38 protein-coding genes, 1 tRNA gene, 2 rRNA genes and 1 other annotated feature (1 of these 42 running past the window's edge) are annotated in these 40,532 nt (G+C 37.2%); of the genes, 38 read left to right on the top strand and 3 right to left on the bottom strand.

The window, feature by feature from the left end:
* Positions 1–107 precede the first annotated feature (107 nt).
* From rrf (BMY14_RS04870) to BMY14_RS04710, 33 genes are all read left to right on the top strand, one after another.
* Positions 108–224, top strand: a 5S ribosomal RNA gene (gene rrf / locus BMY14_RS04870).
* A gap of 3 nt (positions 225–227) precedes the next feature.
* Positions 228–344: ribosomal RNA gene (gene rrf, locus BMY14_RS04865) — 5S ribosomal RNA — on the top strand.
* 4 nt (positions 345–348) lie between these two features.
* Positions 349–424 (top strand) — tRNA-Asn (locus BMY14_RS04860).
* A gap of 110 nt (positions 425–534) precedes the next feature.
* Positions 535–751: a binding site (T-box leader), on the top strand.
* Positions 752–808: 57 nt separating this feature from the next.
* Positions 809–2,026 (top strand): tyrosine--tRNA ligase, encoded by a 1,218-nt coding sequence (gene tyrS / locus BMY14_RS04855; protein WP_091829712.1) that lies wholly within the window; start codon positions 809–811, stop codon positions 2,024–2,026.
* Between the two features lie 69 nt (positions 2,027–2,095).
* Entirely contained in the window at positions 2,096–2,830 is a 735-nt protein-coding gene (locus BMY14_RS04850; RefSeq protein ID WP_091829710.1) for a YebC/PmpR family DNA-binding transcriptional regulator, read from the top strand.
* 167 nt (positions 2,831–2,997) lie between these two features.
* Positions 2,998–3,492 (top strand): crossover junction endodeoxyribonuclease RuvC, encoded by a 495-nt coding sequence (gene ruvC, locus BMY14_RS04845; RefSeq protein WP_091829708.1) that lies wholly within the window; start codon positions 2,998–3,000, stop codon positions 3,490–3,492.
* A gap of 174 nt (positions 3,493–3,666) precedes the next feature.
* Positions 3,667–4,260 (top strand): Holliday junction branch migration protein RuvA, encoded by a 594-nt coding sequence (gene ruvA / locus BMY14_RS04840; RefSeq protein ID WP_091829706.1) that lies wholly within the window; start codon positions 3,667–3,669, stop codon positions 4,258–4,260.
* Positions 4,261–4,262: 2 nt separating this feature from the next.
* Positions 4,263–5,270, top strand: a complete 1,008-nt coding sequence (gene ruvB, locus BMY14_RS04835; protein WP_091829704.1) for a Holliday junction branch migration DNA helicase RuvB — start codon at positions 4,263–4,265, stop codon at positions 5,268–5,270.
* 27 nt (positions 5,271–5,297) lie between these two features.
* Positions 5,298–5,888 (top strand): epoxyqueuosine reductase QueH, encoded by a 591-nt coding sequence (locus BMY14_RS04830; protein ID WP_091829702.1) that lies wholly within the window; start codon positions 5,298–5,300, stop codon positions 5,886–5,888.
* A gap of 17 nt (positions 5,889–5,905) precedes the next feature.
* Positions 5,906–7,231 (top strand): SpoIID/LytB domain-containing protein, encoded by a 1,326-nt coding sequence (locus BMY14_RS04825; protein WP_091829700.1) that lies wholly within the window; start codon positions 5,906–5,908, stop codon positions 7,229–7,231.
* 27 nt (positions 7,232–7,258) lie between these two features.
* Complete coding sequence (gene queA, locus BMY14_RS04820) at positions 7,259–8,299, top strand: tRNA preQ1(34) S-adenosylmethionine ribosyltransferase-isomerase QueA (protein ID WP_091829698.1); 1,041 nt, start codon at positions 7,259–7,261, stop codon at positions 8,297–8,299.
* A gap of 221 nt (positions 8,300–8,520) precedes the next feature.
* Positions 8,521–9,849, top strand: a complete 1,329-nt coding sequence (locus BMY14_RS04815; protein WP_091829696.1) for a purple acid phosphatase family protein — start codon at positions 8,521–8,523, stop codon at positions 9,847–9,849.
* 42 nt (positions 9,850–9,891) lie between these two features.
* A complete protein-coding gene (locus BMY14_RS04810; protein ID WP_245741272.1) occupies positions 9,892–10,968 on the top strand; it encodes an aldo/keto reductase in 1,077 nt (358 codons plus the stop codon).
* Between the two features lie 394 nt (positions 10,969–11,362).
* Entirely contained in the window at positions 11,363–12,478 is a 1,116-nt protein-coding gene (tgt, locus tag BMY14_RS04805; protein WP_091829694.1) for a tRNA guanosine(34) transglycosylase Tgt, read from the top strand.
* Between the two features lie 80 nt (positions 12,479–12,558).
* The gene (gene yajC, locus BMY14_RS04800) at positions 12,559–12,843 is read left to right on the top strand and encodes a preprotein translocase subunit YajC (protein ID WP_019554204.1); all 285 of its coding nucleotides are present in this window, start codon (positions 12,559–12,561) and stop codon (positions 12,841–12,843) included.
* 28 nt (positions 12,844–12,871) lie between these two features.
* Positions 12,872–13,462, top strand: coding sequence for a 5-formyltetrahydrofolate cyclo-ligase (locus tag BMY14_RS04795; RefSeq protein WP_177177481.1), 591 nt, complete (start codon positions 12,872–12,874; stop codon positions 13,460–13,462).
* Positions 13,463–13,502: 40 nt separating this feature from the next.
* Entirely contained in the window at positions 13,503–14,210 is a 708-nt protein-coding gene (locus BMY14_RS04790) for a PP2C family protein-serine/threonine phosphatase (RefSeq protein WP_091829690.1), read from the top strand.
* Between the two features lie 18 nt (positions 14,211–14,228).
* Positions 14,229–14,579, top strand: a complete 351-nt coding sequence (locus BMY14_RS04785) for a hypothetical protein (protein WP_091829688.1) — start codon at positions 14,229–14,231, stop codon at positions 14,577–14,579.
* A gap of 93 nt (positions 14,580–14,672) precedes the next feature.
* The gene (gene secD / locus BMY14_RS04780) at positions 14,673–15,917 is read left to right on the top strand and encodes a protein translocase subunit SecD (protein WP_091829686.1); all 1,245 of its coding nucleotides are present in this window, start codon (positions 14,673–14,675) and stop codon (positions 15,915–15,917) included.
* Complete coding sequence (gene secF, locus BMY14_RS04775) at positions 15,904–16,821, top strand: protein translocase subunit SecF (protein WP_091829684.1); 918 nt, start codon at positions 15,904–15,906, stop codon at positions 16,819–16,821. The genes secD and secF overlap by 14 nt, the downstream gene beginning before the upstream one ends.
* Positions 16,822–17,003: 182 nt before the next feature.
* Entirely contained in the window at positions 17,004–20,483 is a 3,480-nt protein-coding gene (gene recJ, locus BMY14_RS04770; RefSeq protein WP_177177480.1) for a single-stranded-DNA-specific exonuclease RecJ, read from the top strand.
* Between the two features lie 51 nt (positions 20,484–20,534).
* Positions 20,535–22,754, top strand: coding sequence for a RelA/SpoT family protein (locus BMY14_RS04765; RefSeq protein ID WP_019554197.1), 2,220 nt, complete (start codon positions 20,535–20,537; stop codon positions 22,752–22,754).
* A gap of 5 nt (positions 22,755–22,759) precedes the next feature.
* The gene (locus BMY14_RS04760) at positions 22,760–23,395 is read left to right on the top strand and encodes an MBL fold metallo-hydrolase (RefSeq protein WP_342741758.1); all 636 of its coding nucleotides are present in this window, start codon (positions 22,760–22,762) and stop codon (positions 23,393–23,395) included.
* Between the two features lie 113 nt (positions 23,396–23,508).
* Positions 23,509–23,967: a Fur family transcriptional regulator gene (locus BMY14_RS04755; protein WP_019554195.1), complete on the top strand. Its 459-nt coding sequence runs from the start codon at positions 23,509–23,511 to the stop codon at positions 23,965–23,967.
* Positions 23,957–25,450, top strand: a complete 1,494-nt coding sequence (hemZ, locus tag BMY14_RS04750) for a coproporphyrinogen dehydrogenase HemZ (RefSeq protein WP_091829678.1) — start codon at positions 23,957–23,959, stop codon at positions 25,448–25,450. Before BMY14_RS04755 ends, hemZ begins: the two co-directional genes overlap by 11 nt.
* Positions 25,451–25,465: 15 nt before the next feature.
* Entirely contained in the window at positions 25,466–26,731 is a 1,266-nt protein-coding gene (hisS, locus tag BMY14_RS04745; protein ID WP_091829676.1) for a histidine--tRNA ligase, read from the top strand.
* Between the two features lie 2 nt (positions 26,732–26,733).
* Positions 26,734–28,527: an aspartate--tRNA ligase gene (gene aspS / locus BMY14_RS04740; RefSeq protein ID WP_091829674.1), complete on the top strand. Its 1,794-nt coding sequence runs from the start codon at positions 26,734–26,736 to the stop codon at positions 28,525–28,527.
* A 166-nt stretch (positions 28,528–28,693) separates the two neighbouring features.
* The gene (locus tag BMY14_RS04735) at positions 28,694–29,422 is read left to right on the top strand and encodes a WecB/TagA/CpsF family glycosyltransferase (protein ID WP_091829672.1); all 729 of its coding nucleotides are present in this window, start codon (positions 28,694–28,696) and stop codon (positions 29,420–29,422) included.
* Positions 29,423–29,554: 132 nt separating this feature from the next.
* A complete protein-coding gene (locus tag BMY14_RS04730; RefSeq protein ID WP_091829670.1) occupies positions 29,555–30,193 on the top strand; it encodes a phosphatidylserine decarboxylase family protein in 639 nt (212 codons plus the stop codon).
* Positions 30,193–30,912: a CDP-diacylglycerol--serine O-phosphatidyltransferase gene (gene pssA / locus BMY14_RS04725; RefSeq protein ID WP_091829668.1), complete on the top strand. Its 720-nt coding sequence runs from the start codon at positions 30,193–30,195 to the stop codon at positions 30,910–30,912. The genes BMY14_RS04730 and pssA overlap by 1 nt, the downstream gene beginning before the upstream one ends.
* A gap of 75 nt (positions 30,913–30,987) precedes the next feature.
* Positions 30,988–32,259: a glycosyltransferase family 2 protein gene (locus BMY14_RS04720; protein WP_091829667.1), complete on the top strand. Its 1,272-nt coding sequence runs from the start codon at positions 30,988–30,990 to the stop codon at positions 32,257–32,259.
* A gap of 89 nt (positions 32,260–32,348) precedes the next feature.
* A complete protein-coding gene (queD, locus tag BMY14_RS04715; protein WP_019554187.1) occupies positions 32,349–32,729 on the top strand; it encodes a 6-carboxytetrahydropterin synthase QueD in 381 nt (126 codons plus the stop codon).
* A gap of 2 nt (positions 32,730–32,731) precedes the next feature.
* Positions 32,732–33,460 (top strand): 7-carboxy-7-deazaguanine synthase QueE, encoded by a 729-nt coding sequence (locus BMY14_RS04710; RefSeq protein ID WP_091829665.1) that lies wholly within the window; start codon positions 32,732–32,734, stop codon positions 33,458–33,460.
* A 95-nt stretch (positions 33,461–33,555) separates the two neighbouring features.
* On the opposite strand, the gene BMY14_RS04705 is transcribed toward BMY14_RS04710, so the two are convergent.
* On the bottom strand, positions 33,556–34,224 hold the full coding sequence (locus BMY14_RS04705; protein ID WP_245741270.1) for an HIT family protein: 669 nt from the start codon (positions 34,222–34,224) through the stop codon (positions 33,556–33,558).
* A gap of 406 nt (positions 34,225–34,630) precedes the next feature.
* On the opposite strand from BMY14_RS04705, the gene BMY14_RS04700 reads away from it, so the two are divergent.
* Entirely contained in the window at positions 34,631–35,380 is a 750-nt protein-coding gene (locus tag BMY14_RS04700; protein ID WP_091829661.1) for a hypothetical protein, read from the top strand.
* Positions 35,381–35,595: 215 nt separating this feature from the next.
* Here the strand turns inward: BMY14_RS04700 and BMY14_RS04695 are convergent, their stop codons facing one another.
* Positions 35,596–36,102 (bottom strand): hypothetical protein, encoded by a 507-nt coding sequence (locus BMY14_RS04695; protein ID WP_091829659.1) that lies wholly within the window; start codon positions 36,100–36,102, stop codon positions 35,596–35,598.
* Between the two features lie 51 nt (positions 36,103–36,153).
* Positions 36,154–36,480 carry a GrlR family regulatory protein gene (locus tag BMY14_RS04690; RefSeq protein ID WP_091829657.1) on the bottom strand — a complete coding sequence of 109 codons (327 nt, stop codon included), beginning with the start codon at positions 36,478–36,480 and terminating at the stop codon, positions 36,154–36,156.
* Between the two features lie 381 nt (positions 36,481–36,861).
* On the opposite strand from BMY14_RS04690, the gene surE reads away from it, so the two are divergent.
* From surE to BMY14_RS04670, 4 genes are all read left to right on the top strand, one after another.
* Positions 36,862–37,611 (top strand): 5'/3'-nucleotidase SurE, encoded by a 750-nt coding sequence (gene surE, locus BMY14_RS04685; RefSeq protein WP_091829655.1) that lies wholly within the window; start codon positions 36,862–36,864, stop codon positions 37,609–37,611.
* Between the two features lie 153 nt (positions 37,612–37,764).
* The gene (gene mtnP / locus BMY14_RS04680) at positions 37,765–38,562 is read left to right on the top strand and encodes an S-methyl-5'-thioadenosine phosphorylase (protein ID WP_091829653.1); all 798 of its coding nucleotides are present in this window, start codon (positions 37,765–37,767) and stop codon (positions 38,560–38,562) included.
* A 30-nt stretch (positions 38,563–38,592) separates the two neighbouring features.
* Entirely contained in the window at positions 38,593–39,645 is a 1,053-nt protein-coding gene (gene mtnA / locus BMY14_RS04675) for an S-methyl-5-thioribose-1-phosphate isomerase (protein ID WP_177177478.1), read from the top strand.
* Positions 39,645–40,532: the 5' portion of an adenosylhomocysteinase gene (locus BMY14_RS04670; RefSeq protein WP_091829651.1), read on the top strand. Its footprint extends 354 nt past the window's final position; 888 of the gene's 1,242 nt are visible here — the first part of the coding sequence; its start codon is at positions 39,645–39,647; the stop codon falls past the right edge of the window. The genes mtnA and BMY14_RS04670 overlap by 1 nt, the downstream gene beginning before the upstream one ends.

Below are 40,532 nucleotides of genomic sequence, written 5' to 3'. Positions count from 1 at the left end.
CTAAAATGCGAACATTTCTTTCTTCTGTATAGTTTTGAGAGAACAAACTCTTAAGATAAAGCGAACGAAAGCGAAAGCTTAAGAACGCACTATCTAAAAAAAGAATATCTGGTAGTGATAGCCAAGTGGACCCACCTGTTCCCATACCGAACACAGTAGTTAAGCACTTGAACGTCGAAAGTACTTGGGTGGAAACGCCCTGGGAGGATAGAAAACTGCCAGTTAAATCCAGTAATGATAGCCAAGTGGATCCACCTGTTCCCATACCGAACACAGTAGTTAAGCACTTGAACGTCGAAAGTACTTGGGTGGAAACGCCCTGGGAGGATAGAAAACTGCCAGTTTTATTCCTTGATAGCTCAGTTGGTAGAGCAATCGGCTGTTAACCGATCGGTCGTAGGTTCGAGTCCTACTCAAGGAGCCATTTTCTTAAGCACTTAATGAATTCTTAATAGCGTTTATTAGGTGCTTTTTCTATGTCAATAAAAGAACTTGATTCTCTATAGTAGATTTGTTATAATAAACGTCATATATTAAAATGTGATGATGAGGAAGAGTAAATGTATTTAGTTTAGCAGAGAGCTATGGTGTGGTGTAACATAGCAGGCTGATACATTGAAATACACCTTTGAACTGTAAGCTGAACTTTAGTAGGCAGATCCGGCTGGTCGCGTTATAGGCTGCAAAGTTATATTTGCTTTGGCAAATTAAATTTGGGTGGTACCACGAGTGAATATTACTCGTCCCTTTTCGGAGGGACGAGTTTTTTTATTTTAAAATAAAAATAATACATAATGGAGGAAGAAATATGAGTGTTTTTGATACGCTAAAAGAACGTGGCTTTATTGCTCAGGTAACGCATGAAAATGAAATTCGTGAATTATTTGATAAAGAGAAAGTGAGTTTTTATATTGGCTTTGATCCAACGGCAGATAGTCTTCATGTTGGCCATTTTTTAGGTATGATGGTCATGGCCCATATGCAGCAAGCTGGACATCGTCCCATTTGTTTGATTGGGGGGGGCACAGCAACAGTAGGCGATCCTTCGGGGAAAACGGATATGCGCAAAATGATGACGGATGAGGTTATTGCACATAATTGTGAATGCTTTAAAAAACAAATGCAGCGTTTTATTGATTTTAGTGATGGAAAAGCACTTATGGTTAATAATGGCGACTGGCTTAAAAAATTAAATTATATTGAGATGCTTCGTGATATTGGACCACACTTTTCCGTTAACCGTATGCTTACGGCAGAATGCTATAAACAAAGAATGGAAAAGGGGTTAACCTTTTTAGAATTTAATTATATGATCATGCAAGCGTATGATTTTATGGAACTTAATCATCGTTATGATTGTAAATTAGAAATGGGTGGCGATGATCAGTGGTCTAATATTATCGCTGGGGTTGAGCTGATTCGTCGTAAAGAAGCGAAAGCAGCATTTGGTTTGACATTTACCTTACTTACAACCAGTGAAGGTAAAAAAATGGGTAAAACAGAAAAAGGTGCTTTATGGCTTGATCCAGCAAAAACATCGCCTTATGAGTTTTATCAGTATTGGAGAAATGTTACAGATGCGGATGTTGAAAAATGTTTAGCACTTTTGACATTTTTACCGATGAAAGAAGTGAAACGTTTGGGGTCACTTCAAGATCAAGCCATTAATGATGCAAAAAAGGTTTTGGCATTTGAAGTTACAAAACTCATTCATGGCGAAGCCGAAGCATTGTCGGCACAGCAGGCCGCAGAAGCACTTTTTAATGGAACTGGAAATTTAGATAATGTACCAACTATTGAACTTTCAGAAGCTGATTTTGGCTTGAAATTACTCGATCTTTTGGCGCGTGAAGGTGTTTTTGCTTCAAAAAGCGAAGGGCGTCGTTTAATTCAACAAAATGGTTTATCCCTGCAAGATGAAAAAATAACCGATGTTGATTTTGTTTTAAGCAAAGAATTATTTAGCGAAAAATCTTTACTTGTGAAAAAGGGAAAGAAAAAATATTATCGTTTGGTTATTGCTTAAATTTTGCGAAAATAAAACATATATGATAGAATAATTAAGTTAGTTTAAAAAAAAGGAGCGGTTACTTTTATGTCAGGACATTCTAAATGGGCAAACATTAAACGTAAAAAAGGGGCAAATGATGCGATTCGTGGTAAAGTTACAACGAAGATCGGCCGTGAAATTACTGTTGCAGTAAGAATGGGTGGTAGTGATGTTACTGGTAATATGCGATTGAAATTAGCTTTGTCAAAAGCGAAAGCAAATAATATTCCCAAAGAAAATATTCAAAGAGCAATTCAAAAAGGTATGGGTGCCGCTGATGGCAGCAGCTATGAAGAATTATTTTACGAAGGTTACGGACCTGCTGGTTCGGCTGTTATGATAGATATATTGACAGACAATCGCAATCGTACAGCAGCAGATATTCGGCATCTGTTTTCTAAAAATGGTGGTAATCTTGGTGAAACAGGCTGTGTGGGCTGGATGTTTAAGAAAAAAGCTGTGTTCATTGTGGATAGAGAAAGCTATGATAATGAAGAGGATCTTATGCTGTTGGTCTTAGATGCTGGTGCCGATGATTTTAAAGCAGAAGATGATTCGTTCGAAATCATTGCTGCTCCAGAGGATTTTGAAGCAATTGCGCAAGTTCTTGAAGACAATAAAATTGAAACGGTAGAAGCAGAAGTTACAATGGTTCCGGATACTACGGTGAAAATTGAAGGAAAAGATGCAATAAAAATGATGAATCTTATTGAAGCACTCGAAGAACATGATGATGTGCAAAATGTTTATTCGAATTATGACATTGATGAAGAAGAATAAATAACAATAAACCCTCACTTTGATTTATTCGAAAATTAAAGTGAGGGTTTATTGTTTTCGGTTGTTTGAATTCGCTGCATATGATATGATAGAACATATGGTCTTAAACTTTTGCGTAATGTTAGATTGAGGTAAAAGAATTTAGTTTGAGGAATAGGAATTTAAATATGTTGGTTTTAGGTATTGATCCAGGAACGGCGATTTGCGGCTATGGCTTAGTAGAAATGCAGGGTAATCATTTACGGGCAATTGATTATGGTGCCGTGCTTACAAGTCCTAAAAGTAAACCGGAAGAACGCTTATTGAAGATCTATAATGAAATAGATGCTCTTATCTTAAAATATAAACCGGATGTCATGGGCGTTGAACAACTGTTTTTCAATCGAAATGTAACCACGGCGATTCCTGTTGGACAGGCACGTGGTGTCGTACTCTTGACGGCAGCAAAACATGAAATTGAATTGGTTGAACGAACACCGCTCCAGGTAAAACAGGCCGTTGTTGGCTATGGACGGGCAACGAAAGATCAGGTTATTTTTATGGTACAAAAACTTTTAAATTTGCCTAAAGCACCTCATCCCGATGATGTTGCCGATGCATTGGCAGTCGCTATCTGTACAACCCATTGCATGAACAGTATTGTGTGGAGAAATAAACTTTAATTATGTAAAGTATATAACAGAAAATGCAAGGGTAGGACAAATGATATTTGTTTTATCGTTGCTATTTTTTTAGAAGAGCTAAAATGCAGAATTCGCAAAAAAACACATTATGATATATAATAATCACAGTGCTTTGTCGGATTGATGCAGCTAGGTAAGGAGGCGGTATGTTATATGATAGGATATTTAAACGGAAAAATCAGCCATTTATTGATTGATTATTGTTTAATAAACGTGAATGGAGTCGGGTATCGCGTTTTTATAGCCGGCTCAACAAGAGCCAAACTGTCCGTGGGTAGTACGGTTACTTTATTTACATATTTGAATGTACGTGAAGATGCAATGCTTTTATATGGATTTTATACACAGGCAGAATATGATTTGTTTCTTAAACTTTTATCGGTTTCTGGTATAGGTCCAAAAGTAGCATTGGGGATGATGTCGGCGATTACAGTAGAGAACCTCTCGAAAGCAATCCAACAGAAACAAATTGGTGTATTAACGAAACTTCCTGGAATCGGGAAAAAATCAGCTGAACGTTTAATTTTGGAATTGAAAGATAAAGTGCAAACTGCAGATGATGTTGTTATGTTTGATGTGATTGATACTGGGGATGGTGAAACAGATGTCATTTCTGAGGCAAGTCAGGCTTTAGTGGCACTAGGGTATACGCAGGCAGAAATAATGCCATTGCTGCGTAAAGCAATGGATCTTAAAACAGTAGAAGATGTCATTAAATTTGCATTAAAGGAATTTGCCAGGAGGTAGCAATGGAAGATAAAGACGAACGGATTGTTTTGGGCGATGAGCAGAATGTCGATCAATGGCAATATAGTTTAAGACCAAAAAAGTTTATGGAATATATTGGACAGGATAAAGTAAAAGAAAATCTGTCTATTTTTGTCCAGGCAGCCTTATCGAGAGGCGAAGCCTTAGATCATGTGCTTTTATATGGTCCACCAGGTCTTGGCAAAACTACCTTAGCCGCCATTATTGCGAATGAATTAGGCGTCAATTTCCGTGTAACCTCGGGGCCGGCTATTGAAAGAGCGGGAGATTTAGCCGCATTATTGACAAATCTGGGTGAAAAAGATGTTTTGTTTATTGATGAAATTCATCGTTTGTCACGCAATGTTGAGGAAGTATTATATTCAGCTATGGAAGATTTTGCGCTTGATATTATTATTGGTAAAGGACCGAGTGCAAGGTCTATACGACTTGATATAGCACCGTTTACTTTAATTGGTGCAACTACGAAGGCGGGTGCTTTGGCAGCGCCGCTGCGCGATCGTTTTGGCGTTATTTCTCGTCTCGAGTATTATGAACCAGATGCCCTTGTGCATATTATTAAACGGGCAGCAGAGATTTTAGAGATTGCAATTGAAGATCGCGGCGCTATTGAAATAGCAAGGCGTTCACGTGGTACACCACGTATTGCAAATCGATTATTGAAACGAGTGCGGGATTTTGCCCAAATTACTGCAGATGGAATTATAACGGATGATATAGCCGATAAGGCTTTGGTGATGTTGGAAGTTGACAAAATGGGGCTTGATCATACCGATCGTATGCTGCTCAATGCGATGATTCACAAATTTGCTGGCGGACCCGTTGGTTTGGATACAATCGCTGCCGCCATCAGTGAAGAAACCGATACAATTGAAGATGTGTATGAACCATATCTCTTGCAATTAGGGTTCATAAATCGGACCCCGCGTGGTCGTGTTGCCACTATAGCAGCATATGAACACTTGAATATTCCTTATCCGAAAGATTAATTATGGCGTAAAAGAGGTTTGATTAAAATGAAAATATTACTGCATATGTGTTGTGGTCCATGTTCGTGTTTTCCAGTACAGAGGTTGCGTGAATTGGGACATGAATTAACGGGCTATTTTTTTAATCCGAATATACATCCTTATAAAGAATTCAGGCATCGCTTGGAAACGGCAAAAGAATTTGCTGAAAAAGTTAACCTGGACCTTATTGTGGATGATACCTATCAATTGCGGGAATTTTTAACGAAAGCATTGACCGCAGAAACTGTGCCGAATGGTCGTTGTCAAATGTGTTATACCTGGAGGCTTCGCCAAGCCGCCAACTTTGCCAAAGCGAACGGCTATGATGCATTCACGGCATCTTTGTTTGTAAGCCCCTATCAACAGCATGAGGTGATGAAAAAAACAGCGGAGACCATTGCCATAGAAGAAGACATTCCTTTTTTTTATGAAGATTTTCGTCCTGGCTGGCAAACGGGTGTTGATTTAAGTTTGCAAATGGAACTTTATCGTCAACCTTATTGTGGCTGTATTTTTAGTGAAGAAGAACGTTATAGCAAGGCTTGGCGGAAAAAGAAAAAACAAGAACAAAAACAATTAGAAAGTTTAACATCGTAAAAGTGGGGGATTCTATCATGAAAATAGGGAAACTTATTATATGTTTGCTTTTTATATTGGTATGGATGCCTTTAACCTCAGAAGCTAGTGTTCAGGGTGCGAGGCAAAGTCCAGACGTGAAAATTGGTTTATGGGAGAAACAATCGAGCATATTTGTATCAGCGGATGCACCCTTTGTTCTTTTAGATTCGGATACTCACAAAATTATCAAAAAATATGATGCGAATGTAAAACTGTTCATTGTATTTAAAAATAAACAACTATTTTTAAATGATCAGCCCATTAAAAGTAAAAATATAGGGATTGAATTAGAAAATCCTGATGCAGATAAGGGAATTGAAATCAATAAGAAGAGCTATCGCGGAAGCATGGAAATCAGGGCTGCTGTAAGTGGTATGACGGTAATTAATAAAATTTTACTGGATCAATACCTATATAGTGTAGTTCCTGGTGAGATGCCCGATTCATGGTCTGCGGAAGCTTTGAAAGCACAGGCTGTAGCAGCGCGGACATTTGCTTTATATAGTTTACATAAACATGAAGAGGATGGTTTTGATCTGTGCGCCACGACACACTGCCAAGTATATACTGGTAAAAAAGCTGAAAAAACAAATGCGATCCAAGCAGTCGATGACACGGCTGGTATTGTTATGTTATATAATAATAAACCGATTTATGCACCATTTCATACAACTTCAGGTGGTTACACCGAAAATAGTGAGGATGTTTGGGGTACTTATCTGCCATATTTACGCTCCGTTTTAGATGATGATGCCCAGGCACCAAATCATCATTGGCAACTAGATATAACACCATTGGAGATTCAGAGAAAACTAGCTGCCGTTGGACATCCAATTGGAAATTTGCAGGCAATTGAGCTTTCACCATTGCAAAAACCAGGACAAAATGCAGCGGATCGAACAACAACGGGTCGTATCAAAACAATGTCTTTTATTGGTGATAAGGATATTGTACGTCTTACCGGAAATCAGGTACGCAATATATTCTCTTTAAAAAGTACACGGTTTGATATCAGTATGATTGTACCTGTTGATAAAAAAATTGATGTTCCCTTGGGGGACTACTATAAAAAAGAAATTAAAGTAGATCTACCGCCTTATCAAGAAAAAAACTTCATTACGGATACCGAAAATATTCGTCGTATCCATGGACGAACCGGCGAAATTATTTCATTTTCAGGCTTTGGCTGGGGACATGGACTTGGCATGTCACAATGGGGCGCCAAAGCTATGGCTGAAAAATTTGCTGTTAACAAAAATGGTGATTTTAAAGATATACTAAATCATTATTATAAAAATATAGAAATAAAAAAAATCTATTAAAAGTTCATTAAGGGAGTAAATATTACTATGTTATTGTCAGATTTTGATTACAATTTACCAGAAGAATTAATTGCGCAAACACCATGCGAACCGCGAAATCATTCTCGCTTGATGGTACTTGATAAAACAGCTAAAACGATTGAACATCATCACTTTTATGATTTAAAAGATCAACTCGTTCCCGGCGATACTTTAATCTTTAATGATACCAGAGTAATGCCAGCACGGCTCATTGGTCATCGTGAAAGTACCGGAGGGAAGGTTGAAGTTTTCCTATTGCGGCGTATTAATGGCGACGAATGGGAGACTTTGGTTAAACCGGGGAAAAAAGCATTGGCTGGCAATATTATTTCCTTTGGGACAGAGCTTTCTTGTGAAATTATGAGTCATACTGATTTTGGCGGGCGAATTGTAAAGTTTCACTATAAAGGTATTTTTGAAGAAATTCTGGATCGATTGGGTGAAACACCGCTGCCGCCCTATATCCATGAGGAATTAGCCGATAAAGAGCGGTATCAAACGGTTTATTCTAAAGAAAAAGGTTCTGCGGCGGCACCGACAGCTGGATTGCATTTTACGACCGAAATGCTAGAAGAATTAAAAGCTATGGGCGTGAACCTTGGTTTTGTTACCTTACATGTTGGTCTTGGGACATTTCGTCCGGTTAATGTTGAAAAAATAGAAGATCATGTTATGCATAAAGAATATTATTGTGTACCAGAGGCAACTGCAAAATTAATATGCGATACGAAGGCACGCGGGGACCGAGTCATTGCCGTAGGGACTACTTCGATACGTACCTTGGAATCGGCGAGTGAACGCAAAGGTTTTATCGAAGCAAAAAGCGGCTGGACCGAAATCTTTATTTATCCAGGCTATGAATTTAAAATTGTCGATGCTATTATTACAAATTTCCATTTACCAAAATCAACCTTATTGATGCTGATTAGTGCATTTTCTGATAAGGAATTTATCTTACAAGCCTATGAAGAAGCCATTAAAGAAAAATATAGATTTTTCAGTTTTGGTGATGCGATGATAATACTAAACCAAAAAATTAAAAAATAGTTAAACCCCCTGTTCTTATTGAGGTTCAGGGGGTTTTATTTTTTAGCGACCAAATAATAAAAATATTCTTGACTTAGACTGAACTCTAAGTGGTAGGATAGAGATATAAAAAATATACGACATCTTTTGTTTCGCAATTCTTATGTACACATTTTTATAAAAATTCATTATAAATTACCACGACGTAGTTTGGAAGTGAAATTAAGGTGGAATAGTCAGCTATGAATATAGAAAACAACAAATTATCCCGGCGTAAATTTGTTAAGCTTATGAGTGGAATTCTTGTAGGAGCTGCTGGGGTGTATACATTTTTATCAGAGGTTCGATCCTGGTCACAGCAGACGATTCAATCAGCAAAAACAATGGCAGGTCATTATTTGCCGATGGGGGAGATGGATGCGGTCGCGGTTCGACAGATTATTACAAAGGATAGTGCGGTTTCACGGACAATTATGTGGCAGTCTGAGTTTCCTGAAAAGGCGGCTGTTGTAGAATATCGTACAAAAGGAGAAGCTGCGCTAAAATCAAGTACCGCAACGGATGAGGAATTTTCTGATGATAAAACAACGACTTATATACACGTGGCAGAATTAGATAATTTAAACCCGGGTGAAGAATACGAATATCGCGTTGGTGATGACAACAAGCGTAGTGATTGGCATGCTTTAAAAACCGATGCTGGGCGCGCCTTTAAAGCTTTGATTTTTCCAGATTCACAGTCGAGTGATTATAGTGATTGGAAAAATCTTGCACAATTTGCTCAAAAAGCGAATCCTGATGCGGCATTTTTTGTTAATATGGGCGATTTGGTCGATAATGGTGAAGACCATACCCAATGGCGGGCTTGGTTTGACGGGGTTGCTGGTATTATAGATAGAATTCCGCTCGTACCGCTTTTGGGAAATCATGAAACATATAATCTGGATTGGAAAGTTCGGATGCCGGAGGCGTATCTCCATCTTTTTTCTTTGCCGCAAAATGGCTTTCCTGAAAGACAGAACCAGTTTTATTCTTTTGACTATGGATCGGTACATTTTATTGTTTTAAATACGCAGTTTGATGAAATGGAGCAGTTTCAGCCGGGACTATTTGAAATTCAAAAAGAATGGTTTGTGAACGATCTTACGCAGACCACGAAAAAATGGAAGGTCGTTTTAATGCATAAAGATGTATTGATTTATAAATTTAAAACACGGCAAAGTGATAGACAATCCGGTATATCAGATATTGGAAAAGATTGGATGCCATTATTTGATGAATATAACATTGATGTGGTACTTACGGGACATCTTCATACGTATCGTCGTCGTGAGCGCTTATATAATTTCCAGCCGGATGAGCGTGGACCACTTTATATTCTTACCGGGGTCGCGGGGAATGTCCGTTATCCGAATCTATGGGGAGATCATCCTTTTGACAAGGTAGTTGCTCCACAGCCAGAAACGGATAATTATATGACATTAGAGGTTGATGAAAAAGTTTTGCGATTACAGTCATTTTTACCATCGGGTGAAGAAATTGATCATGTGGAGATAACAAAAAATGTGTAATGCACTCCGCTAAAACAACAGAATTTTGAAGGGGATGTTTGTATGCAAACAAAAAAATTAGGCTTTGGTTTCATGCGCCTGCCAGTACAAAGTAAGGAAGATCCAACTAACGTTGATCTGGATGTATTAAATAAAATGGTCGATACTTTTTTGAGCAGAGGATTCACCTATTTTGATACAGCTTATATGTATCATGGCGGAAAAAGTGAGATCGCTATTCGGGATGCTTTGGTTAAACGTCATCCAAGAGACAGCTTTACCTTAGCTGATAAGCTGCCAACTATGTTTTTGAAAAAGCAGGAGGATCAAGAACGGATTTTTGCTGAACAGTTAGAAAAATGTGGTGTAGAATATTTTGATTACTATCTGCTGCATAACTTAGGTGTGACAAATTATGCAACAGCGCAAAAATTTAATAGTTTTGCTTTCATTTTAGCGAAGAAGAATGAAGGGAAAATTAGACAGATTGGCTTCTCTTTTCATGATAATTCCGATTTATTAGATGAAATATTGACGACACATCCTGAAGTGGATTTTGTCCAATTGCAGATTAATTATCTTGATTGGGAGAATGAAAGCATTCAGTCAAGAAGATGCTATGAAGTCGCCAGAAAACATAATAAACCGATTGTTGTTATGGAACCAGTAAAGGGCGGGATGCTGGCAAATGTACCGGCAAAAGCAGCAAAATTATTTAAAGACTATCAGCCAGATCTTTCAATACCTTCATGGGCTATTCGCTATGTGGCCAGTCATGAGGGAATTATGATGGTGTTAAGCGGCATGTCTGATCAGGATCAATTGTTGGACAACACGGGTTATATGCAAGAATTTAAACCGTTTACACAAGTGGAATACGATATTTTAAATAGGGCTGTTGCAATTATTAATGAATCAATTGTTATTCCCTGTACAGCCTGTCAGTATTGTGTAGATGGTTGTCCAAAACATATAGCTATTCCAAAATATTTTGCCTTATACAATACGGAAAAACAGTCTGCGAGCAATGCTTTTTCTATACAAAGAGTATATTATGATAATTATACAAAAGTAAACGGAAAGGCCTCAGATTGCATTGGTTGCAAAAAGTGCGAAAAAAAGTTGTCCGCAGCATATTGAGATTATAAAATATTTAAAGGATGTGGCGGCTACATTTGAAGTGGAAATTCCTTCGCGTAGTTGAAAAATAAAAGGCAGGAAAGTTAAGCACATTGATCGGATTGCTTCCATTATGCGCAGAAAAAAATAGTTTGTGCAGGTTTTGAAAACTGTGCAAACTATTTTTTGTTTATGGAAAAATAACTGAATTATAGCTTGCTTTCGCGGAAAGATTGAAAAAAACGCAACTTACTGTTATACTTTTCTATTATGTATAGAAAAAGTTTTTCGTTTTAGTAAAGAGCGGAATGGTTTACACTATATTTTAGTAAATACAGAGAATTGCGTTTAAACATAACATTGTGGGTGCACGTTTTTATGATCGAGTAAACCGCAAAATTGAGTTGGGGGGCTTATTTTGACAGCAATAAAATATGAATTGATTAAAGAGTGTTCAAAAACAGGAGCGCGGGCGGGGAAAATTCATACACCGCATGGTTCATTTGATACACCAATGTTTATGCCGGTTGGTACACAGGCATCGGTTAAGAGCGTATCGCCGGAAGAGTTAAAGGATATGGGCGCAGGGGTTATTTTAAGCAATACGTATCATTTATTTTTACGCCCCGGTGAAGATCTTGTCAAGGAAGCGGGCGGATTGCACAAATTTATGAACTGGGATCAAGCTATTTTAACAGATAGTGGTGGATTTCAAGTTTTTAGTTTGGGTGATCTTCGTAAGATTACCGAAGATGGCGTTACATTTCGTTCGCATATTGATGGTTCTAAGAAATTTTTATCACCGGAAGTAGCGACTAAAATACAGATGGATCTTGGTGCAGATATTATCATGGCTTTTGATGAATGTGTTCCGTATCCAGCTGACCACGACTACACAAAACAATCTACGCAGCGTACGACAAGATGGGCGAAACGTTGTAAGGACACGCTGACCCGTACCGATCAAGGACTCTTTGGAATTGTGCAAGGCGGCATGTATAAAGATCTTCGTACGATGAGCGTCAATGATTTAAAAGAGATGGATTTTCCTGGCTATGCAATTGGCGGTTTAAGCGTTGGTGAACCAAAAGATCTTATGTATGAGATACTGGAACATACGGTTTGCCAGCTGCCAAAAGATAAACCACGCTATCTTATGGGCGTCGGGACGCCAGACTGCTTAGTTGAAGGTGTCCAGCGGGGCATTGATATGTTTGACTGCGTATTCCCAACTCGTGTAGCCAGAAATGGTACTGCAATGACCTGGATGGGGCGCCTTGTTATAAAGAATGCGGAATATACTCGTGATTTTAGACCAATCGATGAGCATTGCGGCTGTTATGCCTGCCGTAATTATTCGCGGGCATATATTCGTCACCTGGTTCGTGTCAACGAGATTTTTGGACTGCGCTTGATGACAATTCATAATTTGTATTTTTTATTGGATTTTATGCGAAAGATGCGTGAATCCATTATGGAAGATCATTTTGTTGAGTTCCAAAATAAATTTTTAGCAAATTACAGTCATTAAACAGGAACTATATGAAATTTGTCGAATTTAATTTTTATAGCTATATTTAATTAAACCAATTTGGAAGGAGTTTTGTAGATATGGATCCTGAAATGATGGGAATGCTTGCATCCTATGGTCCAATTGTGATCATGGTCATTATTTTTTACTTTCTTTTATACAAGCCACAAAAGAAAGAGCAAAAACGTCGTAAAGAGATGCTCGACAATATCAATAAAGGTAATCGCATCATGACAGTTGGTGGTATTTATGGTGAGATTACGAGCATTAAAGATAATATTGTCACTGTGAAAATTGCTGACAAAGTTGAAATTGAAGTTGCAAGATCATCGATTAATGCCAATGTTTCACAAGAAAAAAAATAAAAACGATACCATAGAAAACTGTGATTCAATGAAAATAGCTTTAGAAAAGAAAAATTTGCGGAAATTGATTTTACAAAAACGCCGTAAGTTAAGTCAAACAATTGTACATAGACAAAGTGATCTTGTATTTGAGCAATTAATAAGTTTACCGGTTTATAAAAAAGCACAATGTATCATGCTTTATGCAGCACTGCCGGATGAAGTACAAACCGATCAAATGATGCGTTATGCTCTGCAGGATGGTAAACAAATATGCATTCCTTATATTCATGATAAAAACGGCTTAATGGACGCGGTATTTGTTTTTGATGTCGATCAATTAAGTAAAGGTGATTTTGATATCTTAACGATAAATTCATGCAATATGGAGTTTGCTAATCCATCGGATATTGATTTGATGATTATACCAGGCGTTGCGTTTGATACGGATGGCTATAGACTTGGCATGGGCGCAGCTTTTTATGACCGTTTTATCATGCGGGCAAAACAAGCTTTTTGTTTGGGTATTGCATTTGATTGTCAACTCGTGAGCAAAGTCCCCATTGAAGAACATGATTGTTCAATGGATGCGATATTGACAGCAAGTGGTTTGATAAATTCTAAAGAAGGCAAAATGTAAATTTTACATTTTGCCTTCTTTCTGATAGGCGGAGATTGATATGGAAATAAAAATGGCAATCGCAAAAACTTCGAAATATGCCGTGGATTATTCTGGTGATGGTTGTGAATTTGCCGAACGGCCGCATGGAGGCATATCTGCTATTTTGGCTGATGGACAGGGAAGCGGCCTTTCAGCGCATCATACGAGCAGCTGGGTAATTCATAAAGCTGTATCTTTGATTGCCGACGGGGCACGTGATGGAGCCGTGGCCAGAGCTGTTCATGATTATTTGTATGCAATGAAAGATAAAAAAGTTTCGTGTACTTTGACGGTGCTTAGCGCCGATCTGGAAACGGAAACAATAGTGATCAGCCGTAATTCTAATTGTCCTGTTATTGTGAAGACAGATGATTATCAAACGGTATATGACGATGATGTCAACCCGATCGGGGTACATCGGCATATGAAACCTTTAATTTATGAACTGCCACTGGCAGCAGGAATGTTAATTGTTTCTTATACGGATGGTATACAGGCCGCAGGTCGAAAAAGAGGCGGACCACAGGCAGAATTATCTTATATTTTGAAAATAATCGAAGACAATGCTGTGGAAGATGTTGATTTTATCGCTAAAAGCATTCTAGAGTATGCTTTGCGAATGGACCACGATAAACCAGGTGATGATATGACTGTAGTAGTTATGGGGATATGCGATCAACAAGAGATCAACAAGATCGGACACGTAAGTATTACTTATCCAGTGTAGGTTAGGAGATGCTTTATTATGTCACTTATAGCTGTGGTTGGAGTATGCGCTTCAGGTAAAACCACATTGGTTACAAATTTGAAAGAGGCTGGTTTTAATGCGTACAATGTGGCGCAAGAACATTCCTGTATTAAAAAATTCTGGAATAAACATCATCCGGATATTTTGATTATGATCGATGCCAGTCTTGCCGCCATCAAAAAACGCCGCATCGTTTACTGGGATGAAAGTCGTCTGATAGCTCAGCACGAACGCTTAAGTGATGCGAAGGCACATGCCGATTTATATATACAAACGGATTCTTTAAGTAAAGAGGATGTGCTTAAAGAAGTCATTGCTTTTATAAAAAAAGCAGAAGCTGCTGTATAAATAGCTGCATTTGGTGAATTGACATACGTATAATGTGACGTCTATAATAGAAACGTATGGTTGAGATTGGAAAAATATTGGAGGGATAAACAGTTGAGGAAAGATAATTTCATTAAGCTTTTGGTTGTCGTTCTTGCGATTATCGGCATATTTAGTTTTTACATATCGCCGTTGGCGTATTCGATCAGACAAGGTCTTGACTTACAGGGCGGAACACATGTTGTTCTCGAAGCTGTAGATACACCAGAAGCAAAGGTAAATGAAGATGCTATGCAGCGTGTAGTCAAAATCATTGAAAAGCGTGTAAATGAACTGGGACTTACTGAGCCAGTAATACAGCGTGAAGGCGAAAAACGTATTATTGTTGAATTGCCAGGGATTAAAGATCCAGATAAAGCAATTCAGGTTCTGGGAAAAACAGCTATGCTGGAATTTCAGGATGAAGCTGGTAATACAGTCATGAACGGTACGGATTTAAAAGATGCGCAGGCGCAAATTGATCAATCAAATCAAAATTTGGTTTCACTGGAATTTAGTGCTGAAGGCAGTGAGAAGTTTGCTGATCTGACAAGCAAGAATATTGGTAAGAAAATTGCAATCCTCCTTGATAAAGAAGTGCTCACAGCACCGAATGTTAAGGAAGCAATTACTGGTGGTAAAGCCGTCATCACTGGTTCTAGAACACTGGAAGAAGCACAGAATTTAGCAATATTGCTTCGTTCAGGCTCATTGCCAGTTAAAGTAAATATCATTGAAACAAGAACTGTAGGTCCGACACTTGGACAAGATTCGAAAGATAAGAGCGAATTTGCTTTTGCGATCGGGATTGGTGCAGTTATTTTATTTATGGTTTTATTTTATCGGTTACCGGGACTTGTTGCCGATATTAGCTTAATGGCCTATGTAATTATGCTGCTCTTTTTATTGAAGATGCTGGATGCAACGCTGACACTTCCAGGGGTTGCCGGGATTATCCTGTCAATTGGGATGGCGGTTGATGCAAATGTTCTAATTTTTGAACATTTTAAAGAAGAGTATCGTTTCGGTAAAACATTGCGTATGTCAATGGATGCTGGTTTTAAGCGTGCGTTTATGACAATCTTGGATTCTCATATGACGACTATTCTGGCTTCAGCTGTTTTGTTCTTTTTTGGAACAGGCACGGTTAAAGGGTTTGCTATTACATTGGGTCTTGGTACAGTCTTAAGTCTATTTACAGCAACGACTTTTACCCAATATATGTTAAAACTGTTATTTGGAGCGAATTTATTTAAGAATCCAACGATTTATGGTGCATCAAGTCCAACTGAGGTGGTGAATAATAATGCAAAAAATTGATATTATCGGCAAACGAAAATGGTGGTACATCATTTCTCTTGTGATTATTATTCCGGGGATCATCTGTATGTTTACGCGAGGTTTTAATTTGGGGATCGATTTTACAGGTGGTACAATCATCGATTTAAGATTTGATAAACCTGTATCTATTATGGATGTGCGCGATGTTCTTAAAACGTATAAATTAGACAATAGTACAATTCAGCTGGCTGGTGAAGACAGCAGTGCGGCTGTTTCACAAAATGTTATGATACGAACGGTGGATTTGGAAGAAAATGATCGTAAAGCGGTTATGGCTTCGTTAAAAGATTCTCTGGGTACTTATAACGTGCTGCGTGAGGAAAAAGTAGGCTCCACAATGGGGTCGGAACTTATGATACAGGCTTTATGGGCAACTCTGCTTTCATGGCTGCTTATTGTATTGTATATTTCTTATCGGTTTGAGTTTAGATTTGGGATTGCTGCGGTACTCGCTTTAGTACATGATATTTTGATTGTATTGAGTGTTTTTTCACTTATGCAAAAACAAGTGGATTCTTCTTTTGTAGCGGCACTTATGACAATCGTTGGTTATTCAGTTAATGATACAATTGTTATTTTCGACCGAATTCGTGAAAATTTGAAGCTGCACTTTAGAAAAGGCGGCAATATTGATGAACTTGCTAATACAAGCATTTATCAAACGTTGACGCGTTCTATTTATACCGTATGTACAGTACTATTTACGACATTAGCATTGTATTATTTCGGTGGAGATACAACGAAAGATTTTGCCTTTGCACTTTTAATTGGTTTTACCTGCGGGGCATATTCATCTATCTTTATCGCAAGCCCACTGTGGGTCACATTTAGGGGCTGGGCTGAAGCGAAACGGGCAAAACAAAAAGAAGCTACGGCAAAATAAATAAAATAATATGATTTTTATAAAACACAGGTGTTATCGCCTGTGTTTTATTTTTATTCATGGTGAAAAGGATTTTTAGGAAAATATCACGAATGTTTATAAGTTAACGATAGTTTATACGTTGAATTTATATTTTAGATAAAGTGAAAGGGACTGCCTGCATGCAAAAAAAATGGAATTTTATGGATAGTAATATAAAAATCAGAGGAGAACTGGCGGCGAGTTTACAGATATCAGAAACAATTGCAGGTGTATTATTGCATCGTGGTATCACAGACCCCGTGGCGGCCGATGAATTTTTACATAGTGAAAAGCAATCTTTTGAAAACGCTTTTTTATTAAAAGGTATGACAATCGCGGTAAAGCGGATTCAAAGCGCGATTGTTCAACAGGAACACATAACGGTGTACGGTGATTATGATGTGGACGGAATTACGGCGACTGCATTATTGGTTCGAACCCTTAAAAGGCTGGGAGCCAGTGTCGATTATTATATACCGGATCGTCAGGCAGAAGGCTATGGATTTAATACCGAAGCTTTAAAACAGCTTTATGACGAGGGCACAAAACTTTTAATATCAGTCGATTGTGGCATTAGTGCATTGGAAGAAGTTGCAACAGTTGAAGGAAAGATCGATATCATCATTACGGATCATCATCTTCCTGGTACAGAGTTACCAAAGGTTTTGGCGATTATCAACCCCAAACAATTGGATTGCAAGTATCCAGACAAAAATCTTGCTGGTGTGGGAGTTGCTTTTAAAGTATGTCAAGCCCTCTGGAAAACGATAAAAAATATTTCATTTGTCGAAGATCTTGATATTGTGACACTGGGAACCGTGGCGGATATTGTACCGCTATTAGGCGAAAACAGGCTGATTGTAAAACGTGGACTAGAAGAGCTAAATCATTCAAAAAATATAGGGATTAAGGCTTTAGTTCAAATTTGCAATTTATCTGATAAAAAAATTGACACCGGTCATGTTGGATTTATGCTGGCACCCAGGCTAAATGCAGCGGGGCGTCTTGATAGTGCGTTGATTGGAGTCGAATTACTGCTGTCAGAAGATGAAAATCAGGTCAACAATATTGCCAAACAATTGGATGATGAAAATGTAAAAAGGCAAGTCGTGGAAAAAGAAATTTTGGCAAAAGTCGAACAGCTTTTAACACAGATTGATATTACACAAGAAAAGGTGTTATTGCTTTCGGGGGAGAATTGGCATACTGGTGTAATCGGCATTGTAGCATCACGGATTGTTGAAAAATATTATAAACCGGTTTTGATTATCGGAGTCCATGACGGGGTTGGTAAAGGTTCCTGTCGGAGTATTCGTGGCTTTCATATGTATGAGGCACTTTTTGCCTGTCAGGATTTACTGGAAGCTTTTGGCGGGCATGCGCAAGCGGCTGGCCTTACTGTAAAGCCTGCGAACATTCCGGAATTACGCAAGCGATTGAATCAGCTAGCCGCGGAAAGGCTAACAGAGCAAGATTATATACCTGTTTTGGATATTGAAGAAAATTTAAATGTACGTGATGTTAACCGTGTGTTTTTAGATGAACTTTCATGTTTGGAGCCTTATGGAATGGGGAATCCACGGCCTACTTTTGCTTGTGACAATGTAGAACTTTTTGATATCAGGCAAATTGGCAAAGAGGGAACACATCTCCGGTTCAAACTAACACAAGATAAAGTTCAGGCAACGGCTCTTGCCTGGAATATGGGAGAAGAAGCTGAAAGATTAAAACAAGTCAATACAGCCGATATTGCCTTTCAACCAGAATTGAATGAATGGCAGGGGCATGTATCCATTCAGCTAAAAACACAGGCGATACGGACGTATGAAAAGAAAAGTACGGACTTGGACCTCTTTTATGAAGAAAATTCCCAACCGTCTTCAAACTGCAAAGAAAGTCTTCCTGTTCAGCAGTTTTTTACAAAAATAGAAGGCAGTGTTTGTGTTGCGTGTCAGACAGCCATTCGTGGACTGGCGATTGGAGATGTTGCTAATGTCATCGTGGAGCAAAACCAAGTTTTTATTTGTACACAGGAAAAACAAAAAATTGGCTTTTTGCGAGCAGAAATTGCCCAAGCACTTATAAATCCAATCAAGCAAGGACTTTTGTATAAGGCGCAAATTATGGCAATTCATGCGGCGCAAGACACAATGCTTGTAGTTCATGTTTTAGTCTTTCAGTATAAACTGAAAAATTATGATGCGGCAAAATATAAAAACATAACAATGGACGAAGTTCGTAATGTATTGACCTGGGCAGCGAATGGTCCTGCTTTGATTAGTGATACATTACATAACTTGCAAAACAATAGAAACACTTTGTTTATAGCGGAACATACTCTCCAACAAGAGAGTATTCAAGTTTATGCAGCTTTTCAAGCCATCAATCAGCACAAGCTGACAATCGTTGTTTATCCACTACGATCTTTCGTAAATGATTCGTATCATCGACTTAAAATGCAAATGACAAAACTGGATCTGACTGTATATAAAGGAACGGGACTGTTGCCGATTCATGAACGAGCCTGTTTGCTGGAAGCGTTGTATAATCAAACAATTGACCTTTTATTGGTAACACCAGAGTTTTTAGAAACTCATTTATCATTTTTGCAGGCAGGCAAAGCAATCGGCTTTTTTGTGGTTGCTGAATGTCAGTATCTTTTGCAAAATGACGGACACTCTTTTTATAAAAATATGGAGTTGTTTCTTCGTGTATTGAACAAGCCTTTAGTTTTAGCTGTTACGAAACAGGTAAGATCAACTGAATTGGAGCACATTAAAAAATGCTTATTCATTGAAACGGTTTTATGTGGTGAGCATAGTGTTGGAAATTTGCAATTTATTGATAATAGAAATGAAAAGTTTAAAATTAATTATTTAAAGTCAATTTTAGAAAAAAAAGAACAAATGCTTATTTTCGTAAACAGCCGCCAAAAAGCTTGGGAAGTTGCGAGCAAGCTGCGAAGTCAATATCCAAACATTGCTTTTTATCATGCCGGACTGACCGATCTTTGGTGTGATAAAATAGAACAATGGTTCCAAACAGGAAAAATTCAAGCGATTATCACGACAAATTCTTGTAGTGAACGGTTTAGTTTGCCCAATATTCGACATGTGGTGCAATATGAGCTGCCCTTTCATAAAGTATCGTTTCAGCAGCATATTGAAAAGGCTGAACGTGATGATGAAGTGGGGACGGTTCACGTTTTATTTGGTGAAAAAGATGTATCGGTCAATCAACTTATTTTAGCTGGGCGGGCTCCGGGACGAACGACGGTTGGTAAAGTTTATTTAATTTTAAAGGAAAACAAAACAGCGCAAGGCCGTGTGGCAATGACCTGTCAACAAATCGCAGTAACATTTAATCAACGCTATCATGAAATGATCGCTGAATTTTGTGTCGAATTATGTTTGTTAATCTTAGAGGAGTTGAATTTAATTTGGCGTGAAACGCTGCCAGAGGGCGATGTGATATCTTTTCAAGTTCAGCCAGAGATGAAATTGGATTTGATGCAGGCACCTTCGTATGCTGAAGGGATAAATGAAGAAGCAGACTTTAACGACTTCAAACATGAAATAATGAATATGTCAAAGAATAATGTATTGACATCAATAAATAAGCCGTTGTATCCTGATAATTAATGTTATAATAGATTGAAACAATTTTACTGTGTGATAATGGGGTTGAATAAAATGAAAGAAAAAGAGACTATACCGATTACAATTGATGCAATCATTCAAGATGTACTTCATTATCAGCCGGATGCGCAGGTTGATTTAATTCGCAAGGCTTATGATTTAGCGCATGCAGCGCATGCCGGACAGACACGTGTTTCTGGTGAAGAATATATTTATCATCCACTGAGTGTTGCAGCTATTTTGACAGAACTTCAGATCGATGCACTGACAATCAGTGCAGCATTATTGCATGATGTTGTTGAAGATACAACGTATACAATCGAAGAGATGAAAGATTTATTCGGAGAAGAAGTTGCTATGCTCATCGATGGTGTAACAAAACTGAGTCGAATTGAATATAAATCTAAAGAAGAACAACAGCTGGAAAACTATCGTAAAATGTTTTTGGCAATGGCCAAAGATATTCGGGTGATTTTAATTAAATTGGCCGATCGTCTGCATAATATGCGTACACTAAAATTCATGCGGGAAGATAAGCAAAAAAGAATTGCGAAAGAAACTATAGAAATTTATGCACCACTGGCAAATCGTTTGGGAATTTCTAATATTAAATGGGAACTGGAGGACTTGTGCCTTCGGTACTTAGAACCGGAAACGTATTATAATCTTGTGGAAAAGGTAAAACAAAAAAGAAAAGAACGGCAGGAATTTATTGATAAGTCCATTCAAAAATTGCGTATTTATTTGGAAAAAGCAGATATTGAAACCGAAATCCAAGGCCGGGCCAAACATTTTTATAGCATTTATAAAAAAATGAAGCGTGATAATAAAGATATTAGTGAAATTTATGATTTGTCCGCTGTTCGGGTTTTAGTCAGCAGTGTAAAAGACTGTTATGGAGTATTAGGTATCATTCATACCCTTTGGAAACCATTGCCGGGGCGTTTTAAGGATTATATAGCTATGCCAAAATCAAATGGGTATCAATCACTTCATACAACGGTTATTGGGACTGAAGGTTATCCACTTGAAATTCAAATCCGAACCTTTTTGATGCATAAGGTTTCTGAATATGGTGTTGCAGCACATTGGAAATATAAAGAAAGCGGCAAAAGTGTTGGTGCTGGCAAAGAGTATGACCAAAAAATGTCATGGCTTAGGCAGCTTGTTAATTTGCAGCAGGAACTTAGTGATCCACGTGAATATGTGGAAGCACTTAAAGTGGATGTGTTTTCGGATGAGGTCTTTGTTTTCACACCCAAAGGTGATGTCATTGACTTGCCGAAGGGGTCGATTCCACTTGATTTTGCTTATCGAATCCATACGGATGTTGGGCATCATTGTGTGGGCGCGAAAGTAAACGGAAAAATTGTACCACTTGAATATAAGCTTAAAAATGGTGATATTTTATCGATTATCACGAATAAACAAAACAATGGACCAAGTCGTGACTGGCTTAATATTGTGGCGTCAACGGAAACCCGTAATAAAATCAGGCAGTGGTTTAAAAAAGCAAAACGTGAAGAAAATATTGAGCGCGGATCGGATCTGATTGATAAAGAGGCAAAGCGTCTGGGTTATGAACCAAAAGAACTCTTGAAAAACGACAGATTAAAAGACGTCGCCAAAAAGCTCAATATTCTAACGGAAGACGATTTGTTGGCGACCTTGGGGTATGGCGGAATCACAATCAATGGTATTTTAGGGAAATTGATTGAGCTTTATAAAAAAGAATTGCAACAAGCCACCCCTCCAGATATTTCGCAAATGCTGGAGAAGCTCAAACCGCATGGCGAAAAGAAGAAATCAAGCCATGGTATTTTAGTGGAAGGCGAAGGGGGGGTTCTTGTTCGTATAGCAAGGTGCTGCAATCCAATCCCAGGTGATCCGATCACAGGTTATATTACAAGAGGGCGCGGTGTATCTGTGCATAGATCCGACTGTCCAAATGTGATCAATGAAAATAACGATTTTGCTCGTGTGATTGAAGTCAATTGGGATATTGGATTAGATAAAGTCTATACAGTCACGATTGATATAACCTGCAATGACAAAGCCGGTGTTTTGACAAATCTTATGTCGGTTCCATCCGAATCTAAAATAAATATTAGTTCAATTAATGCCCGGACATACAAAAACAATAAGACATCTACCGTAACAATGGGACTTGAAGTTAAAAGTTCATTACAGGTAGAGCAGATTATGACCAAATTTAGACGGTTAAAAGATGTATATAGTGTATCCCGCACATTAGTGTCGAATAAAGAGGAGTGATGCAGATGAAAGTACATTCTCTGATAGTAGGAGAGTTAGGTGTTAATTGTTATATTGTTGCTTGTGAAAAAACAAAAGAAGCGATTGTTATTGATCCAGGTGATGAGCCGGATCGTATTTTACAATATATTGAAGACGAACATTTAAATATTAAATATGTCGTGAATACGCATGGTCATGCGGATCATATCGGTGCAAATGATGCAATTGTCGAGGCGACACAAGCTGTACTTAAAATTCATGAAGGGGATTTGGCAATGCTGGGTGATGCGAAACAAAACCTATCTGCTTTTCATGGTCTGCCAGTTTTATCAAATACAAAGGCACAGCTTTTACATGAAGGGGATCAAATATCTTTTGGCGAAGAAAAACTTATAGTTTTACACACACCAGGACATTCACCGGGAGGTATTTGTTTGGCGGGGCGTCAAATTCTCTTTAGCGGCGATTCATTGTTTGCTGAATCGGTTGGACGTTGTGATTTTCCAGGAGGATCTATGACGGATTTGATATATAATATAAAGACAAAATTGATGATACTCGATGATGATACAGTCGTTTATCCGGGTCATGGACCACGAACAAAAATTGGCTGGGAAAGAAAAGATAACCCATACCTTTCTGAAGATAGCAGGCAATAAAATCTTTTTCTTTGTGTTTTTTGCATATTTTTGGTAAAATAGACTTATTTGGACAATGAATCTAGTGATTTGTGTTGAAGAGTGATCTTAAATTAATAGAGGGGAATTATATAATGGCTAAGAAAATTACAATGGATGACTTGAAAAAGAGGCTGCAAGAACGTCAATATAAGCTAACACCGCAAAGACAGACCGTTTTGCAGATTTTTTTGGGGCGTGCTGGTGAACATTTAAGTGCAGAAGATGTACATGGAATCCTAAGACAAAATCAGTCCGAAATTGGATTAGCTACCGTATATCGTAGTTTAGAGTTATTGAGTGATATCAATATATTACAAAAAATGGACTTTGGTGATGGACGCAGCCGTTATGAATTAAACGAAACAGATGCGAAAGAACATCAGCATCATCATTTAATCTGTCTTAAGTGTGGAACGGTCAAAGAGTTTGCGGATGATTTATTAGAACCTTTAGAACTGGATATTTCGGAAAAAAGCCAATTCCAGATTATTGATCATCAGGTAAAATTCTATGGCTATTGTCAGGAGTGCCAGAAAAAACGTGAAGATTAAACATTTTTATCTAAATAGCCAAGAGGAAGTTGTTGTGAAAATCGTCAAGGAAATCTTAACGTTATTTAAGATTGATCTTGATGAGGCCACCAATGAGCCGCTTGCCTATGAGTCTTTAGCAATTGATAACCAGGTTATGCTGGATGATATTGTAAAAGTTAACACGAAAATACGGCTTGTTGACTCATCTAAGATTGAACATGATTTTTGTATAGAAGCTGAGGGGCAGCATGATGAGCGTAAACTTGCATCTTCTCGGCGCTTGATTAAGCTCAATTTATATCATCTATTTCGCAAGTATTTTCAATTTGAGACTGCACCATGGGGGATCTTACATGGTGTCAGACCAACTAAAATAGTTCATCATTATATTGACCAGGGGTTAACGAAACCTGCTATTATAAGTCGTTTGCAAAACGATTATGAAGTAAGCACAGCAAAAGCCGAACTTATAACAAAACTTGCGTTTAAACAGCGCTCTTTTCTTGCTACATCAAACCCTAAACTAGTCAGTATATATATAGGAATCCCATTTTGTTTGTCGAGATGTTTATATTGTTCGTTTCCATCCTATGTTTTACCGAAGAAAGAAATTTTAGATCAATTTATGGTAAAACTAAAACAGGATATTGTCGCAGCACAGTCTTTGATTATACAACAGGGCTTGTCTGTACAAAGTATCTATATCGGTGGTGGAACACCAACGAGTCTGCCCGATGAGGACTTCACGGTGCTATTGAATTTAGTGAAAGATTCTTTTTATGGTGTGGAAACAGTCGAATTTACGGTGGAAGCTGGTCGGCCGGATACGATTACAGATCATAAAATTGCTGCGATGATGAATCATTCTGTCAATCGAGTTAGTGTGAATCCGCAGACTATGCAGCTAAAAACTTTAAAACGAATTGGACGAAACCACACTCCAGAGGCTATAATAGAAATGTTTTATAAATTCCGTAAGGCTAAAATGCAGCATATCAATATGGATTTGATTATTGGTCTTCCAGGTGAAACCTGTGAAGATATGAAGGATACGATGCAAAAAATCGTTGCACTGAATCCGGATGACATTACATTGCATGCTTTGGCCTTAAAAAAAGGTTCTCAGCTAAAGATGAATGGCGGATGTAAAGATCTACCCGATGATGAAACAGCGCAAGCTATGTTCGCCATTGCTATGGATGCGGTTGAAAAACTAAAAATGGAGCCATATTATTTATATCGACAAGGTTATATGAGTGGGAATTTGGAAAATGTCGGTTGCAGCAAGAGTGGGTCAGAAGGTTTTTATAATATTCAAATTATGGAAGAACATCAAACAATTATTGGTATCGGTCCGGCCGCGACTACAAAAGTTATCGATCCAATAACCGAAAGGATGCAGACATCCTTCAACGCCAAGGATTTAACTACATATCTTAATCATGTAGATAAATATATAGAAAAACGCACAATTTTATTGAATACTGCGTTTAGTAACTAGGGAGGAATTCTTTTTATGTTGACTACCGGTCCACGCGGAACAAAGGATATTTTACCTGACACCATTGGACAGTGGCTATATGTTGAAAAGACAGTGCGCGATATTTGTGAGTTATATGGATATAAGGAAATTCGCACACCAATTTTTGAGCATACAGAACTGTTTTTACGCGGTATCGGTGAAACTACCGATGTTGTAGAAAAAGAAATGTACACTTTTATAGATCGTGGTAAGCGCAGTCTTACGTTGCGCCCAGAAAATACAGCAGCTACGGTTCGTGCTTATTTGGAACATAAATTATATGCTGATATAGCTGTAAATAAGTTGTTTTATATTGGTTCGATGTTTCGTTATGATCGCCCACAAGCGGGGCGTTATCGTGAATTTCATCAATTTGGGGTAGAGGCTCTTGGAACACTGAATCCTGCTATTGATGCTGAAATAATTATGCTCGCTGTACAGTTTTTAAAAACTTTGGGGTTAAATGACTTGAAATTGGCACTGAATTCAGTAGGCTGTCCAAACTGTCGACCTGTATATAGAGAACGTTTACAGGAATTTTTCCGTGATAAATTGGAAGTATTATGCTCAGATTGCCAGTCTCGTTATGATCGTAATCCAATGCGCATCTTAGATTGTAAAAATGAACATTGTAAAGAATTATCCATGGGGGCTCCAAATATTACGGACTGTCTTTGTGATGAGTGTACAGATCATTTTGAACAAGTTAAATCACTCTTGACAGAAGCTGGTATTGAGTTTGAATTAGATCCAAGACTCGTGCGCGGGCTTGATTATTATACGAAAACAGCATTTGAAATTCAATATGCTCCACTCGGTGCACAAAGTGCAGTAGCTGGCGGTGGTCGTTATGATGGTCTTATTGAAGAATGTGGTGGGAGTCCAACACCAGCGATTGGTTTTGCCGTTGGTCTGGAACGTGTTTTACTGGCACTGGAAAAACAGGCTTTATTGCCTGGAGTGTCACAAGCAACGGATGTTTTTGTTGTTGCGCTTGGTGTGACTGCTCAAAAACCAGCTTTTAAACTTTTGTGTGACTTACGAGCAAAATCCATTAAAGCAAGTATGGATTTTGCTGGCAGAAGCCTAAAAGCTCAAATGAAGCAAGCCAATAAAGCTATGGCTCGTTATGTAGTAATGCTGGGTGAAAATGAAGTAAATGACTCATGTGTTATCTTAAAAGATATGATAACAAGTGATCAGGAAAAAATTGCAATACAAGAAATAGTAAATAAGCTATATGCTGAGGTGAAGGATTAAATATGGATACATTAGAAGGATTAAAAAGATCACATCATTGTGGAGATTTACGTAAAGAGCAAGTAAAGCAAGAAATAGTTTTATGTGGTTGGGTAGCAAGACGTCGTGATCATGGCGGATTGATTTTTGTTGATTTACGGGATCGTTCAGGTTTTGTACAAGTTGTATTTTCTGAAAAGGAAATGGGTTTGGATTCATTTAAGAAAGCAGAAGCTTTGCGTTCTGAATTTGTTGTTGCTGTGCGTGGACAAGTTCGTGCCAGATCCGCTGAAACAACCAATCCACATATGGAAACAGGCGAAGTTGAAGTATATTGCGTAGAACTTCGTATTTTAAATAAAGCTAAAACACCACCGTTTTACATTCAAGATGGGATTGAAGTAGATGAAACTCTTCGTTTAAAATATCGTTATCTTGATTTACGTAGACCAGAAATGCAAAAAAATATTATACTTCGTCATCGTGTAACAAAAATTATGCGTGATTATTTTGATCGCAATGACTTCCTTGAAATTGAAACACCAATGCTAACCAAAAGTTCACCAGAAGGTGCGCGTGATTATTTGGTACCAAGTCGTGTAAATCCGGGTAAGTTTTTTGCTCTGCCACAATCTCCACAGCTGTTTAAACAAATTTTAATGGTTGCTGGTTATGAAAAATATTTCCAGATTGTTCGTTGTTTCCGTGATGAAGATTTACGGGCGGATCGTCAACCAGAATTTACACAGCTTGATATTGAAATGTCCTTTATTGATCAAGAGTCTATTTTGACTATGATGGAAGGTATGGTTATTGAATTATTTGATCGTGCCATCGGGGCAAAAGTACCACCATCTTTTAAACGTTTAACGTGGGAAGATGCAATGGATCGTTATGGTTCTGATAAACCGGATCTTCGTTTCGATATGCAATTGGTTAATATATCAGATGTTGTAAAAGGCTCTGATTTTAAAGTATTTGAATCTGTACTGCAAAATGGCGGTCAGGTAAAAGCAATCAATGTTAAAGGGCATGCTGGTATCGCACGTCGCGAACTGGATGGTCTTGTTGATTATGTAAGCAATTATGGTGCAAAAGGATTAGCTTGGATTTGTTATACAGAAGATGGCTTAAAATCACCAATAAAAAAATTCTTCTCAGATGAAATATTGGCTAATATTCAAACAGCTGCAAAAGCTGAAACCGGTGATTTACTTTTAATTATTGCAGATAAACCAGCAACGGTTGCTCAAGCTCTAGGTGAGTTAAGACTTGAAATGGGCCGCAGAATGAATCTGATTGATCCAGATGCTTTATCATTCTTATGGGTTGTTGACTTCCCTATGTTTGAATATAATGAAGATGAAAATCGCTGGACGGCGATGCATCATCCGTTTACGGCTCCACGTGATGAAGATGTACAATATTTGCTCACGGACCCAGGAAAAGTAAAAGCAAAAGCATATGACATGGTTCTTAATGGTACTGAAATCGGTGGCGGCAGCCTTCGTATCTATAATGCTGAATTACAAGAAATTGTCTTTAAAGCAATTGGGCTTTCTGAAGAAGAAGCCAAATCAAAATTTGGTTATCTCTTAGATGCTTTTGAATACGGAACACCACCACATGGTGGTCTAGCTTTTGGACTTGATCGTTTACTTATGATTATGGCAAAATGCAGTTCTATTCGTGATGTCATTGCCTTTCCGAAAACACAGAGTGCATCTTGTGTCATGACGCAGGCACCATCGGAAGTTGACCAAAAACAATTAAAAGAACTTTCCATTCGTACGGCAATTGTTGCGAAAAAAAAGTAAATTGATATAATTATTGAATAAAACACAAGATATGATTTTATAAGAATATCTTGTGTTTTATTTCTTGATATGGTAACAATGCAGCGAATTGCTCAGTTTGTCATGTTGTGGTACAATGTAGGGTAGATAAAGAATTTGTTATTAACTTATGTAGAGGAGTATCATCGTGTCACAAAAGAAAGTTGCTATATTAGATATAAATGTAGATTCTGTAAAAATGACCGAAGCTATTGATATTGTGGAAAATTTGATGGCTGCGCAGAAACCTGCATTCATTGCTACAGCGAATGCGGAAATGATTATGATGGCTGATCAAGACGAATCATTGAAGTATATTTTAAATCATGCGGATTTGGTTGTCCCGGATGGTGCCGGTACGGTTTGGGCAGCTCGTCATTTGGGTGTTGCGATGCCAGAACGAGTAGCTGGGTATGATTTAACTCAGCATTTATTAGCGCGTGCACCCCAAACAAATAGAAGGGTTTTTTTCTTTGGATCAGCTCCCGGTGTAGCAGATAAGGCTAAAATTAAAGCCGAAGCCGAATATCCGGGTATACAGATCGTCGGTGTACGAGATGGATATTTTAAAAAAGAACAGGAACAGGAAATTATTGATCAAATCAAAAATGCGCACCCGGATTTACTTTTAGCTGCACTAGGAGTACCTAAACAAGAAAAATGGCTGTATGAACACTTACAGGAACTAAATGTTCCAGTATCCATTGGTGTTGGAGGAACCTTAGATGTTATGGCAGGAGTCATGAAAAGAGCACCGCTTTGGATGCAAAAGGCAAAATTAGAATGGCTGTTTCGCGGCCTTTTACAGCCGAAACGAATGGGACGGCTTATGGCTTTGCCACGTTTTGTAATCAAAGTTTATGCACAGAAAAAGTAGTAGACAAAGCATAAGGCGTGGATTATAATTACTTGAGAAATAACTGGCTTATATAATTCGTATAATTATTTGTGATTTTAAAATTAGTAATCAGTATATAAAATACATGGTACTAAAATGGAGGTGACTGTTATGGTAAAAGTTCCTGTAATAAAAGAAGGCTATGGATTTATTGGAATAGCACTTCTTATTGCACTCATTATTGGTTTTACCATTAGTCCGTATTGGGCAATAGTTCCAGGTGTATTTGCGGCTTTTTTTGTGTTTTTCTTTAGAAATCCCCAAAGATCCATACCTTTAGATACATCTTTAGTTGTTTCACCTGCCGATGGTAAGGTAATGGATATTCTGGAAATGGAAAATGATGATTTTGTAAATGAACCTTGTAATAAGGTTGTTATTTTCTTGTCAGTGTTTAATGTTCATATTAATCGTAGTCCAATTGCAGGGGAAATCAAATGTCAACAATATACTTGCGGACGGTTTAGACCAGCCTATAAAGATACTGTTGGCTTTGAAAATGAACGGCATATGATTGGTTTGGAAAACGAAAATTTACGCGTAACCGTTACACAAATTGCTGGTATTTTAGCAAGACGTATTGTGTCTTGGGTTACATTGGATGATGTTCTAAAAAAAGGGGAACGTTATGGGTTGATTAAGTTTGGTTCTTGTACGGAACTTGTCATGCCAAAAAATGTAGAAATAGTAGTTAAAAAAGGTGATAAGGTCGTGGGCGGAGAAACGATTATCGGGAGGATCAGAAAATAATGTATAAAACTTTAATCCCCAATATATTGACATCATCGAATTTGGTATTAGGTATGTGTTCGATTATTTCCACTTTTCAGGGGAATCTTTTTGCAGGGTCAATTTTTATTGTTTTGGCACTGATAGCCGATGGACTAGATGGACGGGCTGCAAGATTTTTTGGTGTAAGTGGTGATTTTGGCAGGGAATTAGATTCTTTATGTGATTTAGTATCCTTTGGTGTAGCACCAGCATTTCTGTCCTATGTATTTTATCTTCATCAATTTAGTTATTTCGGCTGGGCCGCTGCTATTATGTTTACAACCTGTGGGGCCTTGCGTTTGGCTAGGTTTAATGTTAACACGAATAATGTTCATGGCTATTTTATGGGGCTGGCTATTCCAGCTGGCGGTTGTCTGGTTGCAACATTTATTATGTTATGTCTTGTTTTAGGCATACAACCTGCACCTTTTGGCATTGCTTTTCCTATAACCATTATGATTGTTGGTTATTTAATGGTTAGCAAAGTTCATTATCCTGATTTTAAAGGTCATGGGGAAAAAATGCATAGCATTCCAATTGCTTTATCCGTTATTTTGGCACTTGCTGTGCTTTTTGTTTCGAGAGATGCGATTTTGAATGCAGTTTTATTTGACATATTTTTAAGTTATGCTGTATTTGGTATTTTAAATACAACCTTTGCATTGATGGCAGGCGAAAAAGAAACTAGCAATGTTTAATTCGTATGCTTATTAAACAGAGTGGACTAAATTAGTTTTTCTGATTTATCAGGATTTTAAAGGAGAAAAAAATCCATGAATTATGTTTTCGATTATATAATGGTTCCAATACAGATCATTATATTTCTCTTTACGATGTATTATTTTATGATTGGTTTTTGTGGAATGTGGCGAAAAAAAGAAATTAAGATACTTACACCACAAAAAACGTTTGCAGTTATTGTAGCGGCACACAATGAAGAACAAGTTATTGGGCAGCTTATTGATAATTTGCAAACATTGGATTATCCGAAAGAATTATATGATATTTATGTCATTGCCGATAATTGTGAAGATCATACTGCTTCGATTGCAAAAGAATATGGCGCTATTGTTTGTGAACGTTCAAGTGAGGGAAACCGTGGTAAAGGGTTTGCTCTTGAGTGGATGTTTCATAAATTATTCACGTTAGAACGTCAGTATGATGCAGTAGCGATTTTTGATGCAGATAATCTTGTACACCCTAAATTTTTATTTGAGATGAATAATCGTTTATGTAAAGGTGATAAATTAGTACAAGGCTATTTAGATGCAAAAAATCCATATGATACATGGGTATCAGGAACATTTGCTATTTCATTTTGGGTTATCGACCATATTTGGCATTTAGCAAAAACGAATATAGGCTTATCATCGGTTCTTGGTGGAACAGGTATGTGTATAACGACAGAAGTTTTGAAGAAGCATGGCTGGGGTGCCACTTGTCTTACTGAAGATATGGAATTTACAATGAAGGCACTAGCCGAAGGAATTAAGACAACATGGGCGCATGATGCCATTGTTTATGATGAAAAACCATTGACCTTTATGCAGTCTTGGAATCAAAGAAAACGTTGGGCACAGGGTCAATTTGATGTGGCACATAGATTTATTCCTAAGATGATTAAAGCCGGAATACAAAAACGTGATATTCGTATTTTAGATGGTTGTCTTCATTTGTTACAACCACATTTTTTAATTTTGTCGACATTTTTTATCATTATTAGTTATGTGCAATTATTGTTCCCACCGTTTTATACGAATGTTTATAATTTTATGCCATCGGAATTGATGACATTTATTATGTTGGGACAATATATCTTGCCAATTATTATTTTACTCAAGATTCATGTGAAAATGAAAGCGTGGTTTTATTTACTTTTGTATCCATTGTTTATTTATAGTTGGATACCAATTGTATTTATTGGTTTCTTTCATCGAAATGACCATGAATGGAGTCACACGAAACATACGCGTGCTTTAAGCTATGATGAACTCATGGGGACAACCAAAGAGGCTTCTTTGGCAAACCGCGAGACAAGCAAATAAATCGCATAAAAATGCTGACAAAAAAAGGTGAGTGTATGCGCTCATCTTTTTTTTGTTACTAAATTAAATTTTAAGGGGGATATGATCGTATGTTTGAATTAACAGTCATTGTTGAATTTGAAGCCGCACATCGTATTGTTGGCTATCCTGGAAAATGCAATCGACTTCATGGACATAATTGGAGTATTGAAGTGTCGGTTGTAGGAAATAAATTGAATGAACTTGGGATGTTAGTTGATTTTAAAGAATTAAAGCAAGAAGTTAATAAAATAATGGATCGCTTAGATCATCAATATCTAAATGAGTTGCCGATATTTCAAGAAAATAATAATCCTACAGCAGAAAACATTGCAATTTATATTTATAATGAATTGGAAAATAGTCCATTGTTTGAAGCAAATTCTAAAGTAAAAACTGTAAAAGTTTGGGAATCACAAAAATCTGCAGTTTCATATAGTAAGGGTGAATGATAGTGCAAGCAAATATAGTAGAAGTTTTTTCATCAATTCAAGGCGAAGGCAAATATGTCGGTTATCGACAAGTCTTTGTTCGTTTTTCAGGATGCAATTTGAAATGTAAATATTGCGATACCTTGGTTTCACACGCACCTTATAAATATTGTATGACCGAAAAAGATGCGGGGCTGCGACAATTTATTCAACTTAAAAATCCGGTGCCAGTGGCTTTATTGGCGGAGCATATAAACCATTTATTACTTACCCCGCATCACTCGATAAGCTTTACGGGTGGAGAACCGTTATATAGGGCCGATTTTATTCATGCATTAGCAGCACACTTAGACTGCAAACTTTTTTTAGAAACAAATGGGACATTAGTGGGAGAGCTTGCTAAGGTAATTGATGATATTGCTATAATCAGTATGGATATCAAGCTGCCTAGTATTACCGGTAAAGAACTATGGAATGAGCATCGGGACTTTTTAATGCTTGCCAGGCAGAAAGAACTTTATATTAAATTAGTTGTTTCAGCCGAGACCACTTGGGAAGAATTTCATAAAGCAATTGATTTGATAAAAGATATAGATTCTTCGATACCTTTTATTATACAACCAGTTACTCCTGTTAATGGCTGTAATGCCTGTTCGGCAGATGATGTGCTGCAGTATCAAAAATGTGCATTAGAGGTTTTGCAAGATGTCCGGGTCATTCCTCAGACACATAAAATGATTGGTCAAATGTAATTTTGTCAAGAACGTTGATTTATAAGGGTTTATGACCATATAAAAGTGAATTTGTTGACATTTTGTTGTCGCCTCCTTAATGGGAGGCGGCTTTTTTATTCTGGAAATATATTTAACAGATCTGGATTAGCGAATACTTGTTTAACTTGTTCAATTACAGGAAGAATATCTTCTTTATTTATAAACGTTGGTTGTACTTTGTATTGTTTTCGACAAAAGCTTAGTAGTTTTGCTCCATCTAACATATTATCTGTACGTATCTCCTCGGCAGAATGATTTAACATCCATTTATATCGAGGAAAAATATGAAAATGAAAATGCGTCGTTTCTTCTCCAAAACTTGCCAGATACACTTTTTCGATACCATCTATACGTTTTAAAACGGCTACTACTGCCTTTGTAACAATTCCAATATGTAACATCTCATTTTGACTTAAATCACTGTAAGACTCGATATGCCGTAACGGTGAAAGAATCAAATATCCCGGAATTTGCAAATCAATACAATGGTGCAAAAGAACATAATTATCTTTATAAATTATTCCGCCAACTGGGAAAAATTTTCCATTAACGATTCTGCAGGTTAAACACATTTGCTTTCCCCCTAAAAAAGCTTCTAAAGTAGTTGCTAAAAAATAAAATGAGTGGCTTACTATATAAATCATAGACTGATCAACACTTAATTTTAATAGAACTTGATTTATCAGGGATACTTCTTCGCTAATAAGAGCTTCAGTGGATACAGGACCATTGCTTTTTATCATTTTACATGGTAGATTTTTTTATGAAAGGCATAAAGTCCTATTCTATTTTATAGCTGGCAATTGCTTATAGACAGCGGAATAGCAATGTAAAATTATAGTTATAAGTGGAAATAAATATATATATTAGGGTATTATTGTTTAGTGAATATAAGTAACAAATGCTATAATTAGCAAGACGAATTCTTCAAGACATTACTCGGTTGAAGCGGTAAAAATGTTTATAGAAACTATGAAGTGCTATCTTATCTTATGCATGGAAACCTTTTTCTTTAGGCGATTTCACTTGTAAGAATTTTATCAATGCGTTGCAAACAGTGAATGTTTTATAAGAAGAGTGTAATATGTGTGTGTTCTAATATTTGATGTGGAGATCATGCACATAAATAATAATATGAGGTGATAAATAATGAGTAAAACAATTTTCAATTCGTTAGAATTTAGTGAAATATCATTTGCAGATGGATTAAAGGCCTATAATCAAATGCTCAGTAATATAAAAAATGAATATCAACCTAATTATTTTCTAAATGGTGTGAAAATCGGCAATATCGAAACAGATATTAACGCTGGATATGGTAGCACTATAATTTTTACGGGTCAATTAATTGGTGAATCCAATAATGTCAAGGTAACGACAAGCTACAGTGCTCCTTCGTTTGAATATACTCAAATTATTGAAAATACAGGAAAAGAGTATCAAATGTATTATGTGCTTAATGGACAGAAAAGTAAACCTGACGTACTTGATGAAAGTTATTATCTTCAATTAGTTGCTGGATTATCCTATGAAAGTTCAGTAAAAGGTTATTTGCAAATGGTAAATATAGAAGATTTAAATGACGGTTCTGAATCATGTGTCAAATTTTTCTTTTCTCCTTCCAATAGAGGTGTTTATAAAATGATAGGAGATACGGTTAATAGTTGTGGACCAGTACCTGTAGATCAGCATAATACGATTGTATTCACTGATAGTTTTATCTATACTGCGGATACTTTGGCAATTGTAACAAATGCAGACGGGTCTGCAGGTGGGAATGCAAGCATATCAATGACATACACAAATATTTCAAATTCTGCGGTTACAGCTACGGATGCTGATAAAGTACAACCACTTACATCAGAATTACTTTTTAAGTGGATAAAAGATAATAAATAAATTTTGCAAGAATACTGTTATCTAAAAACAACAAATTATCAATACTCTTCGCAGAAGATAAGTGAATTCAATAAATATTCATAAAATGTGTGTTGATTTAAAGCAGCCAATACAGGTACATCAATGATGTACTCATATTGGCTGCTTTTTTATTATGTTTATTATTGAATGAAGGAAAAAGACACGCTCATCGTTATAATTCAAGTGGTTCTTTATCATATGTGATTTTCTAATTCGCCATTGTGTTTAGCGGCGTAACGCACAATATGATGATAGATTTGGTCATTAAACGTATCTAGCATAACTTCTTGAAATTGAACATCAGCTGGTTTGAATTTATATGAAAATAAAAGAACATGATTCTTGTCAAAACATTGAACCGAGTTGTTCGTTATGGTTTTATTGGCTACATTAATATTTTGTTGTGTAATCATATACGCAACAGTTTCCCAAGGAATAGTAGGATTTTTCTCATCTTTATTCATATATTTCGCAAGATTCAAACGACTTTGTTCAGTTAGGGCTGTTTTAAGTGAATAAGAAATTATGTTTTTATCTTGAACGGTGTTATTATTCTCTAAATAAGAATAATGGATTGTAGCTGTATCGAAATAAAATGTGTTACCAACATTATACCCAATCCAGTGCCAGCGAATTGCCGCCAACACAGAAGACGATAATAAAAATAGTAATACCAAGGTTAAGATAGAAATCCTTTTCATATATTAACACTCCTTGTTATCAGGTCTTTGCATTATAAAATTGGACAGCTTTTATATATTTGTCAATTTTTCCATATAAGCTACAACTTCTAATTCAGGGTGTTGATCCACATAACCTGAAAAAGAAATTTTACTATTTTCTCGTTTCCCGGTAATAATAACTGTACATTCTTTTAACTGACCAAAAACTGATATACCTGGTGAAAATTGCGTTATTGTTACAGTGGCCGACAATTCATCATTTTTTTCAGAATAGGTACCAACGTAATAAAAGGATAAATCTCCGCCAACAACTGTGTTTTCTATAAAAGCTACAATTCCTGAGCCAAACGATAGATCATGCGAATGAAAATCAACAGACCATAATGATTTTTCCATAAATCATTACCTCCTTCCAAATACTATTTATACAGATTTCGTGATTTACATCTTAAAAACCTTTAATTCATGTAAATTTAATGAATTAAAGGATATTTTTCTGTTGGGAATCTACGGGCGTATATAGATCATTTATTTAATAGGAAATTTCGTGCTAGACAATTTTATTAGATATGCATAAGGAATGCTTCAGTTTTTGTAATTTTATTGATACAATATTGACTGATTTTAAATTATCATCTAATATTAGAGGAACATGTTTATATAAAACACTTTATTGATTTATATTTCATAAAAAGAATGGAACAGATCTTTAAAGATTTTTATTAGATAGAAATTGATTTGATACATATAAAATAAAACAATTAGGCAGGTGCTTTTATGCGGATTTTACTCGTGAACGATGATGGAATTTTTGCTCCAGGAATTCGAGCTTTATATGAAGTCTTACAAGGAGTCTGCGATGTGATCGTTGCAGCACCGGCAATGGAACAAAGTGGTATGGCTCAAGCTATTACAGTACATGATACAATTCGAGTAGATGATTACAAAATGAGCCCGGAAGGGCTAAGTGGATGGAAAATTTATGGAACACCGGCAGATTGTGTAAAATTGGCTGTGGAGGCCCTGCTCGATGAAAAACCGGATTTAATTGTTTCTGGAATCAACAAAGGCTCTAATTTAGGTACGGATATCTTGTATTCAGGAACAGTTGGTGCTGCCATGGAGGCGTATATACATGATATACCAGCAATTGCTGTTTCACTGGATGCGCAGTCTACCATTCAGTTTTCACAAGCGGCAGCCTTGATAAGAGATCAAATTTTTACCTGGTTTCAGGAAGAGGCGCATCCGTTTTTATATAATGTGAACTTTCCTCAGGTTTTGAAGGGGAATATGAGTACATTTGTGTTTACGAAACTTGGTGTACGGAAGTATATTAATGCGTTTAACTGTGAACTTGATGTTGAACAACATCGAGTCTATCAAATGGGCGGTGAGATTTCAGATGGCGAAAACGATGATGTGACGGATATTTTTGCTGTCAAACAAGGTTATATTTCAGTTACGCCGCTTCAATTGGATTTAACCAGTTATAAAACATTAGAAGATAAACTAGAGGCTGATTAAAAAAGCGAAAAGAAGTATCCTTATAGAGAGCATGCTGTTGCACCTGCAACACTATAGTACTTTATACCTAATTTTATGGAAATACATCGTCAGTTGGAAAATGTATATCTAGTTATGCTATAATTGGCATATAGAAAAAAAGGTGGTATGTAAATGATAGAGATTGCTATTATTGGTGGAACGGGTGTATATGACCCGAAAATTTTGAATAATGTGAGTGAAGAAAGCCTGATTACGCCTTATGGTGATGTAACATATAAGGTTGGTAACTATGCAGGAAAAAAAATTGCTTTTATTCCGAGACATGGAAAACATCATTCAATACCACCACACAAAATAAATTATCGGGCAAATATTTGGGCTATTAAAAAAATTGGCGTACGGAAAATCATTGCTACAACAGCAGTTGGCTCGTTGAATCCGTTGATGAAACCGGGGGATTTTGTTCTGATTGATCAATTTCTTGATTTCACGAAAAATAGAATCAGTTCGTTCTATGAGGGCGGCGATCGTGGTGTGGTACATTTAGATGTTACCGAGGCGTATTGTCCTGATTTACGTAAGACAATTCACACGGCAGCGGATACTTTAGGAATTAGTATCCATAAACAAGGTGTTTATGTTTGTACAGAAGGACCGCGTTTTGAATCACCTGCTGAAATTAAAATGTTTTCTATATTAGGCGGTGATTTAGTCGGTATGACGAATGTGCCAGAAGTAGTTTTAGCGCATGAAGCGGAAATTTGTTATTCGACTATTTCCATGGTAACAAATTATGCAGCTGGTATTTCTAAAAACAATTTGACGCATGGTGAAGTTTTAGAAACGATGGCGGCAAATGTTGATACTATAAAAAATTTAATTATGAAAAGTATTGAACTTATGAGTTTAGAAGAATCAAACTGCACTTGTGCGGAAACCTTAAGTGAATTTGGCGGTTTTACATTATAATACAAAGCAAATAAACGAGGTGATTTAGTAGTGCAAAGCATGTTATGGGATGGACAGTCTTTATCCTTATTGAATCAAACAAAATTGCCAGCTGTAGTTGAATATCTAAAATGCACGGATTATGAACGGATTGGTGAAGCAATTAAGAAGCTTGAAGTGCGTGGTGCACCAGCGATTGGTGCAGCTGCGGCATTTGCTTTTGTTTTGGGAGCCAGACAATCTGCAAAATCAGACCGTTTGCTGTTTTTAAAAGATATTGAATCAGTTGATGGTTATTTACGTTCAACCAGACCAACGGCTGTTAATCTGTTTTGGGCCTTGGATCAAATGATGAACGTTATAAAAGAACAGTCTGATCGGATTGAGCTTCCCAACTTACTGAATTTATTAGAACAGAAGGCCCTTTTTATTGCTGCGGAGGATAAACGTGTCAATCATACAATGGCTGAATTTGGTGCGGCTTTATTTAAAGAGCCTGTTTCAATTTTGACACATTGCAATGCCGGTGCATTAGCTACTGTGGAATGGGGAACGGCATTAGGCGTAATTCGTCAAGCTTTTTCAGAAGGCAATATTAAACGTGTTTTTGCGGATGAAACCAGACCGCTTTTACAGGGAGCGCGACTTACGGCGTTTGAATTACAGCAAGATCATATTCCAGTTACGCTAATTACCGATAATATGGCCGGATGGGTTATGAAAAACAAAATGGTAGATGCTGTTATTGTTGGTGCGGATCGTATTGCAGCCAATGGGGATACTGCTAATAAAATTGGTACATATAGTGTTGCATTATTGTCACATATGCATCAGATTCCTTTTTATGTAGCTGCTCCGGCTTCAACATTTGATTTTTCAATGGCGACAGGGGAACAGATTCCCATTGAAGAACGTGGTGAATTTGAAGTAACGCATTTTCAGGGCATACAATCAGCACCCGATGGCATTGCTGTATTTAACCCAGCTTTTGACGTAACACCGAATCAATATATTACGGGGATTATTACCGAATATGGTGTATTAAAACCGAATTATCAAGAAGAAATTAAACAATTAAAAGACAAAATGGAGGAAAATAGATAATGAAATCAATGATAAGAGATATCTCTTTAGCACCGCAAGGTCACGATAAAATCAACTGGGTGAAAAATTTCATGCCAGTTTTAGGTACGATCAACGAAGAATTTTCCAAATCAAAACCATTCGCTGGGAAAAAGATGGTCATTACGATGCATTTGGAAGCGAAAACGGCTTATTTAGGGCTGGTATTTAAAAATGCCGGAGCGGAAGTTGTGGTAACGGGAAGTAATCCATTATCAACACAAGATGATGTTGCGGCAGCACTCGTAGAGGACGGAGTTACTGTGTTCGCCTGGTATGATTGCACAAACGAAGAATATGATGTCTTTTTAAATAAAGCTTTAGATACAAAACCTGATATGATTGTTGATGATGGCGGTGATTTGGTTTCCCTTTTACATAGTAAACGAGCTGAACTTGCTGCGAATATTATCGGTGGTTCTGAAGAAACGACTACTGGTGTAATCCGCTTAAAAGCATTAGAAGCCGAAGGTAAATTAAAATTCCCGATGATTGCTGCCAATGATGCGTATTGCAAGTATTTATTTGATAATCGTTATGGTACGGGACAGTCGACTTGGGATGGTATTATGCGCACCACAAATCTGGTAATTGCAGGAAAAAATGTAGTAATTGCAGGGTATGGATGGTGCGGTAAAGGTGCTGCTATGCGTGCTAAGGGCCTCGGTGCTAGTGTTATTATTACGGAAATTGATCCGGTTAAGGCGATTGAAGCTGTTTTTGATGGTTTTCGTGTGATGCCAATGCAAGAAGCTGCTAAGGTTGGTGATATTTTTCTGACTTTGACTGGCTGCAACGATATTATTCGCAAGGAACATTTTGCTGTAATGAAAAATGGTGCTATGATGGCGAATGCTGGTCATTTTGAT

Origin of the sequence: Propionispira arboris (genome assembly GCF_900109225.1) — a bacterium.
GTDB classification, from domain to species: Bacteria; Bacillota; Negativicutes; order Selenomonadales; family Selenomonadaceae; genus Propionispira; species Propionispira arboris.
The sequence above is the reverse complement of the archived record's forward strand: the minus strand, read 5'-3'. Positions and strand labels throughout refer to the sequence as shown.

Bases quoted from the DNA above. Each gene is read 5' to 3' on its own strand.
- tyrS (WP_091829712.1), top strand. From the start codon at position 809: ATGAGTGTTTTTGATACGCTAAAAGAACGTGGCTTTATTGCTCAGGTA.
- BMY14_RS04850 (WP_091829710.1), top strand. From the start codon at position 2,096: ATGTCAGGACATTCTAAATGGGCAAACATTAAACGTAAAAAAGGGGCA.
- ruvC (WP_091829708.1), top strand. From the start codon at position 2,998: ATGTTGGTTTTAGGTATTGATCCAGGAACGGCGATTTGCGGCTATGGC.
- ruvA (WP_091829706.1), top strand. From the start codon at position 3,667: ATGATAGGATATTTAAACGGAAAAATCAGCCATTTATTGATTGATTAT.
- ruvB (WP_091829704.1), top strand. From the start codon at position 4,263: ATGGAAGATAAAGACGAACGGATTGTTTTGGGCGATGAGCAGAATGTC.
- BMY14_RS04830 (WP_091829702.1), top strand. From the start codon at position 5,298: ATGAAAATATTACTGCATATGTGTTGTGGTCCATGTTCGTGTTTTCCA.
- BMY14_RS04825 (WP_091829700.1), top strand. From the start codon at position 5,906: ATGAAAATAGGGAAACTTATTATATGTTTGCTTTTTATATTGGTATGG.
- queA (WP_091829698.1), top strand. From the start codon at position 7,259: ATGTTATTGTCAGATTTTGATTACAATTTACCAGAAGAATTAATTGCG.
- BMY14_RS04815 (WP_091829696.1), top strand. From the start codon at position 8,521: ATGAATATAGAAAACAACAAATTATCCCGGCGTAAATTTGTTAAGCTT.
- BMY14_RS04810 (WP_245741272.1), top strand. From the start codon at position 9,892: ATGCAAACAAAAAAATTAGGCTTTGGTTTCATGCGCCTGCCAGTACAA.
- yajC (WP_019554204.1), top strand. From the start codon at position 12,559: ATGGATCCTGAAATGATGGGAATGCTTGCATCCTATGGTCCAATTGTG.
- BMY14_RS04795 (WP_177177481.1), top strand. From the start codon at position 12,872: ATGAAAATAGCTTTAGAAAAGAAAAATTTGCGGAAATTGATTTTACAA.
- BMY14_RS04790 (WP_091829690.1), top strand. From the start codon at position 13,503: ATGGAAATAAAAATGGCAATCGCAAAAACTTCGAAATATGCCGTGGAT.
- BMY14_RS04785 (WP_091829688.1), top strand. From the start codon at position 14,229: ATGTCACTTATAGCTGTGGTTGGAGTATGCGCTTCAGGTAAAACCACA.
- secF (WP_091829684.1), top strand. From the start codon at position 15,904: ATGCAAAAAATTGATATTATCGGCAAACGAAAATGGTGGTACATCATT.
- recJ (WP_177177480.1), top strand. From the start codon at position 17,004: ATGGATAGTAATATAAAAATCAGAGGAGAACTGGCGGCGAGTTTACAG.
- BMY14_RS04765 (WP_019554197.1), top strand. From the start codon at position 20,535: ATGAAAGAAAAAGAGACTATACCGATTACAATTGATGCAATCATTCAA.
- BMY14_RS04760 (WP_342741758.1), top strand. From the start codon at position 22,760: ATGAAAGTACATTCTCTGATAGTAGGAGAGTTAGGTGTTAATTGTTAT.
- BMY14_RS04755 (WP_019554195.1), top strand. From the start codon at position 23,509: ATGGCTAAGAAAATTACAATGGATGACTTGAAAAAGAGGCTGCAAGAA.
- hisS (WP_091829676.1), top strand. From the start codon at position 25,466: ATGTTGACTACCGGTCCACGCGGAACAAAGGATATTTTACCTGACACC.
- aspS (WP_091829674.1), top strand. From the start codon at position 26,734: ATGGATACATTAGAAGGATTAAAAAGATCACATCATTGTGGAGATTTA.
- BMY14_RS04730 (WP_091829670.1), top strand. From the start codon at position 29,555: ATGGTAAAAGTTCCTGTAATAAAAGAAGGCTATGGATTTATTGGAATA.
- pssA (WP_091829668.1), top strand. From the start codon at position 30,193: ATGTATAAAACTTTAATCCCCAATATATTGACATCATCGAATTTGGTA.
- BMY14_RS04720 (WP_091829667.1), top strand. From the start codon at position 30,988: ATGAATTATGTTTTCGATTATATAATGGTTCCAATACAGATCATTATA.
- queD (WP_019554187.1), top strand. From the start codon at position 32,349: ATGTTTGAATTAACAGTCATTGTTGAATTTGAAGCCGCACATCGTATT.
- BMY14_RS04705 (WP_245741270.1), bottom strand. From the start codon at position 34,224: ATGATAAAAAGCAATGGTCCTGTATCCACTGAAGCTCTTATTAGCGAA.
- BMY14_RS04700 (WP_091829661.1), top strand. From the start codon at position 34,631: ATGAGTAAAACAATTTTCAATTCGTTAGAATTTAGTGAAATATCATTT.
- BMY14_RS04695 (WP_091829659.1), bottom strand. From the start codon at position 36,102: ATGAAAAGGATTTCTATCTTAACCTTGGTATTACTATTTTTATTATCG.
- BMY14_RS04690 (WP_091829657.1), bottom strand. From the start codon at position 36,480: ATGGAAAAATCATTATGGTCTGTTGATTTTCATTCGCATGATCTATCG.
- surE (WP_091829655.1), top strand. From the start codon at position 36,862: ATGCGGATTTTACTCGTGAACGATGATGGAATTTTTGCTCCAGGAATT.
- mtnP (WP_091829653.1), top strand. From the start codon at position 37,765: ATGATAGAGATTGCTATTATTGGTGGAACGGGTGTATATGACCCGAAA.